The sequence below is a fragment of the Collimonas sp. genome (genome assembly GCF_035566555.1).
GTDB lineage: Bacteria > Pseudomonadota > Gammaproteobacteria > Burkholderiales > Burkholderiaceae_D > Collimonas.
Map to the genome: position 1 here is coordinate 1 of NZ_DATMRB010000024.1, position 41904 is coordinate 41904.

The window sequence follows — 41904 nt, forward strand, 5'->3', positions numbered from 1 at the left end:
GCGCACGATCCGCAGGCCGTCGACGATCGGCCCCAGCTTGATCGTGCGATAGGTGACCTTGTTGTCCGCGCCCAGCACCATGACGTATTTCTTGTCCTGGTCGGTGCCGACCGCCTTGTCGTCGATCAGCACGGCAGTCTCTGCTGCCGCGCCACCGGTGCGCACGCGGGCGTACATGCCGGGAGTCAGGGTGCCGTTCGCGTTGTCGAACACCGCGCGCACCCGCATCGTGCCGGAGGCGGTATCGAGACGGTTGTCGAAAGCCTTGATCTGGCCCTGGTGCGGATAACCTTCTTCACTGGCCAGTCCGATCGATACAGGCAGGTTCTTGACGCCGGAATTGCCGACCGCACCGTTGGCGGCGTAGCGGATATAGGTTTGCTCATCGACTTCAAAATTGACGTACACCGGCGATACCGACACCACGGTAGTCAGGGCAGGGAAGCTGACGCCGGCCCCGACCAGGTTGCCGACCGTGATCTCGGCGCGCGAAACGCGGCCGCTGACCGGCGCCGTGATCGCGGTGTATTGCAGGTTCAGGCGTGCGCTCAGAACCGCTGCTTCCGCCGCTTTCAGGCTGGCGTCGGCTTCCAGCAGGGCGTTGTTGCGCTGGTCCAGCTCGCGCTGTGCGACGGCGTGTTCTTCAATCAGGCGGCTGGTGCGCGCCAGTTCGGTCTTGGCCAGCGACAGGCCGGCCTGGGCGCCGGCCTGGGTGGCAACCGCACGCGCCAGTTCCGCTTGATAAGGGCGGGGATCGATGGTGAACAGCAGGTCGCCTTTCTTGACCAGCTGGCCTTCCTGGAAATGCACGGCGTCGATGGTGCCGGCAACACGCGGGCGTATCTCTACGCGCTCGATGGCTTCGACCCGTCCGGAAAAATCATCCCATTCGGTGACGGTTTTTTCCAGCACGGCGGCGACCGAGACCGATGCCGCGGCCTGCGGCGGGGCGGCCGGCTTGGCGGCGCGGCTGCTGAGGGTGACAGTGCCCGCAGCGGCGAGGATCACAATGCCGACGGCGATGGCAATAGCTTTGCGAGAGAGTAATGGTGTCGAAGTGTGCATTTGGGGCCCCTGGTAACGATAAGCGAGACGAAAAGAAATGAATTGCAAAAAAGAAAACTGGTAAAGAAAGCAAGGTGAACCGCGATCTGGAATGGATAGCCTGCTTGGCTGTTACTGCGTTCCGGCCGGATTCGGGAAGAGGTGATTGGGGAGAACAGAGCAATTGCTGCAAATCACGATTAGCAATATAGAGGTGGCGAGCCGTCGGCCGATAGCCGCTTACTGCACACTTCTTGTCTGATCCTCCAAATCCACACGGCAACTCCCATTCACGGGCAAAAACCGGTCGGCAATACGCCAAACTTGATTCTGTGAGACACTAAATTTCCATGAGGCCACATCTAAGGCCTGATAATCACAATTCAATAGCGATCACTACGAATTAGAGTGTGACTCTAGCGGGGTTGTTTTCCGCTGTCAAGTGGTTTAATATCGATCACTATGGAAATGACACAAGACAAGCCGCGCAAGAAGCCCGGCCGCCCTTTATCCTTCGATAGGGAGCAAGCGCTGGAAAGCGCGATGCTGGTTTTCTGGCGCTACGGCTACGAAGCCACCTCGCTCAACGATCTCACCAGCGCCATGGGAATCACCCCGCCCAGCCTGTACACGGCGTTCGGCGACAAGGAGCGGCTGTTCCTGGAAGCGGTGGAATACTATCTGGAGAAGAAGCCCTGCTTTTTTGCCTCGATCGCGGCGGAAGCCCTGACCGCCAAGGAAAGCATCCGCAGCTACCTGGAAGTGATCGCTGTCTCGCAAAGCGACCCAAACCAGCCGCCCGGCTGCATGGTGGTCACCTCCGCCACCAATTGCACGGCGGCATCGTCGCATGTGCAGGAAGTGCTGGCGGAATACCGCATGCAGATGGAGAGCGGCATCAAGGAGCGCCTGGATCGCGGCATCAGCGAAGGCGATCTGGCGGCTGATACCGATACCGCCGCCCTGGCCAGTTTTTTCGTGACCGTCATCCACGGCATGTCGACCCAGGCACGCGACAACGCCAGCCGCGAAAAGCTGCTGGCGATCGGCGCGCAGGCAATGCGCGCCTGGCCTGATCCGCTTTAACTCCGTTTCGCTTTATCGCCTGGCCGGTCGCCGCCGGCCGGCGCCTTTCTCAGAGCCTCGCGCTCAAATGATTGCCCAGTTGCACTGCTGATCCTGGTGCCGCTGCGCATCGATACGACACGCCTGTTTTTCAGAAAAGTCCTACATTAATTAATGTTAGGTGTGGCTAGAATGCTAATCCTGGGTCTCAGGTGAATCGTTAAACAGTTGTTTCTGCGACGACGGAACTGGTCGATATCAGAAGCGGATTGCGGCAATTGCCAGGAGAGGCCTTAAGCACGAGCAAGAATTTTCTAGGGGGCGTCATGTTGAATCAGGTGCAGAAGCAGGAAATCGAACTTCGGGATGATCAATGGCAAAAGCTGGAGCCTCTGCTGACCGGCAAGCCGAACGATCCCGGCGCCCGCGCAAAGAACAACCGTCTGTTCATCGAGGCGGTGCTCTGGATCGTGCTGAACAAAAGCCTGTGGCGCCATCTGCCGCCGCAGTTCGGCAGTTCGAGCACGGTGTACATGCGCTTCCGGCGCTGGACAGAATGCGATTTCTGGCGCCAGCTGACGCGCAGCAAACTGGAAGACGAGACGCTGCTGCAGATGCTGGAACAGATAGTCGAGTACGGCGATTTGTACACGCAGCGCATTGAACAGCGTCTGATAAGAAAAGCCCAGAAGACCATTTATAAATCTGCCATCAGCGCGGCCAAGGCCATCAAGCCTGTCCGGCGCGCGCAGTTTGCGGCGGACGAGTCGACCTTGCATTGGGTTGGTCTGGTGACGCAGTAGAGCAGGGTGGAACCGGCCTGGGTTGTGGCTTCCGAGGTGGTTTCTCTTGGAGTAGTGCGGCTTGGAATAGGCTTCCGCGAGGCCGGAAACAACATCATTTTTCAGCCTCAATAGAAATTTACACGAAGAACTAGTAAAAATAATAAACAGCAGCTATAATTCGTCCCCTGTTGGGGCGTTAGCTCAGCTGGTAGAGCAGCGGACTCTTAATCCGTAGGTCGTGTGTTCGAATCACACACGCCCCACCAACAGAACATCAGTGTGCAAAAGGGCTTCCGCGAGGAAGCCCTTTTTGTTTTTCCCAACGTTTTTGCATTTCGTATTAAATGCGCACGGCGAAGCCCGCGGCTTTGCCCTCCAGGATGAAAGAACGTAGCCAGCACCCGCCGGTTTGTTACCCTGGTTACAGAAAAATACAACTTCCCCGTCATCATTCGGCCGCGGTCCGGCGTTTAGTGGTTAACAACGGCGACGAATACAGGCGTGCGCTGCCATTTGAAAAGCTTGGTATTGCTTAATGCTTTTCAATTGGCGGCAAGATCCGGATGCATGTGCCGTTGCAAGCAGGACGCCTGCGTTCTTACTTACGATTGAATGGCAACAGCATCCATGAGGACTGGAAATATCATGAAATTCACCGCATTAATTCCCGCTACCATCGTAGCGCTTGCCCTCGGCGGCTGCGTCGTGGCGCCGCCGGTTGTGCGCCCGGCTTACGTGGCGCCGCCGGGGGTGGTGTATGTCGCACCGACCTACGCCATACCTGGTCCAGGCTATGTGTGGGCTTACCATGCACACTATGGCTGGGGTTGGCACCATCCGCAGTATGGCTGGCATCGCGGCTGGCGCTAAGGCTTGATAGGCTGGCTGGGCTGCTTGCATCGAGCTCGTGCGGCGTCGCTGCCTGTCGAAAAATCCATCGTCAATTCCTTCCGGCAACGGGGGCGGAATCGACGGTGGATTTTTTTATGGGCAGCACCGGTTTTTCCTGGGAATCAGTAGACACGTGGCAGGCTGCAAACGTACACTTCATTGTTTTTCGGCAATATCGTTTGTGCATTTACTTGCCGCGCATTCCTTGCGACCTCGATCAACTCCCCCAACGCCAAGCCATAATGCCGCCAATTACTGTTGCGCCTGTCAGGTCCGATCGAAACAATGGCCTGGATACGCTGCGCGCAGCGGCCATCATCCTGGTGTTCATGTATCACTACATGTGTTTCGTCAGCCAGGAAGCGACCTTCGGCTGGGCCAGCAAGATAGGGTGGGTCGGAGTGGATCTGTTCTTTGTGTTGAGCGGCTATCTGATCAGCAACCAGATCTTTGGCGGTATCGTCCGCGGGCAGCAGCTCTCGCTGAAGAATTTCTATGCCCGCAGGTTCCTGCGCACCCTGCCTAATTACTATGTCGTGCTGGCTTTGTATTTCCTGTTCCCGCTGGTAATGGGAGGGAATACGCCGCCTCCGCTCTGGCGCTTCCTCACGTTTACCCAGAATCTCTGGCTGCAGCCGGGTACGGCGTTTTCGCATGCCTGGTCGCTGTGCATCGAGGAACAGTTTTATCTCCTGCTGCCGGCGGTGGTGATCATTGCGGCGCGTTATGGCAAGTCGATCCGTCTGGCCTGGATTGCCCTGCTGGTCCTGATGCTGGCCGGGATTACCTTGCGCAGCTTGCTGTGGCTGCAATATGGGCGGGAAGCGGGTGGGGCGATCGGCGGCTACTATCCCAACGTCTACTATTCCAGCTTTTGCCGGTTTGATGAATTCCTGCCGGGGATTGCGGTAGCCCTCCTGAAAAACTTTCACCCCGATGCCTGGCAAAAAATCCAGCGCCGCGGGCAGGCGCTGCTGCTGGCGGGGATCGCGGCCACGGCACTGATGTTCTACCTGGCCGCCAACTATTATGTGATTAAAGGCTATGGCTACGGTTATTTCATGAGCGGCTTCGGTTATTCGCTGCTGGCGCTTGCCTTTGCCTTGCTGGTGGCGGCCGCACTCAGCCCCGTCAGTTTCCTGCAGCGCTGGCGGATTCCCGGGGCGGCCCAGCTTGCCGCCTGGTCGTACGCTATCTACCTGGTGCACAAGCCGCTGGCGATGATCGTGCACAAGCTGCTGCGCGGCGCCGGCCTCAATGGGTTTGCCGAGGCCAGCCTGATCATTGTGCTGAGCATCGGCGCCGGATGGCTGCTTTGCCTGGTGGTTGAGCGGCCTTTCATGAAACTGCGCGACGCCCGTTATCCGCACAATTTCATCGCCGGCAGCGCGCCGTCTTTGGCAGCCAAGGCGGCAGCCTAGCTAGATGCCGGCCGACTGCCGGCGTCGACGCGTTTATAGAAGATGGTCGTTGCGCACAAGCCGCCTTGCGGCAGCAGGGCATAGTCTGGAATCACGCCAGAGACTTGCCAGCCGAGGCGCTTGTATAGCCGTTCCGCGCTGTCGCTGGCGGTATCCAGCACCAGCATGCTCTTGCCGGCGCCGGCGGCGGCCTGTTCTGCGGCGATCATCAGTTTCTCTCCCAGCCCTTGTTTACGCGCCTTGCGATGCACCAGCAGCTTGGCGATCTCGGCCCGGTGCGGCTGGTTTTCCGGCTGGCTCAGCACCACTTGTACGGTGCCCAGAATCGCCCCATGCCGGTCTTGCGCCGTTAACAATATGCGTTCGCCGGCAGCGACGCCTGCGGCCACGCTGCGCCAGAATTTCTCTGCCCGCGCATGCGTGAATGGCTGCATGAAGCTGACAGACGCGCCACCCTCCACGCAATCGGCCAGCAGCTCGCTCAGGCCTGCAAGCAGCGCCGGATCTTCGAGCGAGGATGCGCGATGGATTTGTATGTTGGTTTGCATGCTCGTGCCCTTCTTATTGTGCTGCCTGGGTGTGGGTGACCACCGCATAGCGCGCCGCTTTGCGATGGGGATTGTGAAAGGCAGTAGGGCAGTCCAGCTGAAACGCCAGGCAGTCGCCGGCTTCCAGCGCGTAGCGGCTGGCGCCGACGGTGATCTGGATGGCGCCTTCCAGCATCCAGATTTGCTGATGTACGCGGGCATCGCGGGCGGCGGTTTCATACGTCACCTGAGCACCAGCGGGAAACTCGACTTCGACTATCCGCAGCGGCGATTGCGGATCCGGCGGCGAGATATTGCGGCGCAGGTATCCCGACTGCGGGTCGCGCCATTCTGGCTGCTCGGGCCGGCGCATCAGCGGCGCCACGGCGGCCGGCGTTTCCTCGAACAGTGCCAGCAGCAGCACGCCGAGCCCAGTCGCCAGCTTTTCCAGCACGACGGCGGTAGCGCTGCTCTGGCCGCGCTCAATCAGCGAAATCATCGAACGGCTGACATCGCATTTGCTGGCCAGCGCGTCGAGCGACAAGCCGCGTTCCTGGCGCAGGAAGCGTACGCGGGCAGCGATACGGGCATTGATATCCATGAAGTTTCTGTAATCTATAATATTGGAATTATTTTCTATTATATTGGATATTGCGGTCAAGCTGCTTATCGGCGGGATTGCCATGGCGGCGCAGCGTGAGCTTCGATGTATGATTCATGCGCGACCGCAATACTCTGTATAAACAGGCAGGCCGCCATGCCCGCGTGCGGGTTTGCGGCAAAAAAAACAATTGACTGAGACGATGCAAACAAACGCTTCGATTGAAGACATTTACCGTAGCGAATCGCGGCGCGTATTCGCTACGCTGGTGCGCCTGCTGGGCGACTTCGACCTGGCTGAAGAGGCCCTGCAAGACGCCTTCAAGGCCGCGATCGAGCAATGGCCGCGCGATGGCATCCCGGCACAACCTGTGCCCTGGCTGGTGTCCGCCGGTCGCTTCAAGGCCATCGACGGCATCCGGCGGCGCACCCGGTTTACCTCCTATGAAGACGTCGCCGAGGTGGCCGAAGCCATTCCCGACGAGACGCCGGCGCCAGACCAGCGCGAGCATCTGGAGGATGACCGCCTGCGCCTGATCTTTACCTGCTGCCACCCTTCGCTGGCGCCCGATGCCCAGATAGCCCTGACCTTGCGCGAAGTCTGCGGACTCAGCACGGAAGAAATCGCCCATGCCTTTCTTACCCCGGCGCCGACGCTGGCGCAGCGTATCGTGCGCGCCAAGGCCAAGATACGCGACGCTCGCATTCCCTACCAGGTGCCTGAGCGCGAGGAATTGCCGGTGCGGCTGTACAGCGTGCTGCGCGTGGTCTATCTGGTGTTCAATGAGGGCTATTCGGCATCTTCCGGAGTCTCGCTCACACGACACGATTTGTCGCAGGAAGCGATCCGCCTGGCGCGCCTGCTGCTGGAGTTGCTGCCCGAACCGGAAGTGGCGGGCCTGCTGGCCCTGATGCTGCTGCACGAGTCGCGCCGCGGTGCGCGCAGCACCGCGGACGGCGACCTGGTGCCGCTCGACGAGCAAGATCGGAGCTTATGGAATGCAGAACTGATTGCCGAAGGCTCGGCGCTGGTCGGGCATGCCCTGGCATCGAGACGGGTAGGCGCCTACACGCTGCAGGCGGCGATCTCGGCAATGCATGCGCAGGCGCCTCGGGCCGACGCTACCGACTGGCAGCAGATCGTCGGCCTGTATGACGCCTTGCTGCGGCTGGAGCCGACGCCGGTGATCGAATTGAACCGTGCGGTGGCGGTGGCGATGCATCAGGGGCCGCAGGCCGGGCTGGTTTTGGTGGAAGGGCTGATTGCCGGCGGTCACTTGCAAAACTATCATCTGGCGTATGCGGCGCAAGCCGATTTCCACCGGCGCCTGGGACATGTGGCGGAAGCCCGCGCCGCCTACGGGCGGGCGCTGGCCCTGACCCAGCAGGAACCGGAGCGGCGCTTCCTGCAGCGGCGCCTGGCTGGCCTGGCCGAATAATAAAAATATTGGAAGTACTGTCGATTCCGCTGCCTGCGGTTCGACTATCTAGTGTCGTGTCATGCCTCATCTGTCGGTATATTGCGCCGGCCTTGACCCGTAGCGCTAGGCGTGCCGAGGAGACATAGCGGGGCTATGGCGGCGAGGCGCAACGACGCGATACGGGTCAAGGACCAGCGAGATGCCGACAGATGAGGCATGACACGACACTAGTGTAGGTGTATATAAACCGACGCTGGCGGCGCCCTTCGCCGCCAGCTGTCGCCGACCATTCCTTGCCATTTACTGGAGACCATCATGAATTATCTGTGCCTTGTCTACCTTGCCCAGGACAAGCTGCATGCCTGTCCGGACAGCACCTGTTTCGCCTTCGCCGAGGAGCTGCGCGGCAGCGGCCATTTTGTCGCCGGACAAGCGCTGCAACCGATCGACACGGCCACCACCATCCGGGTACGCAACGGCCAGATGTCCCTGACCGACGGCCCGTTTGCCGAAACCAAGGAACAGCTGGCGGGTTTCTACATGATAGAAGCCAAGGACCTCAACGAGGCAATCTACTGGGCTTCGAAAATCCCGCCCGCACGTTACGGCAGCATCGAAGTGCGTCCGGTGCGCGAACTCGACATCAGCGATATTGCTGCGGCGCAGGCAAGCGTCTGAATTATCAGAAAGGAAAGATCATGCACAAGCAAATCTTCATCAACCTGCCAGTCAAGGACTTGCCGAAATCGAAGGATTTTTTCAAGAGCCTCGGTTATGACTTCAACCCAAAATTCACCAACGACCAAGGGGCTTGCATGATCCTTGGCGAGAACCTGCACGCCATGCTGCTGGTTGAAGAGTTTTTCCAGGGTTTTGCGAAACAGCCGGTGTGCGACGCCACCAAGCAGACCGAGGTGCTGGTTTGCGTTTCATGTGACAGCCGCGCTCAGGTCGACCAGCTGGTTGCCGGCGGTCTCGCAGCCGGAGCGAGAACCACGGAAGAACCGCAAGACTACGGCTTCATGTACAGCCACGGTTTCCGCGACCTCGACGGCCACGCATGGGAATTCGCGTATATGGTGCCGGCAGCCGGCGAGTAGCTTGCAGACAGGGGCCGCTATCTTTGAGCAGAAGCGGTTTTCCGTGTTTTCTTCCGTATTTCCTTTCGCATTTCCTGTATTGAGGAGCAGCAAAAAATGCAGAAAATTTCTCCATTCCTGTGGTTCGACGGCAGAGCCGAAGAGGCGATGAATTTTTATACCTCGGTTTTCAAGGATGCCAAGATCAGTGACGTCCAGCGTTACGGCGAGGCTGGCCCGGGGCCGAAAGGATCGGTCATATCTGCCAGCTTCCAGTTGCACGGCCAGAATTTCATCGCGCTGAACGGCGGGCCGCAATTCAGTTTCACACCGGCCATTTCCTTTTTCGTGAATTGCGAAAATCAGGAAGAAGTCGATGAACTCTGGGCCAGGTTTTCCGAGGGCGGCGAGCCGCAACGCTGCGGCTGGATCAAGGACAAGTTCGGCCTGTCGTGGCAAATCATCCCGACTGCCCTGGGCCGGATGTTGCAGGACAAGGATCCGCAAAAGGCGCAGAGGGTCATGCAAGCCATGATGAAAATGGTCAAGATCGACGTCGCACTGCTGACCCAGGCCTACGAACAGAAATAAGACGGCGGCGGCAAGCCAGGCTTGCTATCTGGCTTGCGCTGCCAGGCCCGCGGGCGCGGCAGCCTGAGCCCGCCATTTTTTCAGATAGGCGTCAATCGCCGCGTTGTGATACATCTGCGGTTCGGAATGCAGTATTTCTCCGTCGTCGTCTTTCAGCTTTGCATCGTCTGCCTCCCAGGCCGTGACCAGCGCCTTGGCCTTGTTGAAAGCTTCGCTGAACGAAGCGCTGGCCGGCACGGATTTCTGGAAAAACGCTCTGCCGAAATAAGTGAAATCATTGTCGTCGGCGCAGCCGAAGGAGGTGCGGTCGCGGCGCGCGGCGGCGATCACCATGGTGTGCGCGTCCTTGAGCGGGTCGATGAAGCCGCCGGCGTAGCAGGCGGAGACAACTACCACCTTCCAGCGGATTCCCGATTCGGCCAGCAGCTTTGCCAGCTCCTTGGCTTCCAGATTGCGCAGGCTCATGCCGTTTTGCGCCAGCGATAGTTCATAGCTCCGCGATCCGTGGCTGCTCAGATAGAGGAAGAGAATGTCGTTTTCCTTGTCCATCTTTGCGGCGATTGCGTTCAGGCTTTCGCGGATGCTGGTCACGGTCGCCATCGGTTGCTGGGCGACCGTGTTGCGGCTGTTGACCAGCATCATCGATCGTCCCTGGGTGCCGAAATCGCGGTCGAACTGTTTGCGGACAAACTCTGTTTCACGGCGGAACACTTCTTGCGAGCCATCGCCGGCCACGGCCAGCAGATAGAGATTGATTTTTCCCGGAGCATGCGGCGCGATCGTTGCCAGTGTTTGGTCGAGCAGGGCGCGCTGGCCGTATAGCGCGGTTTCGACATTGGTTTCGCTTTGCCTGTCGGCTGCCTCGTCTACCAGCGTGCCGTAACTCCAGATGCCGATGTCCTTGCTGCGTCCGTCTTTCTGCGGTGAAGCATAGGTCAGGATGCCGCCGCCGTTGTAGCGGTTATGCGCAAAGCTGCCTCTGTATTCATCGCCATCGGCGCTGCGGTATATCCCCATGCCGTCCAGTTTGCCGTCCTTGAAATCGCCTTCGTATCGACTGCCATCCTTGCTAACGTAGCGTCCGGGCTGATTCAGCTTACCGTCGGTAAATATGCCTTCGTAGGTATTGCCGGCTGCATCGCTAAGACGACCGGGACCCTCCAGCTGCCATTTTTTGAAAGTGCCGGCCTGGCGCACGCCATTTTTCCCTTGATGTACGCCGTAGCCGGTGAACTCGTTGCTGCTGAATTCCCCTGCGTAATACTCGCCGCCAGCAAGGTCGAACCGTCCTTTGCCCTGAAACCTGCCGTTGACGAAGTCGCCCTTGTATTTGCGTCCTTTCTCGAAATTCAATTCGCCCTGGCCAGAAAACAATCCCTTGTCAAAATTGCCCTCGTAGGTGTAGCCGTTGGCCCAGCGCATTTTCCCTTTTTCCTGCAGTTTGCCATCGACCAGCGGTCCGTAATATTGGCCGCCATCCGGCGTCACCGCGTCGGGGGCTGCGGCGTTGGCGCTGCCGATGGCCAAGCCGGCAGCGATGACAAATATGGTGGCATGGCGCAGGAAAGCGCGCGCGCCTGGGACGGATCCGGCTTTGGTGCAGTGCATGGTCTTTCCTGTTTCCTAGAGTTTTCAGTTGAAAAGTTGCAAGCCGGAAATTTAACACGAGATGTTGTTATTTCATATAGGGACATGTGCTGAACGGCTTCGCGCGCTTGCAAGGTTGACATGACGGGCTGGCGCCAGCTCGCTGCATTACCGCGCTCTGCCAGATTATCGCTATGTGTGCTGGCAGACAGTCTGCGCAGCGAGCTTCATGCACACTGACAGCGTTACCCGATATTTCATTCGCCAATAACGCAATCTCTGTCGGACGTTTTGCGTCGGCAGAGTAGCCATATACCGGAGAACTAGTTTGGGCGCCGTCGAGAATCATCTTATCGAGCTGCTTCCGCGCAGGGAGCGTTCGCGTCTACATGCTGTCTGCGAGATGATCCAGCTGGCGCAGGGAGACGTGCTGTGCGAACCCGGCAAGGCAATCAGCCACGTCTATTTCCCGCTGGAGGCTTCGATATCGCTGCTCGCCTTGATCGAGGGCAGTCCGGGAGTGGAAGTCGCCATGGTGGGACGCGAAGGAATGCTGGGAGTGCAGATGATCCTGGGAGTGACCCTGGCGTCAGTGCATGCGCTGGTGCAAAGTCCCGGTACTGCGCTGCGCATCCCCACCGCTGTATTTCGCCACGAATTGGCGCGCAGCCCGGCTTTGCGGCGCGGCATGAATCACTACCTTTATGTGCGCATGGCGCAGATGAGCACCTCGGCCGCCTGCCTGCGTTTCCATCTGATCGGGCCGCGCCTGGCGCGTTGGCTGCTGATGAGCCAGGACCGGGTCCACGCCGACAGTTTCCATGTCACGCACGAATTCCTGGCCACCATGCTTGGCGTGCGGCGCGAAGGCATTACAACTGCCGCCAGCGCCTTGCAGCGGAGCGGACTGATCACTTACCGGCGCGGAAATCTGACAGTACTTGACCGGCAAGGGCTGGAAGCTGCCGCCTGCGGCTGTTACGCTGCCGAACGCGAAGCCTATGCAGCCTTGATATGCTGATGGTCTAGGTTTGGCAAGTCATGTGGCGCTGTGCAATACGCACTGATGCGCCGGCTGCTGCCGGCCGGCGCATCAAATTCTTTCTATTACCTGTTTGTGCCGGAAGTGCTTAGCGCTTGCCGGCCTCATTGCCGATCACGCCGCCGACTGCGGCGCCACCCACGGTGCCAAGGGCGCTGCCGCCGGTTAACACTGCACCGCCGACTGCGCCTACGCCGGCGCCGATCGCTGTGTCCTGGCCGCGCCGGGACATGCCGTCGCAAGCGCTCAAACCCAGCGCCATCATCAAGGTAATCACGCTAACTGCCAGTTTTTGTGTCGTTTTCATTGGAACACCTCTTTGTGAAAATATCCAGTTATAGGGAAATGCCTACACCCTGGTCTCTAAGGTAGCCTCAAGCATGCGCTCCGTCAGTGCGGTGGCGCACCTAAGGCTGCTTTACCCTTCAGCTTGTGCACTTGTTTTTCGGGAGCAATTGATGCCATTTAAACTATCAGTTTTGCATCCAGAGTAATGGTCGCATTGAGCAGCTTGGATACCGGGCATCCGAGCTTGGCTTTGTTTGCCGCGGCCTCGAAGTTTTCCTGGGTCGCTCCCGGTATTTTTGCTCGCAATTCCAGATGTACTGCGGTAATGGAGAAGCCGCCGTCTACCTTTTCCAATGTCACCGCCGCACTGGTGTTGATGCTGTCCGCGGTCATGCCTGCCTCGCCTAGCTGAGCGGCCAGCGCCATGCTGAAGCAGCCGGCGTGGGCCGCGCCAATCAATTCTTCCGGATTGGTGCCGGGGCCATCTTCAAAGCGAGTGTTGAAGCCGTATTGCGCTCCGTCGAGTATGCCGCTCTGGGTTGAAATGCTGCCTTTGCCATCCTTGAGACCGCCGCTCCAGACCGCCGATGCTGTACGTTTCATAATCGTTTCTCCTGAGGTGATGGTGCGCTGCTGCTGTGCACCGGATGTTGATTGCCGCACTTGTCGTTGATGGCAGGCAGGAACTGACGATGGCATGTGAGGCCTGCCGCCGTCGGTACGATGGCGAACATAAAGCGGCGCTTTAGTGCGAGTGCACGGTTAGATTCCGAGGCGGTTGCCACGAACCTGCATTCGTGGCAGCATAAACGGCGTCACTTCTCGCCATCTGCAGTCATCACCGGGAGCATCAGGTAATGAATATCGACGAACTGAAATCGGTTGCACGCGCCATCGTGGCGGATCAGAAAGGCATTCTTGCGGCGGACGAAAGCGGGCCGACGATCAAGAAGCGCTTTGATGCAATCAAGCTGGAATGCAGCGAAGAAAACCGTCGCCGCTATCGCGAAATCCTGTTCACCACCGTGGGCGCGGAGCGCCATCTGGGAGGTGTCATCCTTTACGATGAAACTCTGCGCCAAAGTAGTACTGAAGGGATTCCTTTTGCTGAGCTGCTGAGCAGCCGCGGTATTCTTCCTGGCATCAAGGTTGACAGCGGCGCCAAGCCGCTGGCGCTGCATGCTGGAGAAAAAATCACCGAAGGGCTGGACGGCTTGCGCGAACGCCTGCAGGAATACCGGCAGCTGGGGGCGAAGTTTGCCAAGTGGCGCGGCGTGATAGAGATCGACGCCGCCGCTCTGCCGAGCAGCTACGCGATGCGCGCCAATGCGCATGCCCTGGCGCGTTACGCTGCCTTGTGCCAGGAAGCCGGCATCGTCCCTATCGTCGAGCCGGAAGTATTGATGGATGGCGCACACGGCCTGCAACGCTGCGAGACGGTAAGCGCACAAATGCTGGAAGCCGTGTTTGAAGAACTGGCAGCCCATGGCGTTGCGCTGGAAGGCATGCTGCTCAAGCCGAACATGGTCATCGCCGGCATGAAATCGCCGCAGCAGGCCGATATCGGACAGGTGGCCGCAGCCACCATGCGCTGCCTGGCGCGTCATGTGCCACCGGCCGTGCCGGGCATCGTTTTCTTGTCCGGCGGCCAGAGCGCGGAGGATGCCACCGCGCATCTGAGCGCCATGAACCAGCTTGGCCCGTTTCCCTGGCAGGTTAGTTTTTCCTATGGGAGGGCGCTGCAGGCGCCGGTGCTGGATAGCTGGAAGGGGGCGGAGCAGAACGTCGCGGAAGCACAAAAGATTTTCCTGCGGCGCTGCCAGCTGAACAGCCTGGCATGCGCCGGGAAATACGACAGCGGCATGGAGGGCAGTACCTAGTTCTCGCTTACCCGGACAAAGCTGGTTTGTCCGGCGCAGGTTTTTGCCTGCGGCGGATTCAACCGGCCTTGTTGCGTATCTTGGCGACCGCTTCGGCACGCAGGCGGAAACCGTCCGGCATGCCGGATCCCAGCAAGGGCCGCAAGTACTGATGGAAGGCGGCGCTGACGTCGGTGCCGCTGGCAGCAATCAGCTCATCTTCCATGACGCGGGTTTTGCCAGCCACCACATCCAGCGCCAGCAATTCATAATTGACTGAGTAGTCGCCGCTGCGCTTGATGGCGACCGTGCCGTTACGCGCTTTTTGCACGGCAAACTGCAGCGCTTTCTCGCCCACTTCACGGGCCTCGCGCTGGTCCACATCCGAAACGCAGCCGGCAAATGAGCGCTGTAAATAGCCAAAGGTATCGCCGCGCACGCGCTTGATGTTCAGCTTAGACTTGATTTCTTCGCACAGCAGGTCCGCCAGCGCGCCGTTGCCCGACAACTGCACATTGCCATGCGCATCGCGCTCCACCGTCTCGGTCAGCAGGCTGGCGATCGGCGTGCCGGATGCATCGTGTATGCCTTCGGATACGGCGATCACGCAGCGGCCCAGGCGCTGATAGACCTCCTTCACGTCGGCCAGGAATTTTTCCAGCACGAAGCTGCGCTCAGGCAGGTAGATCAGATGCGGACCGTCGTCGGCAAATTTCCGGGCCAGCGTCGAGGCTGCCGTCAGGAAGCCGGCATGGCGGCCCATCACCACGCCGACATAGACGCCGGGCAGGGCGGCATTGTCCAGGTTGGCGCCGGCAAACGCCTGCGCCACGAAGCGCGCGGCCGATGGAAATCCCGGCGTGTGGTCGTTGCCCACCAGGTCGTTGTCGATGGTCTTGGGAATGTGGATGCAGCGCAGCGGGAAGGCCAGTTTTTCTGCTTCCAGGCTGAGGATGCGCAGCGTATCGGAAGAATCGTTGCCGCCGATATAAAAGAAGTGGTTGATCTGGTGCGCCTGCAGTACCTGGATGATCTCCTGGCAATACTTGAGATCGGGTTTGTCGCGGGTAGACCCCAGCGCAGAGGAGGGGGTGTTCGCCACCAGCTCCAGGTTGTGGCCGGTTTCCTGCGCCAGGTCGAGGAAGTCTTCATTGACGATGCCGCGCACGCCATTGCGGGCGCCGTAGACCAGCTCGACGTCGCGTATGCCGCGCGCCGCCAGCACCACCCCGACCAGGGACTGGTTGATCACCGCGGTGGGGCCGCCGCCTTGCGCGATAAGGATTCTTTTCGCTTGCATTTGCCTGCTCCTTGATCCGTCGTTGTATGGGCTGTTGCCTGATTCTACCCCGATAGCCCGGCCCGCATTGCCGCCGCGGCGGACGCCATCATTTTCCCCAGATTTTTTTGTACTCGGCGCGGTAGCCGTTATTCGGCTCAAAGGTATTCTTGTCGCCGCCGTGGAACGCGATGTTCTGCTCCGTCACCAGATAGGCCGGCGTGGTGTAGGCGCTGGCCTTTTCGCCGGCAAATGCGCGATTGAGTTCGTCGATGATCTGCCATCCCTGCTGGCCGAAAGGTTCCGGCACGGTGGCGATCTGCAGGCTCTTGCTGCGGATCCGTTGGTAGGCCGTTTCAGAACCTTCGCCGGCCGACAGCGCCTGGATCTTGTTGTTGGCGAGCAGGGTCATCGAAGCTGGTGTCGCCAGCAGGTCGAGGTAGCTGTCGTTGACGCCGATGATGTGCGTCCATTTCTTGCCGAAGCGTTGCTGCAGCGTCGCCAGCAGGGCCGGCATCTTGTCGGGCGAGGTGGCGATCGGCAAGGCCTCGACGCTGAGCAGGCTGCAGGTCCTGCATTGCTTGATCACCGCCACCACTTCATTCGACTTCGCCTGCGAATACAGGCTGGCCGGATCGGTGAACACCACCACGCCGGCCTTGCCGTTGGAATCGACCACGCCCAGCAGGCTGGCGATCAGGGCTTCTTCTTTCGGGTCGGCAGTGACGTTGGAAAACAGGCCGTCGCTAGGGCCGACCCGGGTCGATGCATGCCAGCCGACTACCGGGACATTCTGGGCATTGGCGGCATTCATTTCCTTGGGCTGCTCGTTGGCGTCGATACCGGCCAGCACAATGCCGCTGGGCTTCAGCGCCAGCGCGCGGCTGAAGGCTTCCGCATGCTTGTTGTCGACGCCCCAGCAATCGATCACGAAAACTTCCCAGCCGGCGACCGCGGCGGCTTCCTGCACGCCCTTGGAAACCCGCAAGACACTATTGTTTTTGAGATTGGAAGCGATGACGACGATGAGTTTTTTTTGCGCCGAGATTCTAGGGCCGCTGGTGGGGCCGTCCCAGCTGTTCTTGAAGGCCATCGCCTTGGCGATCTTGGCGTTGGCCCGGTTCAAGAACAAAGTCGGATCTTCCTGTGCGAATGCCGAACTGATAAAACCGAAGACAAGTGCTACCGTTACAAAATGAAAATTTGTAAATTTCATTATATTTTTTATCCGGATGTTGACTGCGTATGGTCGGAGCGGATTTCCCGCCTGTCTTTTATTGCAAATGAATGCAAACTATTATTCGACAACAACTCCCTGTGCTGCGACTGCCACCATCTCCCTTGGCCAACGCTGATGCCGCTTTCCGTTAATTCTGTCTCCTTCTGGAAAGGCATCCGCCTTGGCCCGCCTTAGCTTACGCAAAGGTTAAATAATTGTCTATCGGAAATCAAGTGCCGCCCTGATGCAAAGCACTTTTTGCGCCAGGCTGAAGAATGATTTTCTCCATCGCACTGCACCATGCAGGGGATTTTTTTGTTAAAAAAGTACATTCGGACAAAAGGGCTACCGGCCGTGGCGGCGGGTAGCCCTTTTGCGGTTGTTGCAGCAGGCGAAAGCCTGGTGTCAGGTCAGCGCTGAAGTGACCTTCAAGACCTCTTCCACGGTGGTGACTCCTTCTAGCACTTTCAGCGCACCAGCAAGTCGCAAAGGTTTCATGCCGTCAGCGATGCTTTGCTTTTTCAGTGCGTGGATGTCGGTTTCGGCCTGGATCATTTTTGAGAAGGGCTGGGTGATGGTCAGCAGCTCATACAAGCCGGTACGGCCACGGTAGCCGGTCTGGCGGCACTCGGGGCAGCCGACCGGATGGTAGACGGCGGCCGGTTTGGGCAGGTTCCAGTTTTCTACCAGTTGCGCCCAGACTTCGTCGGCGACCTGGCCATCGGCGCTCTTGCAGTGGCTGCACAAGGTGCGCACCAGGCGCTGCGCCATGATGCCGATCAGCGTGGTTTCCAGCAGATAGTAAGGTACGCCCAGTTCCAGCAGGCGCATCACCGCCGAGGGCGCATCGTTGGTGTGCAGGGTGGAGAGCACCAGATGGCCGGTGAGCGCGGCCTGGATCGCCATTTCCGCGGTTTCCAGGTCGCGGATTTCGCCCACCATGATGATGTCCGGATCCTGCCGCATCAGGGCGCGTACGCCGTCGGCAAAAGTCAGGTCGATGCCATGGTTGACCTGCATCTGGTTGAACGAGGCTTCCACCATTTCAATCGGATCTTCGACCGAGCAGACATTCACTTCGGATGTGGCGAGCGCCTTCAGCGTGGTGTACAGCGTGGTGGTCTTGCCGGAGCCGGTCGGGCCGGTCACCAGGATGATACCGTGCGGGCGCTTGGTCAGCGCGTCCCAGCGCAGGGCATCGTCTTGCGGGAAGCCCAGCTCAGGCAGCGTCTTGACCACCACGTCCGGATCGAAAATCCGCATCACCAGTTTCTCGCCAAAGGCAGTCGGCAGGGTCGACAGGCGCAGTTCGATTTCCTGGCCGCCGGCGGTGCGGGTCTTGATGCGGCCGTCCTGCGGCCGGCGCTTTTCAATCACATCCATCCGTCCCAGCAGCTTGATACGCGCGGTCATGGCGATCATGACCACCGCCGGCACCTGGTACACCTGGTGCAGGACGCCGTCGATGCGGAAGCGGATCGCGCTGAAATCGCGTTTCGGCTCCATGTGGATATCCGAGGCGCGCTGTTCAAACGCGTATTGCCACAGCCAGTCGACGATGTTGACGATATGCTGGTCGTTGGCGTCGACCTGCTTGTTGGTTTTGCCAAGCTCGACCAGCTGCTCGAAATTGTTGCGCAGCGCCAGCTCCTGGCCGCCCGATTTATGCGCGCTCTTGATCGATTTCGCCAGCGTGAAGAACTGTGTGATGTATTGCGTGATGTCGAGCGGATTGGCGATCACCAAGCGGATGTTGCGGCGCGAGATCTTGGCGATTTCGGCCAGCCATTCGGTGCGGAACGGCTCCGCGGTGGCGATCACCAGGTCGGTGGCGCTCAGCTCGACCGGCAGGATGTTGAAGCGGGTGGCGTAGCTGGCCGACATGACATCGGCCACTTTGGCGAAGTCGATCTTGAGCGGGTCGATCCGGTAGAACGGCATCTGGACCTGGCGCGCCAGCCATTCGGTCAGCCATTCCAGCGTCAGCACCCGGTGCGGCGGCAACGCCGATTGCCGCTTGCACTGGGCAACCGCGCTGAGCGGATGGATGGCGATCGCGGCGTTGCGGAATATTCCCTGGGCCTGGGTGTAGAAAGCCTTTACCTCATTCTTGTCGACCGTGCCGTCGTTCAGCAGCCAGGTAAAGATCTGTTGCAGGTCGAGTGTCTTGGGCGATGCATTGTTCATTGCGATAGGCGGTTGGTTGGGTGAGGCCGGCATGCGCCGGCACGGTGTCTAGTGTAGTGCTTCGCAAATAATGAAACTTCATAAACGGCGTCTTTTCGCGCCATGCGTGGTTGCAAATCCTCGCGATAGCCCACTATCGCTGCGGTTTGCGCGGGGCGGTCATTCGCCTAGCCTGGCACCAAAATTCACCATTTCTGAAGCTCCATTATTTGCGAATCACTACACTGGCGTAGCCGCTTACTGCGGCGAATGCCAGGCTTTGAGGCCGTTGACCCAGGATTTGGCCGGCAGCTTGGTGGCGGCGGTGATTTCCGCCGCGCGTTCGTACCAGGCGCTGAAGTCGAGCGGCGGCGCCTGCTTGAAAGCGATCGCGATCACATTGCCCTCGTGGACTTCCGGCAGGCACCAGACATCGTCGAAGGCAAACATCATGGCTTTCAGGTTCTTGGCATAGCTCGGATGGTCGCCGAACAGGTTGACGGTCATGATGCCGTCGTCCGTCAGGCAAGCCGCGCAGGCACTGTAGAACTCCGGCGTATCCAGCACCGGGCCGCGCGCGGTGGCATCGTACAGGTCGACCTGCAAGGCATCGATACTGTCATGGTTGAGCGGATCGAGCACGAAATCCATGGCGTCCATCTCGACTACCGACAGCCGTTCGTCTTCCGGCGGCAGCTTGAACATGGAGGCGCAGATCGCCAGCACCGAAGGGTTGAGCTCGATTGCGGTCACCCGTGCCGCGGGAAACTGGCGGTAGCTGAACTTGGTTAGCGCCGCGGTGCCCAGGCCCAGCTGGACGATATGCTGAGGCGCCGGATTGAACAGCATCCATGCCATCATTTGCTGGGCGTATTCCAGTTCCGGCCAGTCCGGCTTGCGCAAGCGCATGGCGCCTTGCACCCATTCAGTGCCGAAATGCAGGTAGCGCACCCCGTCCTGTTCCGACAGGGTGACAGGCGCGAACTTCGGTTTGCGGGGCGGCTTGGGAGTGTCTTTTTTTGCAACGGCGGTGCGCTTGCGCGGGCCTTCCATGCGGTTGGCGTCGGCTTCTATGGATTTGCGTTTGATCAGCATCAGGTGGATTTATTAGGCAAAAAGCAGGTAAACAAGGATATGCAGCAATGATACCGCGCCACAGCCGAATATTTGACCTAATTATTGCCATCCCTCGATTGCTGCATCCCGATTGCCATAGCGCCTAGCTGCACCGCGCTTGCGTTGATTGCTGCCGCTATCTGTATCCGTAGCGGCAGCCGATGAACATGGATTTTTTGCGGCCATCGCGGCCGGAGCCGGGGCCAGGGCTGCGATCCTGGTCGTAGACGAAATAGCCGTCGCGGCCGCACAATTCCGCGGCTTTCTTGTAGCAGGCGCGCCAGGACTGTTCGGCATCGGTGCATTCGACCAGGAAAGCGTCGCGGCCGTCAGGGCCATCGATGCGTTCGGAGGTGACGCAAGCGCCGAGCGCGAGCAGCAGCGGCAGGGCCAGCGAGAGTCGGCACGACGGGAAAAGTCGCCGCGGCAGGGATAGTCTTTGCATAGGCTTCTTGCTCCAGCTCATAGACTGAGACCGAGAGAAACGCATGCGGAAAGCGCTAGCACTAATGTCAGCGCGGCGGTATAGCGTAATAGATTTTTGTGCAGTGACGACATGTTCATTCCTTGAGAGATCAGAGCTGCTCATTTTAGAGAGCGGGCGATGTTCAAGGCTTGTCGATGTGTGCAGAAAGTGTAGGTATTTTGTAATCGGCGATCAGCGTTCTTGCAACATGATCCAGGCCGCCAGCTTTTCTGCATAAGGCCGTGTATAGGCCTGGCTGCTGGAAGGCAGCAGGACGATACGGTAGCGGCCGGCGTGTTCGCCCAAAGCCTTTAGTCCCAGCCTGGCGGCGGTGCCGCCGTTGAAGGCAATGGTGTGCAACTGCGGCAGCGTGGCGATCAGGCTGGTCAGGTCGTTATGCACGTGATCGCGGATATTGCTGTCCAGGCTGCCGTCGCGGCGCGCCTCGGCCACCACGTCCCACAGCCCGAAGCCGTGCGCCAGCAGCAGCGGCAGCCGCTCCGCATAAGGCAGTGCGGGCAGGTCGATGCCGATGACTTCGGCCAGCAGTTTCCAGAAACGGTTTTGCGGATGGGCGTAATACTGGCTGTGCGCCAGCGAGACACCGCCGGGCAGGCTGCCGAGGATAAGCGTGCGGACTTGCGGATCGACTACCGGTGGAAAACTGCGTTTGCGATTCATTTTGCTTGTAAAGCCAATCGTTATATGTGGGGACGGCGGTGCGATATTTATCGGGTATATGCAACTCCGGTGTTAGTCCTTAGTCAAAAAACCGTTAATCGCAGCTTGATTATAATGTGCCGGTATTCGAGGCAGTCACTGGCGAGCGCAAGATCGCATTTGAATCCCTTGGCCTGAAACGTAAAGAATGAGGACGCAAGCATGTCGAAAGCAGTCATGATCATCACCGGCAGCAGCCGCGGCATCGGCGCGGCTACTGCGTTGCTGGCCGCTGAGCGCGGCTATGCCGTGTGTGTCAACTATGTGCACAACCGCAGCGCCGCCGAGGCCGTGGTGGCAGCCATCCGCGATGGCGGCGGTGAAGCGTTGGCGGTCGCCGGCGATGTCGCTGCCGAAGCGGACGTGATGGCGTTGTTCCAGACCGTCGACAGCCAATTAGGCAAAGTCACGGCGCTGGTCAATAACGCCGGCATCCTGGAGCGCCAGATGCGCGTCGAAGAAATGGACGTGGCGCGCCTGCAGCGGGTGTTCAACACCAATGTCATCGGCAGTTTTCTGTGCGCGCGGGAAGCGGTGCGGCGCATGTCGACCCGCTGCGGCGGCCAGGGCGGCGCCATCGTCAACCTGTCGTCGATGGCGGCCAAGCTGGGTGGTCCGGGCGAGTATGTCGATTACGCCGCTTCCAAGGGGGCGATCGATGCCATGACCATTGGCCTGGCCAAGGAAGTGGCTGACCAGGGCATCCGCGTCAACGCCGTGCGCCCCGGCGTCATTTACACTGAGATACATGCCAGCGGCGGCGAGCCGGGCCGGGTTGAACGTGTCAAGGACAGCGTGCCGATGCGGCGCGGCGGCAGCGCCGAGGAAGTCGCCCGCGCGGTGCTATGGCTGTTGTCGGAGGAGGCCTCGTATTCCACCGGCACATTTATCGACGTCTCGGGCGGTCGTTGAAGCGCATCCCTGGTCAATGATTGAATAGACGGCAAGCTGGTCTTTTTGGCAAAAATCCGGCGAGTTTGAAAAAGTTGCTAAAATGCGCGGTATTGACCCGCAAGCTTGGTATGTATTAGACGGGGAAAAGTTTCTTTTCTGCACTATCATTGATTCAGCAATCCCTCTACTGGTGCGCTGATCAAGTTATCGTTGTGCGGAAATTTTAATGCAAGAGCAATTTACGATGGAGTTATCAAGAATGATGAAGAATCTGATTATTGTCGCTGCCTTGGTGGCATTGGGCGGTTGTGCCGTGACCCCGAATTCTGCCAACGTGTATACCAGCAGCCAGGCGCAGGGCGAACAATCTGTACGCATGGCCGTAGTGGATTCGGTGCGTCCGGTGACCATTGACAAGAACCGTGGCGGCAACGGCGCCGGCACTTTGGCTGGCGGCGCGCTCGGCGCGGTTGCAGCCGGTTCGACCATCGGCAAGGGTAATGGCTCGCTGGCGGCCGGCGTGGTTGGCGCGGTACTCGGCGGCATCGCCGGCAATCAGGTGGAAAACAACCTGAACCAGCGTCCAGGCCTGGAAATTACCGTACGTCTGAGTAACGGTGAACTGCGTGCGATTACGCAGGACGCTGACGAGCGGTTCAACGTCGGCGACCGTGTGCGCCTGCTGTCTTCCGGCGGCGTTACCCGCGTCACGCATTAATTGCCGAAGCCGCCGGCAGCCTGGCTGCCGGCGGTAAAAGCCAAGAGGTGAAACAGCGATCGCGATCGTTGTTTCACCTCTTTTTTTTATGGTCCGTTATGGATTACGACCAGCAAGGCGGTGGCGGTGCTTTTGCCGACATTTTTAATGTAATGGGGGCGGTCGGCGGCATATCTTGCCGTTTCGCCAACCTTGATTTTGCTCAGGTTGCTGCCGCTCTGGACTTCCAAGGTGCCGGACAGGACTGTCAAGTGCTCTCGGGACGCCGGTTCATGCGCTTCCGAATCGAGGCAGCCGCCCGGTTGCAGCGACAGTTCGTACCATTCGAACTGGCCGGCCAGTTCGATCGGGCCGAGGATGCGCAGCTCGCAATGACCGTCCCGCGAGCGTAGCGAGGGGGTGGCGTGGCTGGCCACGGTTTCGATCGAGGCCGGCACGACCTGATTGCCATCCACCAGCAAAGAGATGGGCACGCCCAGTGCGTTGGCCAGCCGCCACACCACGGCCACCGTCGGATTGGCCTGATTGCGTTCGATCTGCGACAGCATCGATTTCGACACGCCGGCGCGCTTGGACAGGGCGTCGAGCGACAGGCCATCGGCCTGGCGCAGCCTGACCAGGGTGTCGCCGACTTTTGGCGGCGCATCTTCCAGCATCTTATCTGCCATGCTTATTTTCCATGTTATTCACGCTGTTTTTTTCACTGAATTGCTGGGCATCTAGTTGACAGCCCGGTTATTGTGCATTATCGTGGAATTTATGTTCGATATATCGAATTTGAACAATATATTATATAAGATCGAGGCCGGCAATGACATCATCAGTGACACAAGAAGATACCCAAAACCATGGCGCTCCACAGTTCTACAGCCACCTGCGCGACGAACTGAGCGCAATTGAAGCCGCCGGTCTGCTGAAGAAGGAGCGCCTGATTCTCGGTCCGCAGGGCGGCAAGATCAGCACGGAAAGCGGCGAGCTGATCAATTTGTGCGCCAACAACTACCTGGGCTTGTCTTCTCATCCATCCTTGATCAAGGCCGCTCACGACGCCCTGGATTCACACGGTTTCGGCCTGAGCTCGGTGCGCTTCATCTGCGGCACGCAGGATATACACCGCCAGCTGGAGCAGCGCCTGTCCGCTTTTCTCGGCACCGAAGATTGCATCCTGTATGCAGCAGCCTTCGATGCCAATGGCGGCTTGTTTGAACCTTTGTTGGGTGAGCAGGATGCGATCATCAGCGATGCCCTCAACCATGCGTCGATCATCGACGGCGTGCGCTTGTGCAAGGCAAAGCGTTATCGCTATGCGCATAACGACATGGAAGACCTGGAGCGCTGCCTGAAACAGGCCAAGGCTGACAACGCCCGTTTCTCCATGGTGTTTACCGACGGTGTGTTTTCGATGGACGGTACGGTGGCGCAGCTGGATGTCATTCGTCAGTTGTGCGACAAGTACGGCGCGCTGCTGGGCGTCGATGATTGCCACGCCACCGGTTTCATGGGTGCCAAAGGGCGCGGTACGCACGAAGCGCGTGGCATCTTCGGCAAGGTCGACGTCATCACCGGCACGCTGGGCAAGGCCCTGGGCGGCGCCAGCGGCGGCTTCACGGCCGGCCGACGCGAAGTGATCGACCTGCTGCGGCAACGCTCGCGGCCTTATCTGTTCTCGAATACCTTGATGCCGGCGATTGTCGGCGCCTCGATCGCGGCGCTCGATCTGCTGGAAGCGTCCACCGAATTGCGTGACCGCCTGGAACGCAATACCGTCTACTTCCGCAAGGCGATCACCGAAGCCGGCTTTGACATCAAGCCAGGCACACATCCGATCGTGCCGCTGATGGTGTACGACGCCGTGGTCGCGCAAAAGCTGTCGCGCCGCTTGTATGAACTTGGCGTATACGCCGTCGGCTTTTTCTATCCGGTAGTGCCGCAAGGGCAGGCGCGGATCCGGGTGCAGATGTCGGCGGTTCACGATGAAGCCACCTTGCAGCGCGCAGTGGGCATTTTCCGGCAAGCCGGCGAAGAGCTCGGTCTGGTAAAGAATTAAAGAAAACGGTAAAGAGACTAAGATGAAAAAAGTATTGGTAATCGGTGCAAACGGACAGATTGGCACCGAACTGGCGGCGGCGCTCGTCAAACTGCATGGCGCCGGACAAGTTGTCACCAGCGATATCCAGCCGGCCGGCAAGCATCCGGAACTGACATATGAAACCCTGGACGTCACGGATGCGAAGCGTCTGGCCGAGGTGGTCGGCCGGCATGATATCGGTGAAATCTATCACCTGGCGGCGGCGCTCTCGGCAAAAGGCGAAGAGCACCCGGAGTGGGCCTGGAACCTCAACATGACCGGCTTGCTGAACGTGCTGGAAGTGGCGCGCCAGGTCAAGCTGTCGAAGGTATTCTGGCCTAGCTCGATTGCCGCATTCGGTCCTTCGACCCCGCGCGACAATGCGCCGCAGATCGGCCCTATGGATCCGAAGACTGTCTATGGCATTTCGAAACTGGCTGGCGAACACTGGTGTACCTGGTACGCGGAAAAATACGGCATGGATATCCGCAGCCTGCGTTATCCGGGCCTGATCAGCTATTCGGCAGAACCCGGTGGCGGCACCACTGACTACGCCATCCAGGCGCTGTTTTCGGCGGCCGACGGCAGCGCCTTCACCAGTTTCCTGGGTGAAGAAAGCACATTGCCGATGATGTACATGGACGATGCCGTGCGCGCTACCATCGAACTGATGAGCGCGCCGAAAGAGAATCTCAAGACGGCCGGTTCATACAATCTGGCGGCATGGAGCTTTTCGCCGCGCGAACTGGTGGCTATCATCCAGCAGCGCGTGCCGGCTTTCCAGGCCGCTTACAAACCGGATTTCCGCCAGGCGATCGCCGACGCGTGGCCGCGCTCGATTGACGACTCCAGTGCGCGGGCAGAGTGGGCATGGCGTCCTGCATACAGCCTGAGCGAGATGGTTGACGATATGCTGACGCATCTGGCCGGGCGCAAAGCTGTCCGGCAGGAAAAGCAGGTTGCCTGAGCTTCTGCTTGGGTTGGCTTGTGTTTCGGCTGAGCGCTAAGGCTTTTTCAGGAGGCGCCGAAATACGGGCGCGCCGGGATTAGGCGTTAAGTAAAATGCTGCACATCAGCGTAAAGGGCTGGAGACAACATGTCTTCCAGCCCTTTTTTATAAGCATTCGACTAACTTCCCGGCTATACCTGCATCAGCTGCCACGAAAAGTATATTCTTTTTAAAAAATCAACTAATGGCCGGAAGCGGCGCTTGCATTGATTGCATAAATTCGCTAGAGTGATAGCGTTGCAATCAATTGTGAGGAGCTGCAATGGCTACAAACCTGGTGGTGAGAAACGTGGAAGAAGAACTCACTCTGGCGCTCAAGCAACAGGCGGCGGCGCATGGCCGCAGCGCCGAAGCCGAGCATAGGGAAATCCTGCGGGCGGCGCTGCAGCGTCCGAAGCGGCGTTCGCTGGTCGAGTTCTTATTGAGCATGCCGAATGTCGGGGAAGACAGGGACTTCGATGCGCGCAACATCCAAGGGTAAATTCAGGAGCAATGCGTGTATCTGCTAGATACCAATGTGATCAGCGAATCCCGCAAAGGGAAAAAAGCCAACCGTGGAACCCAGGAATTCTGGCGCTCGGTTGATTCCGATGCGATTTATCTGCCGGTGCAAAGCATAGGCGAAATACGCCGCGGCGTTGAAATCGTAAAACGCCGCGGCGATTCAACGCAGGCCAAAATGCTGGAAATGTGGCTGCAGACGCTTACAACGGAATATGCGGATCGTATTCTGTCTTTTGATGACGACTGTGCTCAGGTATGGGGCTGCCTGATGGCCGCCGACAATCAACATCCGATCGATAAGCAAATTGCCGCGATCGCCTTGATCCATGACATGACAGTCGTTACCCGCAACACCAGCGATTTTATCGATACGGGCGTAGGCCTTATCAATCCATTTTTATGAAGCCTGGCGGGCCTGGCATACATGGCCGGCCGCGTCTCTATTTCTGCAACTGCCTGATTTGCGCGCGCAATTTTTCCGGTACCGGATAGTCAGGATACGCATGTCTGAATTTCTCCCATTCTTCCAGCGCATCCTGGCGCAAGCCCGCCTTCAGCATTTCATCAATCGCTGACAGCCAGGCCTCGGCTCTTGCCGGTGATTCTGGTTTTCCCGCGAGGGCGGCGGCGGGGGCTGATTCCGCTTCCGTTGGCGGTGCTGTCGCAACGGCGCCCGATGCCACGACCGGGGCAGGAGCAGGTGAGTATGTCGGCGCCGGGGGGGCAACCATTGGTGCCGGAGCAGGCGAGTATGTCACTGCAGGTTCTGCAGCCACTGATGGTGGATTGGCGGCGACCGAGGCTCGCGGCGCAATGATTGCCTTGGCTCTCGACGGCAAGGCTTCCGGGCTTGCCAACGGCGCTGGCGAAGCAGCGTAGTTTTCTCTAGCTACAAAGGGGGCCGGCGCTGGTGTCGGAACAGGTGCGGCTTGCGCATCCTGGGCCTGGGCCGGTGACTTCGCTTCCGGTGCGGCTTTTGCCACCGGCGGCGTGCTGCGGGCAGCGGCTTTGGCTCGCGCCGATTCCGGTTTTTCCTGGACTTTCTTTTCAACCGGCCCCACCGGCTCCACCGACTTTACTGATGGCGCTGTCGCCGCTGCCGGCGCGGGAGGCGGGGGCGCAGGTTCGGCCTGCGGCGTCGTGTCGTAAGACTGCGTCACCGGCTCTGTCTGCCAGCGCAAAGTCGCCAGTATTGCCAGCACCATGCAGGCGGCCATGCCCAGTTGCGTTGACCAGCGCATCAAGAACTGCGGTTTGGCTGGCTTGGCGGGTTTGCCGGACAAGGCATCATTGGCCGCCTGCGGCATCGGCGTTTCCGTTTTGAGCAGGGTCTCGGCCTGCGCCAGGATGGCGGCATCCAGCGCGGCTGAAGGCGCGGGCTGCGGCAGTCCCTGCAACTGGCGCGCCAGTTCGCCATGGCCTTGCAGGAAGGCCTCGAATTCGGCGTCGTCCAGCCGCTTGCTGTCTTCGGACGTCATGCCGCCTCCTCGCTGGAATCCAGGTCTGCTGTCAGTTGCTGCCGCAATTTGCGCATGGCATAGCGCAGCCGGCTCTTGATGGTCTCTTCCGGCGCGGCGACAATCAGTGCGATCTCTCCAAGGCTCATGCCGTTAAATTGCTGCAAGATCAAAACCTCTTTCTGTTCCCCTGGCAGCAGTCGTATCGCCGCGTGCAACCTGGCGATGCGCTCTCGGTTTTCCAGCACCGCTTCGGGTGCAAGCGTTTCCTGCGCTGTTTCGGCCAGGTAATCGAATGCCGCTTGTCCGTCGTCGCCTTGGCTCATTTCGCTGGCCAGCAAGGTTTGCTGCTGGCGCAACAGGTCGATCAGGCGATTGCGCGCGATCTGGAACAGATAAGTCCGGAACAGCGATTCCGGCTGATAGCGGGCGCGTGCATGGTGCAGGCCGGCCCAGCTGTCTTGCGCGATCTCGTCGACCCAGTCGCGGCGTGGCGAACGCCAGGCGATGAAGCTGTATAAACCCTGGCTGTGGCGCCGGTACAGTTCCCTGAACGCAGCCAGATCGCCGTCACGGTAATTGAGCATCAGCGATTCATCGGAAGGTTCGGCGGGCATGGCGGCAGCGTCTTTGCTCGGCAGGGCGGTAGCGGCGATTGTGACGCCTGCCGTGCAAGAAAGCAATAAGGCTGTGAATGCTTGCCTGCCAGCCATTTTTTGCTGGGGAAATTATTTTTTGCGGATTTAACCCCGTATTTGCAACTGCTCCGTTTCATATGACAAGCCGGCGTATCGGCACAAACGGAGAATGATATGTTACGAGCCTTGTTGGGCGCACTATGCGCACTGTTCCTGTTGCTTCCCGCAGCCCAGGCCCGGACGGTGATGCCGTCGCCGCTGATCATCGCTAACGGGGCCGAACAACCGATTGTGCTGCAAGGCCTGCAGGTCAACGGCGAGATCAGCGGCGGCATGGCGCAGACTACGGTGCAGATGGTGTTCTTCAATCCGAACCGGCGCTTGCTTGAGGGGCAGCTGCAGTTCCCCTTGCTGGACGGTCAGCAGATCGTCGCATTTTCGCTGGATGTCGAAGGGCGGCAGCGGCCGGCCGTACCGGTGGAAAAAGCCAAGGGACGCCAGATCTTCGAGGCAATCGAGCGGCGCAGGGTCGATCCGGGCCTGCTGGAGGCGACTCAGGGTAACAACTTCAAACTGAGAATCTATCCGATTCCAGCCAACGGTACGCGCACCGTGGAAATCAAGTATGTAGAGCCGTTGGCGCGCCAGGGCAAGAATTGGCAATATCGCTTGCCGCTGGCTTACGGCGACCGCATGCGCGATTTCGATCTGACGCTCAATGTGCACGGCGCCATGGCCGCGCCGCAGGCCAGCGGCAGCCTGGGCGCCATAGGCCTGGTACGGACCGGCGAGCAATACCAGATGCATGTCAATAAAAGCGGATTTGCCGCCAGCGGCATGCTCAATCTGCTGATACCTGCCAGCGAGAAGCCGCAGACTTACACCCAGGTGCGCGATGACGGCACATGGTTTGTCACTGAAATACCGGTGGCCGAGACGCATACGGCGCGCAGTTTGCCCAAGGTGATCGGTCTGCTGTGGGATAGCTCTGGCTCGGGGGCTGTGCGCGATCACGATGCAGAATTTGCCGTCCTGGATCGCTATTTCAAGGCAGCCGGCAATGTGGAAGTGCGCTTGACCCGCTTGCGCGACAGAGCGGAGGCGGAGCAATCCTTTCATATCGCCAACGGCAACTGGAACACCTTGCGCCAGGCCTTGCGGAACACGGTCTACGATGGCGCCAGTGCCTTGGGCGACTGGAAACAGGAAGCGGATGTCGGCGAATACCTGCTGGTGAGCGACGGCTTGAGCAATTATGGCAACGCGGCCTTTCCCAAGCTTGCCGCAGGTCAGCGCCTGTACGCCTTGAACTCGGCGCTGGCGGCCGACACCGGCTTGCTGTCTGCCTGGGCGGAGAATAGCGGCGGCCGTTTGATACAGATCACGGCGCAATCCGTGGCGGCGGCGACGCAAGCCTTGCTGAGCGAGTCGGCGCATGTAGCAACCTTGACGGCGGTCGGCGCCGGCGATTTGCAAATCGAATCGCGTGACGCAAAAAACGGCATATTGCGTATCGCCGGGCGTTTGCGTAATCCGGAAGCCCAGCTCACGCTCGCTACGCGGCAAAACGGCCGGCTGGCAAGCACGGTCATCCCGATCTCGGCAACGGCGCCGGCGCATCCGCTGGCAGCTTACCTGTGGGCCGGCTATCGCTTGCGCGAACTGGACGCCAACCGTGACTTGCATCGCGCCGAGATCCGCCGCATCGGTCAGCAATTCGGCCTGGCGACCCGTGAGACTTCATTGATCGTGCTTGAACGGCTTGACGATTACGTGCGCTACGACGTCGCTCCGCCGCCAGAATATCAGGCCGCGTTCAATCAGCTGAAGAAAGTGCGTGATGGCGATCTCAGGCAGGCGCGTAGCCGGCATCTGGAAAACGTGCTGCAGCAGTTCGAGCGTAAGATTGCCTGGTGGGAGAAAGATTTCTCTAAGGCGGACATGCCGAAGACCAAGAGGGCAACGCCGGATGCTCTCCGTAGCGATCGCCGGCGCGACGCCGGGATTCCGTTGCAGAGCGCATCGGCGCCGGAAATGGCGGCGCCGGTAGTGGCTGCGCCAATGCCGCCGCCGGCGCCGGTTGCAGGGTTGCAGCGGGCATTTGAAGCAAGGGAAAATTATGCGTCGAAATCGCTTGGCGGCAGCGATGCCGCAACCACGGCGCCACAAATCAGCGTGGCGCTGCAAAAATGGAGCGCCAATGCACCTTACATCGACCGTCTGAAAGCTGCGACAGCAGATGCTGTGTACGCCATCTATCTCGATGAAAAACCAGGCTACGCCAACAGCAGCGCTTTCTTCCTCGATGCCGCTGACGTCCTGCTGGAGAAAGGGCAGCGCGACCTGGCCCTGCGTGTCTTGTCGAACCTGGCGGAGATGGACCTGGAAAACCGCGCCGTGCTGCGCATACTCGGCTACCGTCTGTTGCAGGCCGGCGCCCCGGAGCTGGCTATCCCTGTCTTTGAAAAGGTAAAGCAGCTGGCCAGCGAAGAGCCGCAATCGTTCCGCGATCTGGGTCTGGCATATGCGGCCAGCAAGCAGTACCAGCAAGCCATCGATCAGTTGTACGAAGTGGTGCTGCGGCCATGGGATACGCGCTTTCCGGAAATCGAAACGATTGTCCTGGCCGAATTGAACCAGATCGTGGCGACTGCTGGTGTCCCGCTCGATACCAGCCGGATTGACCCACGTTTTCTGAAGAATATGGCGCTCGATTTGCGCGTGGTGATGACCTGGGATGCGGATAATTCCGATATGGATCTGTGGGTGACCGATCCGAATGGCGAAAAATGTTTCTACGGCTATCCGCTGACACACCAGGGAGGTCGCATGTCGCGCGATTTCACGCAGGGGTATGGACCTGAGGAATTCTCGCTGCGCAAGGCAAAGCCGGGCAAGTACAAGATAGAAGCCAATTACTACGGCAACAGCCAGCAGCTGATTGCCGGCGACACCACCTTGCAGGTCAAGCTGACGACCGCCTTCGGCACCCCTCAGCAAAAAGAGCAGATGGTGACGCTGCGCCTGAAGGACCGGCAGGATACGGTCTTTGTCGGTGAATTCGAAGTGGCCCAGTAATCCAGGCCGGCGGCAATAAAAAAGGGCTGCCAGACAAATTGTCTGGCAGCCCTTGATCGATTGCCCTGCAGAGCAGGTGGCATACCGGCCTCGAATTACTTGCCGGTCATGCCCAGCAGCATTTCATTCAAGCGCTTGACGAAGCCGGCCGGATCCGCCAAGGCGCCGCCTTCCGCCAGCAAAGCCTGGTCGAACAAGATGTGCGACCAGTCGCCGAACTTGGCTTCTTCGTACTTCAGGCGCTGCACCAGCGGATGGTCCGGATTGATTTCCAGGATAGGCTTGGAATCCGGCGCTTCCTGGCCGGCGGCCTTGAGCATGCGCAGCAGGTTGCCGGACAGTTCGTTTTCATCGGCCACCAGGCAGGCAGGCGAATCGGTCAGGCGGAAAGTGACGCGCACGTCCTTGGCTTTGTCGGCCAGCGCTGCTTTCATCTTTTCAACCAGATCCTTGAACTGGGTTTCGGTTTCTTCGTGCTGCTTCTTCTCGGCTTCATCTTCCAGGGTGCCGAGATCGAGGCCGCCCTTGGCAACCGACGCCAGTTCCTTGCCTTCGAAATCCTGCAGGAAGGACAGCATCCATTCGTCGACGCGGTCAGTCAGCAGCAGGACTTCGACGCCTTTCTTGCGGAAGATTTCCAGGTGCGGGCTGTTCTTGGCGGCGGCAAAGGTTTCGCCGGTGGCGTAATAGATCTTGTCCTGGCCTTCTTTCATGCGGCCGATGTAGTCGGCGAAGGACACGGTCTGGACGTCGCCGTCGTTGCTGGTGGAGGCAAAGCGCAGCAGCTTGGCGATACGGTCCTTGTTGGTCGCGTCTTCGCCTATGCCTTCTTTCAAGACCTGGCCGAACTCCTTCCAGAAGCTGGCGTACTTGTCCTTTTGCGCCTGCTCATCGCTGTTGGCCAGTTCTTCCAGCAAGCCCAGCACGCGCTTGGTCGAGCCTTCGCGGATCACGCGCACATCGCGCGATTCCTGCAGGATTTCACGCGAGACGTTGAGCGGCAGGTCGCTGGAATCGATCACGCCCTTGACGAAGCGCAGGTAGACCGGCATCAGTTGTTCGGCATCGTCCATGATGAAGACGCGCTTGACGTACAGCTTGATGCCGCCGCGCTTGTTGCGGTCCCACAGGTCGAACGGGGCGCGGCTGGGCACGTACAGCAGCTGAGTGTATTCGCTGCGGCCTTCGACCCGGTTGTGGGTATAGGTCAGCGGCGCTTCGAAATCGTGCGAAACGTGCTTGTAGAACTCGACGTACTGTTCTTCGGTGATGTCGGATTTGCTGCGCGCCCACAATGCGCTGGCCTGGTTGACGGTCTCGAATTCGTCCTTGACGACGGTTTCCTTCTTTTCTTCGTCCCATTCTTCTTTCTGCATCACGATCGGCAGCGAGATATGGTCAGAGTACTTGCGGATGATGGATTTCAGCTTCCAGGCCGACAGGTATTCGTCTTCGCCTTCGCGCAGATGCAGTGTGATGTCGGTGCCGCGCGATGGCTTGTCGATCGCTTCGATGCTGAAATCGCCGGCGCCGGTGGATTCCCAGCGTACGCCTTCGGTGGCGCTGGCGCCTGCGCGGCGGGTGTCGACCGTGATCTTGTCGGCGATGATGAAGGCCGAGTAGAAGCCGACGCCGAACTGGCCGATCAGCGCCGCATCTTTCTGCTGGTCGCCGGACAGTTTCGAGAAGAATTCCTTGGTGCCGGACTTGGCGATGGTGCCCAGGTGCGAGATGGCTTCATCGCGGCTCATGCCGATGCCGTTGTCCGAGATCGTGATGGTGCGTGCGGCCTTGTCGAAAGCGACCTTAATCTTCAGTTCAGGATCGTTCTCGAACAGGGCGCCGTTGTTGATCGCTTCAAAGCGCAGCTTGTCGGCGGCATCGGATGCATTGGACACCAGCTCGCGCAGGAAAATTTCCTTGTTGGAGTACAGCGAGTGGATCATCAATTGCAGCAGCTGCTTTACTTCTGCCTGAAAACCAAGGGTTTGCTTTTCGGATACGGCCATTGTTTCCTCTGTATAAACGTAGAAAAAGTGATGTGAAAATGATAAAAATCGGCGATAAAAAGGCAAAGCGGTCTGTCTGGCTCCGCTTTGGTCCTGTGTATTGGTCAAAAAATGGGGAGCAATCCGGATTTTACAAGAGCTGATTGCCTAGCGGCCACCTGACTTGCCTTATTTGCTACATTCCTGCTCTAGGAAGCGCCAGATAGCCGGGTCCGACATCGCTGCCACGTTGATCCGCATGCGCGAGGAGGGCAGCTGGCTGGGCGAGAACAGGGCGCCGGGCGCCAGCAGGAAGCCCTCGGCCAGGGCTTTTTCCGCCATCACGTTGGTGTCATGGCCGGTATCGGCCCAGACAAAGATGCCGGCCGGGGTGCTGATGTCGACCGTCATGCCTATCCTTTCCATCTGCCGGATGGTGCGGTCGCGCACGCTGTCGAGCTTGCCGCGCAAGCGGTCCAGATGCTTGCGGTAGTGGCCTTCGGACAGGATTTTATAGACCACCCGTTCGCCGACTTCAGCGCTGGTCAGGTTGGTCAGCATCTTGCGGTCGGCAAAGTGCTGGGCCAGCTCGAGCGAGGTGGCGATGAAGCCGGAGCGCAGGTTGGGCGAGAGCGTTTTCGAAAAACCGCCCATGTAGATCACGCGATTGAGCTGGTCGAGAGAGGCAATGCGGGTGGCCGGCTGGATCGCGGAGCCGGGATGCATATCGCAATAGATATCGTCCTCGACGATCATGAAGTCGTGTTCTTCGGCCAGCTTGAGGATCTGGAACGCCTTGGCTGCCGACAGCGAGGTCGAGGTCGGATTGTGCAGCACCGACACCAGCACATACAGCTTGGGCTTGTGCAGCGCCACCAGCTCCGCCAGCTTGGCCATGTCGGGACCGTCGGCCAGGCGCGGCACGCCGACCACCCTGGCGCCCAGCGCGGCGAACGAAGCAAACATCAGGAACCAGGACGGGTCGTCGACCAGGATCACATCGCCGGGTTGAGTAAAGTGGCGCGCCACCAGGTCCAGCCCCTGGGTCACGCCTGTCGTCGTGACGAACTGTTCCGGCGTGGCGGCGATTTCCAGTTCGGCCATCTTCAGCTGCAATTGCTGGCGCAGCGGCAAGAAGCCTTGCGGAATCCCATAGGACAGCAGTTGCGCCGGATTCTGCCGGCTGATGCTGCGCAGGGCGTTGGCGATCAGGTCGGCGTCCAGCCATTCGCTGGGGAACATGCCTGAGCCGGGCATTTTCTTGTTCGGCGCCTGCTGGTGCATATTGCGCACCAGCCAGACCACGTCAATCAGTTGCGGCTGCTTGTCGCCGGCCGGATTGCTGCCGCGTTCGGCCAACAGCGGCGAGCGTTCGCGCACGTAAAACCCGGAGCCGCGCCGCGATTCCAGGCAACCCTTGGCCACCAGCCGGTCATAGGCTTCCACCACGGTAAAGCGCGACACATTGTGGCTGTCGGCAAACTGGCGGATCGACGGCATGCGGGCGCCGGTGCGCAGCAAGCGGTCGCTGATGCGGGATTCGATGCTGCGCACGATCTGCTCGACCAGCGAGGTATCGCTATCGCGCGACAGCAGCTGTGGGGCGGACGGCAGCTGTGGCAGCTGGCTGTTGCTCAGCTTGCGGGGCGGGACTGTGTTGGTCATTGTGATGGTTACTGTATTGGTGGTTTGGCCGGAACAGTGTCAGAAATTACTTGTTTAACTGTATTGGTACTGTATTGGTTAATTGGCTTAGCATAGACCTAAATCCCCAATGCTGCAAATCCGGAAGCGAGTGCGCCATGCAAACATTATTCAAGCAACAGTCTCATACCTTGTCGGGCGGCAGCGTGCTGTCTGGCGTGACCGAAGAGCATGTGATCCTGAAAGTGGTCAGCGGCCGTGTCTGGGTGACTTTTGAAGGGCAGCCGGAAGACCACTGGCTGCACGCCGGCCGCTCATTAACTTTACTGCCTGGCCGCATGGTGGTGGTTGAGGCCGATCCTGGCAACAGCCGCATCAGTCTGAGCGGCTTGCCGCAGCGCGGTACGCCTAGCATCCTGAAGGCTTTGCTGGCACGCTTGCGCGGTCCAGGCTTCCACCCGGCCACCAGCGTGTCATGATGCTGCTGGAGACCTTACTGCCACTGGCCGTGTTTGCTTTCGTGTCCTCGATCACGCCGGGGCCGAACAACATCATGCTGACTTCGTCCGGCATCATGTTCGGCTTCCATCGCACGATTCCCCACATGCTGGGCGTGACCTTTGGCTTCGGCGTGATGCTGGTGCTGTGCGCCGTCGGCGTCGGCAGTCTGGTGCTGGCCCTGCCGTCTATCCACGTGATTCTCAAAACCCTGGGTTCGGCTTATCTGCTGTATCTGGCCTGGAAGCTGCGCAAGATGTCTTTCAAGTCCGAGCTGGAAAGCGGCCACAAGCCGATGACTTTCCTTGGCGCGGCAGCTTTCCAGGCTGCCAATCCCAAGGCCTGGATCATGGCCATCACCAGCGCCTCGGCGTTCCTGCCGCCGCTGCAGCCGATCTGGCTGTCGATTGGCCTGTATTGCCTGATTTTCTCGGTGATCAACCTGCCGTGCGTCGGCGTCTGGGCTGCCGCCGGTTCGGGCTTGCGGCGTTACCTGGCGCAGCCGGTGTGGCAGCGCGTATTTTGCGCGGCTATGGTGCTGCTGACCATTTATTCAGCGGTTTCGATCTGGCTCTGAGGGCAAGATCGTCCCGTTTCAATCCAATCAATCGATAAATAATCGACAAATAATCGATAAGCAGAAGACAGGCGACATGACAGACGAATCGAAGGGCATGTGGCTGGGGCTGGTCGGGGTAGCTATCTTCAGCCTGACCTTGCCGTTCACGCGGATGGCGGTGGCGGAACTGAATCCGGTGTTTGTCGCTTTCGGCCGGGCGGTGGTGGCGGCCTTGTGTTCCATGCCGCTGTTGTGGAAGCTGAAGGCTGCCTGGCCGCGCGGCGCGCAGTGGAAATCGCTGGCGCTGACGGCGCTCGGCGTGGTGGTCGGCTTTCCCTTGTTTTCTTCGGTGGCGATGCGCTACGTGCCGGCTTCGCACGGCGCCATCGTGCTCGGCATCCTGCCCCTGGCGACGGCCATGTTTGCGGCCCTGCGCTTTGGTGAGCGGCCATCGACCGGATTCTGGATTGCCGCCGTCGCCGGCAGCGGAATTGTTGTCGCTTTTGCACTCAGCCAGGGCGACGGCGGCTTGCAGATGGCCGACCTGGCTTTGCTGGCGGCCGTGGTGGCCGCCGCCATGGGGTATGCCGAAGGCGGTCGCCTGTCGCAAACCATGGGCGGCCAGCAGGTGATCGCCTGGGCTCTGCTGCTGTCGCTGCCGGTCCTGCTGCCGATTACCGCCTGGCTTGGCTGGCGCTATGGGATCAGTGCTTCGCCCAAGGCCTGGCTCGGCTTTGCCTATGTCTCGCTGTTCTCGATGTTCATCGGTTTCTTCTTCTGGTACAAGGGCTTGGCCCTGGGCGGCATTGCCCGTGTTGGCCAGGTGCAATTATTGCAGCCGTTTATGACACTGCTGGGAGCAGCGTTGCTGCTCGGGGAAGCGCTGGTGGGGCGCAATATGCTGTTTGCGCTGGCGGTGCTGGTTGTCGTCGGCTTTGGCCGCAAAATGGCGGTGCGGCGTCAGCCAGCCTGATGTTTCCGAAAAATAGGATGGCAAAATATAACGCCGCACTGGTCGCCAACTTGGCCTTAGGGTGAGATAATTGTTGGCTTCCCGCCTCAGGAACATGGCCTGAGCCCGGTGTTATCCCATTTACCCTGTCATTGCTGCTGGCGTCACAAGCGTTGGCAAATGATTATATTTTTCGGAGTATCTGATGTCTGTATATGAAAAGTTGCAAGCCCTGAACATCACTTTACCGGCCGTCGCTGCGCCTGCGGCTGCTTACGTGATGTATGCCCAAAGCGGCAATACGGTCTACCTGTCCGGTCACCTGTCCAAGAAGGACGGCAAGATCTGGGTCGGGCAACTCGGCAAGGACATCACGACCGAAGAAGCCAAGCAAGCCGCACGCGGCATTGCGGTTGACCTGATCGCTACCTTGCAAGCAGCTTGCGGCGGCGATCTGTTGCGCGTCAAACGGGTCGTCAAGCTGATGAGCCTGGTGAACTCGACGCCTGATTTTACGGAGCAGCACCTGGTCACCAACGGCGCCTCCGAACTGATCGGCGAAGTGTTTGGCGAGCAGGGCAAGCATGCCCGTTCCGCATTCGGTGTGGCACAGCTGCCGTTGGGCGCCTGCGTAGAAATCGAAATGATTGCTGAAATCGAATAAGACTCGCAGTACTGGTAGCGCGGTGCGGTGCTTCCCTCATTTGCGAAACACCGCACTTACCGCTGCCGGCCCAGGAGACGGCAGATCATAAAAACCATGGCGGTTGCAGTACAGGCTCGGCTTGATCCGGCCTGCAGACAGCCGCCTCTCAAAACAAGATCACTTGAAGAGAATTGTATGAAAATCGAAAACCCAACCCCGCTGCAATGGCGTTTCTCGGAACGTGCACAGAAGCTGCAAAGCTCGGCCATCCGCGAAATCCTCAAGATCACCATGCGTCCGGAAATCATTTCCTTCGCCGGTGGCCTGCCGTCGCCGGCGACTTTCCCAGTCGAGCGCCTGAAGGTCGCTTTCGACAAGGTCTTGTCGGATCAAGGCAAGGTCGCGCTGCAATATGGTCCGACTGACGGCTATGGCCCGTTGCGCGAATGGGTGGCCAACTCGCTGTCGACCGACGGCGCCAAGATCAACGCGAACCAGGTCATGATGACATCCGGTTCGCAGCAAGGCCTGGACCTGCTGGGCAAGGTGCTGATCGACGAAGGCAGCAAAGTGCTGGTTGAAACCCCAAGCTACCTGGGCGCCTTGCAGGCGTTTTCGTTGTACGGTCCGGAATTCGTTTCGGTGCCTAGCGATGACGGCGGCCTGATGCCGGAAACCGTGGCGACCCTGGGCCAGGGCGCGCGCATGCTGTACGCCTTGCCTAATTTCCAGAACCCGACCGGCCGCACCTTGTCGGTCGAGCGCCGCCAGGCCCTGGTGAATATCTGCGCCCAGCTCGGCCTGCCGCTGATCGAGGACGATCCTTACGGCGCCCTCAGCTATCGCGCCGAACCGCTGCCGAAGATGCTCAGCATGAATCCGGGCGGCGTGATCTACATGGGTTCCTTCTCCAAGATCCTGACGCCAGGCATTCGCCTTGGTTATGTGGTCGCCCCGCGCGCGCTGATCGAGAAGATGGAGCAGGCCAAGCAAGCCACCGACCTGCACACTTCGCAGCTGACACAGATGGTGGTGTATGAAACCATCAAGGACGGCTTCCTCGACCAGCATATCCCGACCATCCGCAAGCTTTACTCGGATCAGTGCGACGCCATGCTGGATGCGCTGCAAACCTACTTCCCGAGCGGCGTCAGCTGGACCCGGCCGGAAGGCGGCATGTTCATCTGGGTGACCCTGCCCAAGCATATCGACAGCACCAAGCTGCTGGCGGAAGCAGTAGAGCAACACGTGGCTTTTGTGCCGGGCGGCCCGTTCTATGGCAATACGCCGGAACAGCATACCTTGCGCCTGAGCTTTGTTACCGTGCCGCCAGCCAAGATCCGCGACGGCATCGAGAAACTGGGCAAGCTGATCGCTTCGAAAATCTAATCAGTTGAGGACAGAGTAATTCGCCACGCTACGGTGGCTCTTAAACACTTGCCGTGCACCTCTGTCCCCAATTTCTTAAAAGGCCGCCTGTCCATGGAACCGTTCGTGTCGCCGTCTTTGCAGCATTTCGCTTCCGATAACCAGGCGGGCATCTGCCCGGAAGCACTGGCCTATCTGCTCAAGAGCAACGACAGCGGTCACGAACCGTCCTATGGCGACGACGCCTGGACCCAGCGCGTATGCGACCGCATGCGCGATCTGTTCCAGACCGATTGCGAAGTCTTCTTCGTCTTCAACGGCACTGCCGCCAACTCGCTGGCGCTGGCATCCTTGTGCCAGTCGTATCATTCGGTGATTTGCCATGAATTGGCGCATATCGAAACCGATGAATGCGGCGGTCCCGAGTTTTTTTCCAACGGTTCGAAACTGCTGACTGCCAAGGGTGAAAACGGCAAGCTGACGCCGGATGCGATCGAGGCGCTGGTGACCAAGCGCGCCGATATCCATTACCCGCGGCCGAAAGTGGTCAGCATCACGCAATCGACCGAAGTCGGCACCGTCTATACGGTCGAAGAAGTGCGGGCGATCGCGGCAATCGCCAAGCGCCGCCAGTTACGGGTGCACATGGATGGCGCACGCTTCGCCAATGCCGTGGCAGCCCTCGATGTACATCCCTCCGAAATCACCTGGCGCGCCGGCGTCGACGTCCTGTGTTTCGGCGGCACCAAGAACGGCTTGCCGGTCGGCGAGGTTGTCGTTTTCTTCGACAAGAAGCTGGCCGAGGATTTCGCTTACCGCGTCAAACAGGCCGGCCAGCTGGCGTCCAAGATGCGTTTCATCTCCGCACCGTGGCTCGGCTTGCTGGACAACGACGTCTGGCTGCGCAATGCCCGTCACGCCAACGCCATGGCCGCATTGCTGCATCAGCGCCTGCTGGACATCACCGGGGTAAAAGTACTGTTCGAACCGCAGGCGAACGCCGTCTTTGCCGAGTTGCCGGACCACGCCGCCAAAGCCATGCGCGCGCGCGGCTGGAAGTTCTATCAATTTATCGGCGCCGGCGGCTGCCGCCTGATGTGCGCATGGGATACCCAGCAAGAGACGGTGGAGCGCTTCGCTGCTGAGCTGCGCAGTTTGTGCGTCACCTGACTGCGCATCGCCGTGATATGGATGCTGGAGCCGGACCCTTCGTATCGAACGGGGCCGGTTTTTTTTGTCTTCAGTACCGCTGCTGGAGCACTGGTTTTTTGTAGTACTGATGTGTTTGTAAGTGTTCACGAAAAACGAATTTCAGATTTTGATCCGTAGCCGGTGAAGAGCTTTTCAATCTCCGTGTCGATGGTTTCTTTTGTCCATGTGACGAAACGGCGCCAGTGATACTTGGCGTGCTTCCAGAGGATTTCGATCTTGTTCAATTCGGGGCTGTAGGTGGGCAAGTAGAATAGCACCATACGATGATCAACAAGCCAGCGGTTGAGCGTTTCCTGGTCGATGTAATGGTGGATTTTTGTGTTGTCCAGAACGACCACTGTCATCTTTGATGAATCGCTTTCCTGAGCTGTTTGATCGAGAAACTGTACGACGGTAGGACGCTTGATGGATTCCTTGTAGCTTTGGTGTCGAAGCTGGTTGGCACCGAAATCCAGAGCGCCCAGAACTGAGCGCTTGCAATGTGGTTGAGGCACGATGCTGTGTGGTTTGCCTATTGGCGACCAGCCGCGCTGTACGGGCGGCGAAGCCGATATGCCAGCGGCATCAAAGTAGACAAGGCGTAGCATGTCATCACGCGCTGCTTGCTGCAATTTAGTGAGGACACGGGCTTTCATAGCGAACTCCTGTTCGTCTCGTTTTTTTTGAGTGAATATCGCCCACGTTTATAGGAGAAACCTGCACGCTTGAGTGCCACCGACAAGGTATCAAGGCCACATGGAAATGGCACGTCATGAACGGCTTCAATCTGCTGCGCGATCTGTTTGAGGGTCATCGATTCGGCTCGTGCTGCTTCCACGGCAGTTGTAACCATGGCGTCGGATAACGCGCGCGGACGACCGCCTTTATGCCCGACTAGCAAGCCGCATAGGCCCCTGTCATGCCAGGCATGGGCCCAGTTGTAGACAGACTTGGCGCTCACTTCAAGTTCTTCGGCGATGTCACAGATGCGTCTGCCATCGTTGAGTAACAGCAAGCCCAGTCCACGGGTCCGGAAGTCTTGATAGGGATGTTTGCGCGACAGTTGTTGCAAGGTTCGTTTCTCCGCTTCAGTCAGTTCAACTTTCAGTTTCATGAGCATCGGTTCGAGTTGAGATTGCCTTCAGACTCATAATCGTGAATTTAGTTTACCCGGGGCACTTATGCTCTTCTTGCAAATATTCCAGCACAAATTTGGATCTGTACGTTGCATGGTCAACTCCAACTCGGTAACGAACAGTATATTTCGGAACTAGTAGAACTTTCTTCCCGTCGCATGTAGGCAGTTCGACATACTTCTGACTCCAAGTGCCAGAGTTGATATCCCAATAAAAACCTGAAGCCACGCTTCTGACGGGAATACTGTAAAGGTCGCACTGTGCCCTTGTGTATGAAATCAATCCGGATCTAATAATATTAGTTGTAATATCAGAAATCTTATCGCGACCGATACCGGGGATATACAAGGCAAAATCAGGAAGATCTTCGAGTAATGTACTTTTTGCAGC

Annotated in this window: 43 protein-coding genes and 1 tRNA gene; 24 read left to right on the top strand and 20 right to left on the bottom strand. The window is 59.1% G+C overall.

Annotated features, from left to right (window positions below; genetic code table 11):
* The coding region (locus VNZ65_RS03655; protein WP_325666174.1) for an efflux RND transporter periplasmic adaptor subunit at positions 1–1065 on the bottom strand (1065 nt) is incomplete at its 3' end.
* Positions 1066–1506: 441 nt separating this feature from the next.
* Here VNZ65_RS03655 and VNZ65_RS03660 point away from each other — a divergent pair.
* The 5 genes from VNZ65_RS03660 (at position 1507) to VNZ65_RS03680 (ending at position 5206) form a co-directional block, all read left to right on the top strand.
* Positions 1507–2130: a TetR/AcrR family transcriptional regulator gene (locus tag VNZ65_RS03660; RefSeq protein WP_325666176.1), complete on the top strand. Its 624-nt coding sequence runs from the start codon at positions 1507–1509 to the stop codon at positions 2128–2130.
* 305 nt (positions 2131–2435) lie between these two features.
* On the top strand, positions 2436–2912 hold the full coding sequence (locus VNZ65_RS03665; RefSeq protein ID WP_325666178.1) for a transposase: 477 nt from the start codon (positions 2436–2438) through the stop codon (positions 2910–2912).
* Positions 2913–3084: 172 nt separating this feature from the next.
* Positions 3085–3160: transfer RNA gene (locus tag VNZ65_RS03670), tRNA-Lys, on the top strand.
* Between the two features lie 379 nt (positions 3161–3539).
* Entirely contained in the window at positions 3540–3764 is a 225-nt protein-coding gene (locus VNZ65_RS03675; protein ID WP_325666180.1) for a hypothetical protein, read from the top strand.
* Positions 3765–4027: 263 nt separating this feature from the next.
* Positions 4028–5206, top strand: coding sequence for an acyltransferase (locus VNZ65_RS03680; RefSeq protein ID WP_325666182.1), 1179 nt, complete (start codon positions 4028–4030; stop codon positions 5204–5206).
* Here VNZ65_RS03680 and VNZ65_RS03685 read toward each other — a convergent pair.
* Together VNZ65_RS03685 and VNZ65_RS03690 are read right to left on the bottom strand one after the other, a co-directional pair.
* On the bottom strand, positions 5203–5754 hold the full coding sequence (locus VNZ65_RS03685; RefSeq protein ID WP_325666184.1) for a GNAT family N-acetyltransferase: 552 nt from the start codon (positions 5752–5754) through the stop codon (positions 5203–5205). The genes VNZ65_RS03680 and VNZ65_RS03685 overlap by 4 nt on opposite strands.
* A 13-nt stretch (positions 5755–5767) precedes the next feature.
* Positions 5768–6334: a helix-turn-helix domain-containing protein gene (locus VNZ65_RS03690; protein WP_325666186.1), complete on the bottom strand. Its 567-nt coding sequence runs from the start codon at positions 6332–6334 to the stop codon at positions 5768–5770.
* A 202-nt stretch (positions 6335–6536) separates the two neighbouring features.
* Here VNZ65_RS03690 and VNZ65_RS03695 point away from each other — a divergent pair, with 202 nt between their 5' ends.
* The 4 genes from VNZ65_RS03695 to VNZ65_RS03710 all read left to right on the top strand — a co-directional run bounded on the left by VNZ65_RS03695 (position 6537) and on the right by VNZ65_RS03710 (position 9424).
* On the top strand, positions 6537–7772 hold the full coding sequence (locus tag VNZ65_RS03695; protein WP_325666188.1) for an RNA polymerase sigma factor: 1236 nt from the start codon (positions 6537–6539) through the stop codon (positions 7770–7772).
* 297 nt (positions 7773–8069) lie between these two features.
* Positions 8070–8432 carry a YciI family protein gene (locus tag VNZ65_RS03700; protein WP_325666190.1) on the top strand — a complete coding sequence of 121 codons (363 nt, stop codon included), beginning with the start codon at positions 8070–8072 and terminating at the stop codon, positions 8430–8432.
* Positions 8433–8452: 20 nt separating this feature from the next.
* Positions 8453–8854: a VOC family protein gene (locus tag VNZ65_RS03705; protein WP_325666192.1), complete on the top strand. Its 402-nt coding sequence runs from the start codon at positions 8453–8455 to the stop codon at positions 8852–8854.
* 96 nt (positions 8855–8950) lie between these two features.
* Complete coding sequence (locus VNZ65_RS03710) at positions 8951–9424, top strand: VOC family protein (RefSeq protein ID WP_325666194.1); 474 nt, start codon at positions 8951–8953, stop codon at positions 9422–9424.
* Positions 9425–9448: 24 nt separating this feature from the next.
* Here the strand turns inward: VNZ65_RS03710 and VNZ65_RS03715 are convergent, their stop codons facing one another.
* Entirely contained in the window at positions 9449–11032 is a 1584-nt protein-coding gene (locus VNZ65_RS03715; protein WP_325666196.1) for a C13 family peptidase, read from the bottom strand.
* Positions 11033–11339: 307 nt separating this feature from the next.
* On the opposite strand from VNZ65_RS03715, the gene VNZ65_RS03720 reads away from it, so the two are divergent.
* Positions 11340–12032, top strand: a complete 693-nt coding sequence (locus VNZ65_RS03720) for a Crp/Fnr family transcriptional regulator (RefSeq protein WP_325666198.1) — start codon at positions 11340–11342, stop codon at positions 12030–12032.
* A gap of 109 nt (positions 12033–12141) precedes the next feature.
* On the opposite strand, the gene VNZ65_RS03725 is transcribed toward VNZ65_RS03720, so the two are convergent.
* Together VNZ65_RS03725 and VNZ65_RS03730 are read right to left on the bottom strand one after the other, a co-directional pair.
* Positions 12142–12360: a glycine zipper 2TM domain-containing protein gene (locus VNZ65_RS03725; RefSeq protein WP_325666200.1), complete on the bottom strand. Its 219-nt coding sequence runs from the start codon at positions 12358–12360 to the stop codon at positions 12142–12144.
* Positions 12361–12518: 158 nt separating this feature from the next.
* Positions 12519–12944, bottom strand: coding sequence for an OsmC family protein (locus VNZ65_RS03730; RefSeq protein ID WP_325666202.1), 426 nt, complete (start codon positions 12942–12944; stop codon positions 12519–12521).
* Positions 12945–13198: 254 nt separating this feature from the next.
* On the opposite strand from VNZ65_RS03730, the gene VNZ65_RS03735 reads away from it, so the two are divergent.
* Positions 13199–14221 (top strand): class I fructose-bisphosphate aldolase, encoded by a 1023-nt coding sequence (locus VNZ65_RS03735; protein WP_325666204.1) that lies wholly within the window; start codon positions 13199–13201, stop codon positions 14219–14221.
* Between the two features lie 58 nt (positions 14222–14279).
* On the opposite strand, the gene VNZ65_RS03740 is transcribed toward VNZ65_RS03735, so the two are convergent.
* The 6 genes from VNZ65_RS03740 to VNZ65_RS03765 all read right to left on the bottom strand — a co-directional run bounded on the left by VNZ65_RS03740 (position 14280) and on the right by VNZ65_RS03765 (position 21127).
* Positions 14280–15500, bottom strand: a complete 1221-nt coding sequence (locus VNZ65_RS03740; RefSeq protein ID WP_325666206.1) for a 6-phosphofructokinase — start codon at positions 15498–15500, stop codon at positions 14280–14282.
* 88 nt (positions 15501–15588) lie between these two features.
* The gene (locus tag VNZ65_RS03745) at positions 15589–16695 is read right to left on the bottom strand and encodes a substrate-binding domain-containing protein (RefSeq protein ID WP_325666208.1); all 1107 of its coding nucleotides are present in this window, start codon (positions 16693–16695) and stop codon (positions 15589–15591) included.
* Between the two features lie 408 nt (positions 16696–17103).
* Complete coding sequence (locus VNZ65_RS03750; protein ID WP_414649037.1) at positions 17104–18885, bottom strand: GspE/PulE family protein; 1782 nt, start codon at positions 18883–18885, stop codon at positions 17104–17106.
* A 237-nt stretch (positions 18886–19122) separates the two neighbouring features.
* Positions 19123–19959 carry a spermidine synthase gene (locus tag VNZ65_RS03755; RefSeq protein ID WP_325666213.1) on the bottom strand — a complete coding sequence of 279 codons (837 nt, stop codon included), beginning with the start codon at positions 19957–19959 and terminating at the stop codon, positions 19123–19125.
* Between the two features lie 157 nt (positions 19960–20116).
* Positions 20117–20425, bottom strand: coding sequence for a hypothetical protein (locus VNZ65_RS03760; RefSeq protein WP_325666215.1), 309 nt, complete (start codon positions 20423–20425; stop codon positions 20117–20119).
* Positions 20426–20638: 213 nt separating this feature from the next.
* Entirely contained in the window at positions 20639–21127 is a 489-nt protein-coding gene (locus VNZ65_RS03765; protein WP_325666217.1) for a DNA-deoxyinosine glycosylase, read from the bottom strand.
* Between the two features lie 201 nt (positions 21128–21328).
* On the opposite strand from VNZ65_RS03765, the gene VNZ65_RS03770 reads away from it, so the two are divergent.
* Both VNZ65_RS03770 and VNZ65_RS03775 read left to right on the top strand, forming a co-directional pair.
* Positions 21329–22078 carry an SDR family oxidoreductase gene (locus VNZ65_RS03770; protein ID WP_325666219.1) on the top strand — a complete coding sequence of 250 codons (750 nt, stop codon included), beginning with the start codon at positions 21329–21331 and terminating at the stop codon, positions 22076–22078.
* 244 nt (positions 22079–22322) lie between these two features.
* Positions 22323–22778 carry a glycine zipper 2TM domain-containing protein gene (locus VNZ65_RS03775; protein WP_325666254.1) on the top strand — a complete coding sequence of 152 codons (456 nt, stop codon included), beginning with the start codon at positions 22323–22325 and terminating at the stop codon, positions 22776–22778.
* 86 nt (positions 22779–22864) lie between these two features.
* On the opposite strand, the gene VNZ65_RS03780 is transcribed toward VNZ65_RS03775, so the two are convergent.
* Positions 22865–23446 carry a helix-turn-helix domain-containing protein gene (locus tag VNZ65_RS03780; protein WP_098496596.1) on the bottom strand — a complete coding sequence of 194 codons (582 nt, stop codon included), beginning with the start codon at positions 23444–23446 and terminating at the stop codon, positions 22865–22867.
* Between the two features lie 155 nt (positions 23447–23601).
* On the opposite strand from VNZ65_RS03780, the gene kbl reads away from it, so the two are divergent.
* The 4 genes from kbl to VNZ65_RS03800 all read left to right on the top strand — a co-directional run bounded on the left by kbl (position 23602) and on the right by VNZ65_RS03800 (position 26762).
* Complete coding sequence (gene kbl / locus VNZ65_RS03785; protein WP_414649038.1) at positions 23602–24825, top strand: glycine C-acetyltransferase; 1224 nt, start codon at positions 23602–23604, stop codon at positions 24823–24825.
* 22 nt (positions 24826–24847) lie between these two features.
* Entirely contained in the window at positions 24848–25813 is a 966-nt protein-coding gene (locus VNZ65_RS03790; protein WP_325666224.1) for an NAD-dependent epimerase/dehydratase family protein, read from the top strand.
* Positions 25814–26117: 304 nt separating this feature from the next.
* A complete protein-coding gene (locus tag VNZ65_RS03795; RefSeq protein WP_325666226.1) occupies positions 26118–26336 on the top strand; it encodes a FitA-like ribbon-helix-helix domain-containing protein in 219 nt (72 codons plus the stop codon).
* A 15-nt stretch (positions 26337–26351) separates the two neighbouring features.
* Positions 26352–26762: a type II toxin-antitoxin system VapC family toxin gene (locus VNZ65_RS03800; protein WP_325666228.1), complete on the top strand. Its 411-nt coding sequence runs from the start codon at positions 26352–26354 to the stop codon at positions 26760–26762.
* A gap of 37 nt (positions 26763–26799) precedes the next feature.
* Here the strand turns inward: VNZ65_RS03800 and VNZ65_RS03805 are convergent, their stop codons facing one another.
* The gene (locus tag VNZ65_RS03805) at positions 26800–27837 is read right to left on the bottom strand and encodes a hypothetical protein (protein WP_325666230.1); all 1038 of its coding nucleotides are present in this window, start codon (positions 27835–27837) and stop codon (positions 26800–26802) included.
* The gene (locus VNZ65_RS03810) at positions 27834–28433 is read right to left on the bottom strand and encodes a sigma-70 family RNA polymerase sigma factor (RefSeq protein ID WP_325666232.1); all 600 of its coding nucleotides are present in this window, start codon (positions 28431–28433) and stop codon (positions 27834–27836) included. The genes VNZ65_RS03805 and VNZ65_RS03810 overlap by 4 nt, the downstream gene beginning before the upstream one ends.
* A gap of 195 nt (positions 28434–28628) precedes the next feature.
* Here VNZ65_RS03810 and VNZ65_RS03815 point away from each other — a divergent pair, with 195 nt between their 5' ends.
* A complete protein-coding gene (locus VNZ65_RS03815) occupies positions 28629–31532 on the top strand; it encodes a VIT domain-containing protein (RefSeq protein WP_325666234.1) in 2904 nt (967 codons plus the stop codon).
* Positions 31533–31627: 95 nt separating this feature from the next.
* Here the strand turns inward: VNZ65_RS03815 and htpG are convergent, their stop codons facing one another.
* Positions 31628–33541, bottom strand: a complete 1914-nt coding sequence (htpG, locus tag VNZ65_RS03820) for a molecular chaperone HtpG (RefSeq protein WP_325666236.1) — start codon at positions 33539–33541, stop codon at positions 31628–31630.
* A 168-nt stretch (positions 33542–33709) separates the two neighbouring features.
* Positions 33710–35185: a PLP-dependent aminotransferase family protein gene (locus VNZ65_RS03825; RefSeq protein ID WP_325666238.1), complete on the bottom strand. Its 1476-nt coding sequence runs from the start codon at positions 35183–35185 to the stop codon at positions 33710–33712.
* Between the two features lie 137 nt (positions 35186–35322).
* On the opposite strand from VNZ65_RS03825, the gene VNZ65_RS03830 reads away from it, so the two are divergent.
* The 6 genes from VNZ65_RS03830 (at position 35323) to VNZ65_RS03855 (ending at position 40357) form a co-directional block, all read left to right on the top strand.
* Positions 35323–35643: a DUF2917 domain-containing protein gene (locus tag VNZ65_RS03830; RefSeq protein WP_325666240.1), complete on the top strand. Its 321-nt coding sequence runs from the start codon at positions 35323–35325 to the stop codon at positions 35641–35643.
* Positions 35643–36239: a LysE family translocator gene (locus tag VNZ65_RS03835; protein ID WP_325666256.1), complete on the top strand. Its 597-nt coding sequence runs from the start codon at positions 35643–35645 to the stop codon at positions 36237–36239. The genes VNZ65_RS03830 and VNZ65_RS03835 overlap by 1 nt, the downstream gene beginning before the upstream one ends.
* Before the next feature lie 76 nt (positions 36240–36315).
* Entirely contained in the window at positions 36316–37194 is an 879-nt protein-coding gene (locus tag VNZ65_RS03840; protein WP_325666242.1) for a DMT family transporter, read from the top strand.
* 184 nt (positions 37195–37378) lie between these two features.
* A complete protein-coding gene (locus VNZ65_RS03845; RefSeq protein WP_038488171.1) occupies positions 37379–37837 on the top strand; it encodes a RidA family protein in 459 nt (152 codons plus the stop codon).
* Between the two features lie 177 nt (positions 37838–38014).
* A complete protein-coding gene (locus tag VNZ65_RS03850; protein WP_325666246.1) occupies positions 38015–39208 on the top strand; it encodes a PLP-dependent aminotransferase family protein in 1194 nt (397 codons plus the stop codon).
* 117 nt (positions 39209–39325) lie between these two features.
* Positions 39326–40357: a low specificity L-threonine aldolase gene (locus tag VNZ65_RS03855; RefSeq protein WP_325666258.1), complete on the top strand. Its 1032-nt coding sequence runs from the start codon at positions 39326–39328 to the stop codon at positions 40355–40357.
* A gap of 125 nt (positions 40358–40482) precedes the next feature.
* On the opposite strand, the gene VNZ65_RS03860 is transcribed toward VNZ65_RS03855, so the two are convergent.
* From VNZ65_RS03860 to VNZ65_RS03870, 3 genes are all read right to left on the bottom strand, one after another.
* Complete coding sequence (locus VNZ65_RS03860; protein ID WP_325666248.1) at positions 40483–41034, bottom strand: IS630 family transposase; 552 nt, start codon at positions 41032–41034, stop codon at positions 40483–40485.
* Complete coding sequence (locus tag VNZ65_RS03865; protein ID WP_325666250.1) at positions 41031–41492, bottom strand: helix-turn-helix domain-containing protein; 462 nt, start codon at positions 41490–41492, stop codon at positions 41031–41033. Before VNZ65_RS03865 ends, VNZ65_RS03860 begins: the two co-directional genes overlap by 4 nt.
* A gap of 52 nt (positions 41493–41544) precedes the next feature.
* A partial coding sequence (locus VNZ65_RS03870; protein ID WP_325666252.1) for a hypothetical protein occupies positions 41545–41904 on the bottom strand: 360 nt, incomplete at its 5' end.

What these genes read in the sequence shown, in the direction of transcription:
- VNZ65_RS03700 (WP_325666190.1), top strand. Translation starts at nt 8,070, where the DNA reads ATGAATTATCTGTGCCTTGTCTACCTTGCCCAGGACAAGCTGCATGCC.
- VNZ65_RS03705 (WP_325666192.1), top strand. Translation starts at nt 8,453, where the DNA reads ATGCACAAGCAAATCTTCATCAACCTGCCAGTCAAGGACTTGCCGAAA.
- VNZ65_RS03745 (WP_325666208.1), bottom strand. Translation starts at nt 16,695, where the DNA reads ATGAAATTTACAAATTTTCATTTTGTAACGGTAGCACTTGTCTTCGGT.
- VNZ65_RS03815 (WP_325666234.1), top strand. Translation starts at nt 28,629, where the DNA reads ATGTTACGAGCCTTGTTGGGCGCACTATGCGCACTGTTCCTGTTGCTT.
- VNZ65_RS03770 (WP_325666219.1), top strand. Translation starts at nt 21,329, where the DNA reads ATGTCGAAAGCAGTCATGATCATCACCGGCAGCAGCCGCGGCATCGGC.
- VNZ65_RS03685 (WP_325666184.1), bottom strand. Translation starts at nt 5,754, where the DNA reads ATGCAAACCAACATACAAATCCATCGCGCATCCTCGCTCGAAGATCCG.
- VNZ65_RS03660 (WP_325666176.1), top strand. Translation starts at nt 1,507, where the DNA reads ATGGAAATGACACAAGACAAGCCGCGCAAGAAGCCCGGCCGCCCTTTA.
- VNZ65_RS03750 (WP_414649037.1), bottom strand. Translation starts at nt 18,885, where the DNA reads ATGAACAATGCATCGCCCAAGACACTCGACCTGCAACAGATCTTTACC.
- VNZ65_RS03690 (WP_325666186.1), bottom strand. Translation starts at nt 6,334, where the DNA reads ATGGATATCAATGCCCGTATCGCTGCCCGCGTACGCTTCCTGCGCCAG.
- VNZ65_RS03840 (WP_325666242.1), top strand. Translation starts at nt 36,316, where the DNA reads ATGACAGACGAATCGAAGGGCATGTGGCTGGGGCTGGTCGGGGTAGCT.
- VNZ65_RS03740 (WP_325666206.1), bottom strand. Translation starts at nt 15,500, where the DNA reads ATGCAAGCGAAAAGAATCCTTATCGCGCAAGGCGGCGGCCCCACCGCG.
- VNZ65_RS03695 (WP_325666188.1), top strand. Translation starts at nt 6,537, where the DNA reads ATGCAAACAAACGCTTCGATTGAAGACATTTACCGTAGCGAATCGCGG.
- VNZ65_RS03680 (WP_325666182.1), top strand. Translation starts at nt 4,028, where the DNA reads ATGCCGCCAATTACTGTTGCGCCTGTCAGGTCCGATCGAAACAATGGC.
- VNZ65_RS03780 (WP_098496596.1), bottom strand. Translation starts at nt 23,446, where the DNA reads ATGGCAGATAAGATGCTGGAAGATGCGCCGCCAAAAGTCGGCGACACC.
- VNZ65_RS03865 (WP_325666250.1), bottom strand. Translation starts at nt 41,492, where the DNA reads ATGAAACTGAAAGTTGAACTGACTGAAGCGGAGAAACGAACCTTGCAA.
- VNZ65_RS03675 (WP_325666180.1), top strand. Translation starts at nt 3,540, where the DNA reads ATGAAATTCACCGCATTAATTCCCGCTACCATCGTAGCGCTTGCCCTC.
- VNZ65_RS03735 (WP_325666204.1), top strand. Translation starts at nt 13,199, where the DNA reads ATGAATATCGACGAACTGAAATCGGTTGCACGCGCCATCGTGGCGGAT.
- VNZ65_RS03715 (WP_325666196.1), bottom strand. Translation starts at nt 11,032, where the DNA reads ATGCACTGCACCAAAGCCGGATCCGTCCCAGGCGCGCGCGCTTTCCTG.
- VNZ65_RS03825 (WP_325666238.1), bottom strand. Translation starts at nt 35,185, where the DNA reads ATGACCAACACAGTCCCGCCCCGCAAGCTGAGCAACAGCCAGCTGCCA.
- VNZ65_RS03835 (WP_325666256.1), top strand. Translation starts at nt 35,643, where the DNA reads ATGCTGCTGGAGACCTTACTGCCACTGGCCGTGTTTGCTTTCGTGTCC.
- htpG (WP_325666236.1), bottom strand. Translation starts at nt 33,541, where the DNA reads ATGGCCGTATCCGAAAAGCAAACCCTTGGTTTTCAGGCAGAAGTAAAG.
- VNZ65_RS03775 (WP_325666254.1), top strand. Translation starts at nt 22,323, where the DNA reads ATGAAGAATCTGATTATTGTCGCTGCCTTGGTGGCATTGGGCGGTTGT.
- VNZ65_RS03665 (WP_325666178.1), top strand. Translation starts at nt 2,436, where the DNA reads ATGTTGAATCAGGTGCAGAAGCAGGAAATCGAACTTCGGGATGATCAA.
- VNZ65_RS03710 (WP_325666194.1), top strand. Translation starts at nt 8,951, where the DNA reads ATGCAGAAAATTTCTCCATTCCTGTGGTTCGACGGCAGAGCCGAAGAG.
- VNZ65_RS03810 (WP_325666232.1), bottom strand. Translation starts at nt 28,433, where the DNA reads ATGCCCGCCGAACCTTCCGATGAATCGCTGATGCTCAATTACCGTGAC.
- VNZ65_RS03760 (WP_325666215.1), bottom strand. Translation starts at nt 20,425, where the DNA reads ATGCAAAGACTATCCCTGCCGCGGCGACTTTTCCCGTCGTGCCGACTC.
- VNZ65_RS03845 (WP_038488171.1), top strand. Translation starts at nt 37,379, where the DNA reads ATGTCTGTATATGAAAAGTTGCAAGCCCTGAACATCACTTTACCGGCC.
- VNZ65_RS03755 (WP_325666213.1), bottom strand. Translation starts at nt 19,959, where the DNA reads ATGCTGATCAAACGCAAATCCATAGAAGCCGACGCCAACCGCATGGAA.
- VNZ65_RS03765 (WP_325666217.1), bottom strand. Translation starts at nt 21,127, where the DNA reads ATGAATCGCAAACGCAGTTTTCCACCGGTAGTCGATCCGCAAGTCCGC.
- VNZ65_RS03795 (WP_325666226.1), top strand. Translation starts at nt 26,118, where the DNA reads ATGGCTACAAACCTGGTGGTGAGAAACGTGGAAGAAGAACTCACTCTG.
- VNZ65_RS03850 (WP_325666246.1), top strand. Translation starts at nt 38,015, where the DNA reads ATGAAAATCGAAAACCCAACCCCGCTGCAATGGCGTTTCTCGGAACGT.
- VNZ65_RS03725 (WP_325666200.1), bottom strand. Translation starts at nt 12,360, where the DNA reads ATGAAAACGACACAAAAACTGGCAGTTAGCGTGATTACCTTGATGATG.
- VNZ65_RS03805 (WP_325666230.1), bottom strand. Translation starts at nt 27,837, where the DNA reads ATGACGTCCGAAGACAGCAAGCGGCTGGACGACGCCGAATTCGAGGCC.
- VNZ65_RS03830 (WP_325666240.1), top strand. Translation starts at nt 35,323, where the DNA reads ATGCAAACATTATTCAAGCAACAGTCTCATACCTTGTCGGGCGGCAGC.
- VNZ65_RS03790 (WP_325666224.1), top strand. Translation starts at nt 24,848, where the DNA reads ATGAAAAAAGTATTGGTAATCGGTGCAAACGGACAGATTGGCACCGAA.
- VNZ65_RS03730 (WP_325666202.1), bottom strand. Translation starts at nt 12,944, where the DNA reads ATGAAACGTACAGCATCGGCGGTCTGGAGCGGCGGTCTCAAGGATGGC.
- VNZ65_RS03860 (WP_325666248.1), bottom strand. Translation starts at nt 41,034, where the DNA reads ATGAAAGCCCGTGTCCTCACTAAATTGCAGCAAGCAGCGCGTGATGAC.